At 60.1% G+C, this 51,431-nt stretch carries 43 protein-coding genes and 1 pseudogene (1 of these 44 only partly in view); 11 read left to right on the plus strand and 33 right to left on the minus strand.

Annotation, left to right across the window (positions count from 1 at the left end):
• Together KDL09_RS15985 and KDL09_RS15990 are read left to right on the plus strand one after the other, a co-directional pair.
• Window positions 1–291, plus strand: partial view of an NADH-quinone oxidoreductase subunit A gene (locus KDL09_RS15985; protein WP_294387183.1) — the 3' portion only. Its footprint begins 84 nt before the window's first position; only the last 291 of its 375 coding nucleotides appear in the window; the start codon falls outside the window, past its left edge; its stop codon occupies window positions 289–291.
• A gap of 33 nt (window positions 292–324) precedes the next feature.
• A complete protein-coding gene (locus tag KDL09_RS15990) occupies window positions 325–642 on the plus strand; it encodes a Dabb family protein (RefSeq protein WP_294387186.1) in 318 nt (105 codons plus the stop codon).
• 9 nt (window positions 643–651) lie between these two features.
• Here KDL09_RS15990 and KDL09_RS15995 read toward each other — a convergent pair whose 3' ends face one another.
• The 4 genes from KDL09_RS15995 to KDL09_RS16010 are packed head-to-tail and all read right to left on the minus strand — an operon-like array spanning window position 652 to window position 5,569.
• Window positions 652–1,731 carry a lipocalin-like domain-containing protein gene (locus KDL09_RS15995; RefSeq protein ID WP_294387189.1) on the minus strand — a complete coding sequence of 360 codons (1,080 nt, stop codon included), beginning with the start codon at window positions 1,729–1,731 and terminating at the stop codon, window positions 652–654.
• Window position 1,732: 1 nt separating this feature from the next.
• Complete coding sequence (locus KDL09_RS16000; RefSeq protein ID WP_294387192.1) at window positions 1,733–4,270, minus strand: FtsX-like permease family protein; 2,538 nt, start codon at window positions 4,268–4,270, stop codon at window positions 1,733–1,735.
• Window positions 4,267–4,932 carry an ABC transporter ATP-binding protein gene (locus tag KDL09_RS16005; RefSeq protein ID WP_294387195.1) on the minus strand — a complete coding sequence of 222 codons (666 nt, stop codon included), beginning with the start codon at window positions 4,930–4,932 and terminating at the stop codon, window positions 4,267–4,269. Before KDL09_RS16005 ends, KDL09_RS16000 begins: the two co-directional genes overlap by 4 nt.
• Window positions 4,933–4,969: 37 nt before the next feature.
• On the minus strand, window positions 4,970–5,569 hold the full coding sequence (locus KDL09_RS16010; RefSeq protein ID WP_294387198.1) for a riboflavin synthase: 600 nt from the start codon (window positions 5,567–5,569) through the stop codon (window positions 4,970–4,972).
• Window positions 5,570–5,668: 99 nt separating this feature from the next.
• On the opposite strand from KDL09_RS16010, the gene KDL09_RS16015 reads away from it, so the two are divergent.
• Window positions 5,669–8,281 (plus strand): DUF1549 and DUF1553 domain-containing protein, encoded by a 2,613-nt coding sequence (locus KDL09_RS16015; RefSeq protein ID WP_294387201.1) that lies wholly within the window; start codon window positions 5,669–5,671, stop codon window positions 8,279–8,281.
• A 35-nt stretch (window positions 8,282–8,316) separates the two neighbouring features.
• Here KDL09_RS16015 and KDL09_RS16020 read toward each other — a convergent pair whose 3' ends face one another.
• Window positions 8,317–11,739: a CARDB domain-containing protein gene (locus KDL09_RS16020; RefSeq protein WP_294387203.1), complete on the minus strand. Its 3,423-nt coding sequence runs from the start codon at window positions 11,737–11,739 to the stop codon at window positions 8,317–8,319.
• A gap of 826 nt (window positions 11,740–12,565) precedes the next feature.
• Window positions 12,566–13,780 (minus strand): SUMF1/EgtB/PvdO family nonheme iron enzyme, encoded by a 1,215-nt coding sequence (locus KDL09_RS16025; RefSeq protein WP_294387207.1) that lies wholly within the window; start codon window positions 13,778–13,780, stop codon window positions 12,566–12,568.
• A 152-nt stretch (window positions 13,781–13,932) separates the two neighbouring features.
• On the opposite strand from KDL09_RS16025, the gene KDL09_RS16030 reads away from it, so the two are divergent.
• Entirely contained in the window at window positions 13,933–15,288 is a 1,356-nt protein-coding gene (locus tag KDL09_RS16030) for a DUF1501 domain-containing protein (RefSeq protein WP_294387209.1), read from the plus strand.
• A gap of 6 nt (window positions 15,289–15,294) precedes the next feature.
• On the opposite strand, the gene KDL09_RS16035 is transcribed toward KDL09_RS16030, so the two are convergent.
• Window positions 15,295–18,363 carry a PVC-type heme-binding CxxCH protein gene (locus KDL09_RS16035; protein ID WP_294387214.1) on the minus strand — a complete coding sequence of 1,023 codons (3,069 nt, stop codon included), beginning with the start codon at window positions 18,361–18,363 and terminating at the stop codon, window positions 15,295–15,297.
• Window positions 18,364–18,466: 103 nt separating this feature from the next.
• Here KDL09_RS16035 and KDL09_RS16040 point away from each other — a divergent pair, with 103 nt between their 5' ends.
• Window positions 18,467–19,699 carry an LL-diaminopimelate aminotransferase gene (locus tag KDL09_RS16040; protein WP_294387216.1) on the plus strand — a complete coding sequence of 411 codons (1,233 nt, stop codon included), beginning with the start codon at window positions 18,467–18,469 and terminating at the stop codon, window positions 19,697–19,699.
• Between the two features lie 75 nt (window positions 19,700–19,774).
• Here KDL09_RS16040 and dgt read toward each other — a convergent pair whose 3' ends face one another.
• The 4 genes from dgt to KDL09_RS16060 are packed head-to-tail and all read right to left on the minus strand — an operon-like array spanning window position 19,775 to window position 22,066.
• On the minus strand, window positions 19,775–21,049 hold the full coding sequence (gene dgt, locus KDL09_RS16045; protein ID WP_294387218.1) for a dGTP triphosphohydrolase: 1,275 nt from the start codon (window positions 21,047–21,049) through the stop codon (window positions 19,775–19,777).
• 53 nt (window positions 21,050–21,102) lie between these two features.
• Window positions 21,103–21,306: a hypothetical protein gene (locus tag KDL09_RS16050; RefSeq protein ID WP_294387221.1), complete on the minus strand. Its 204-nt coding sequence runs from the start codon at window positions 21,304–21,306 to the stop codon at window positions 21,103–21,105.
• 41 nt (window positions 21,307–21,347) lie between these two features.
• Window positions 21,348–21,716: a CoA-binding protein gene (locus KDL09_RS16055; protein WP_294387223.1), complete on the minus strand. Its 369-nt coding sequence runs from the start codon at window positions 21,714–21,716 to the stop codon at window positions 21,348–21,350.
• Window positions 21,713–22,066 (minus strand): hypothetical protein, encoded by a 354-nt coding sequence (locus KDL09_RS16060; protein ID WP_294387225.1) that lies wholly within the window; start codon window positions 22,064–22,066, stop codon window positions 21,713–21,715. Before KDL09_RS16060 ends, KDL09_RS16055 begins: the two co-directional genes overlap by 4 nt.
• Window positions 22,067–22,197: 131 nt before the next feature.
• Here KDL09_RS16060 and KDL09_RS16065 point away from each other — a divergent pair, with 131 nt between their 5' ends.
• The 5 genes from KDL09_RS16065 to KDL09_RS16085 all read left to right on the plus strand — a co-directional run bounded on the left by KDL09_RS16065 (window position 22,198) and on the right by KDL09_RS16085 (window position 26,926).
• Entirely contained in the window at window positions 22,198–22,974 is a 777-nt protein-coding gene (locus KDL09_RS16065; RefSeq protein ID WP_294387226.1) for a creatininase family protein, read from the plus strand.
• Window positions 22,971–23,891, plus strand: coding sequence for an ABC transporter permease (locus tag KDL09_RS16070; RefSeq protein WP_294387228.1), 921 nt, complete (start codon window positions 22,971–22,973; stop codon window positions 23,889–23,891). The genes KDL09_RS16065 and KDL09_RS16070 overlap by 4 nt, the downstream gene beginning before the upstream one ends.
• The gene (locus KDL09_RS16075; RefSeq protein ID WP_294387230.1) at window positions 23,888–24,757 is read left to right on the plus strand and encodes an ABC transporter permease; all 870 of its coding nucleotides are present in this window, start codon (window positions 23,888–23,890) and stop codon (window positions 24,755–24,757) included. The genes KDL09_RS16070 and KDL09_RS16075 overlap by 4 nt, the downstream gene beginning before the upstream one ends.
• Before the next feature lie 79 nt (window positions 24,758–24,836).
• Window positions 24,837–25,196 (plus strand): hypothetical protein, encoded by a 360-nt coding sequence (locus KDL09_RS16080; RefSeq protein WP_294387231.1) that lies wholly within the window; start codon window positions 24,837–24,839, stop codon window positions 25,194–25,196.
• Window positions 25,197–25,285: 89 nt separating this feature from the next.
• Window positions 25,286–26,926 (plus strand): peptide ABC transporter substrate-binding protein, encoded by a 1,641-nt coding sequence (locus KDL09_RS16085; protein WP_294387234.1) that lies wholly within the window; start codon window positions 25,286–25,288, stop codon window positions 26,924–26,926.
• A gap of 65 nt (window positions 26,927–26,991) precedes the next feature.
• On the opposite strand, the gene KDL09_RS16090 is transcribed toward KDL09_RS16085, so the two are convergent.
• From KDL09_RS16090 to KDL09_RS16125, 8 genes are read right to left on the minus strand one after another with little or no spacing between them, the layout of a single operon-like run.
• Window positions 26,992–28,788 (minus strand): heparinase II/III family protein, encoded by a 1,797-nt coding sequence (locus KDL09_RS16090; RefSeq protein ID WP_294387236.1) that lies wholly within the window; start codon window positions 28,786–28,788, stop codon window positions 26,992–26,994.
• Between the two features lie 35 nt (window positions 28,789–28,823).
• On the minus strand, window positions 28,824–30,953 hold the full coding sequence (locus KDL09_RS16095; RefSeq protein ID WP_294387238.1) for a bi-domain-containing oxidoreductase: 2,130 nt from the start codon (window positions 30,951–30,953) through the stop codon (window positions 28,824–28,826).
• 16 nt (window positions 30,954–30,969) lie between these two features.
• On the minus strand, window positions 30,970–32,355 hold the full coding sequence (locus KDL09_RS16100) for a hypothetical protein (RefSeq protein ID WP_294387241.1): 1,386 nt from the start codon (window positions 32,353–32,355) through the stop codon (window positions 30,970–30,972).
• A gap of 5 nt (window positions 32,356–32,360) precedes the next feature.
• Window positions 32,361–33,119 carry a nickel pincer cofactor biosynthesis protein LarB gene (larB, locus tag KDL09_RS16105; protein ID WP_294387244.1) on the minus strand — a complete coding sequence of 253 codons (759 nt, stop codon included), beginning with the start codon at window positions 33,117–33,119 and terminating at the stop codon, window positions 32,361–32,363.
• Window positions 33,116–33,916 carry an ATP-dependent sacrificial sulfur transferase LarE gene (gene larE, locus KDL09_RS16110; RefSeq protein WP_294387247.1) on the minus strand — a complete coding sequence of 267 codons (801 nt, stop codon included), beginning with the start codon at window positions 33,914–33,916 and terminating at the stop codon, window positions 33,116–33,118. Before larE ends, larB begins: the two co-directional genes overlap by 4 nt.
• Entirely contained in the window at window positions 33,913–34,626 is a 714-nt protein-coding gene (locus KDL09_RS16115) for an exosortase-associated EpsI family protein (protein ID WP_294387250.1), read from the minus strand. The genes larE and KDL09_RS16115 overlap by 4 nt, the downstream gene beginning before the upstream one ends.
• Complete coding sequence (locus tag KDL09_RS16120) at window positions 34,623–35,588, minus strand: exosortase/archaeosortase family protein (RefSeq protein ID WP_294387253.1); 966 nt, start codon at window positions 35,586–35,588, stop codon at window positions 34,623–34,625. The genes KDL09_RS16115 and KDL09_RS16120 overlap by 4 nt, the downstream gene beginning before the upstream one ends.
• Window positions 35,585–36,379, minus strand: a complete 795-nt coding sequence (locus tag KDL09_RS16125) for a class I SAM-dependent methyltransferase (RefSeq protein WP_294387256.1) — start codon at window positions 36,377–36,379, stop codon at window positions 35,585–35,587. Before KDL09_RS16125 ends, KDL09_RS16120 begins: the two co-directional genes overlap by 4 nt.
• On the opposite strand from KDL09_RS16125, the gene KDL09_RS16130 reads away from it, so the two are divergent.
• Entirely contained in the window at window positions 36,378–37,409 is a 1,032-nt protein-coding gene (locus tag KDL09_RS16130; RefSeq protein ID WP_294387258.1) for a glycosyltransferase family 9 protein, read from the plus strand. The genes KDL09_RS16125 and KDL09_RS16130 overlap by 2 nt on opposite strands.
• Here the strand turns inward: KDL09_RS16130 and KDL09_RS16135 are convergent.
• From KDL09_RS16135 to KDL09_RS16200, 14 genes and pseudogenes are all read right to left on the minus strand, one after another.
• Window positions 37,387–38,121 carry a class I SAM-dependent methyltransferase gene (locus KDL09_RS16135; RefSeq protein WP_294387261.1) on the minus strand — a complete coding sequence of 245 codons (735 nt, stop codon included), beginning with the start codon at window positions 38,119–38,121 and terminating at the stop codon, window positions 37,387–37,389. The genes KDL09_RS16130 and KDL09_RS16135 overlap by 23 nt on opposite strands.
• Window positions 38,118–39,269: a glycosyltransferase gene (locus tag KDL09_RS16140; protein WP_294387265.1), complete on the minus strand. Its 1,152-nt coding sequence runs from the start codon at window positions 39,267–39,269 to the stop codon at window positions 38,118–38,120. The genes KDL09_RS16135 and KDL09_RS16140 overlap by 4 nt, the downstream gene beginning before the upstream one ends.
• Window positions 39,266–40,372 (minus strand): hypothetical protein, encoded by a 1,107-nt coding sequence (locus KDL09_RS16145; RefSeq protein ID WP_294387268.1) that lies wholly within the window; start codon window positions 40,370–40,372, stop codon window positions 39,266–39,268. Before KDL09_RS16145 ends, KDL09_RS16140 begins: the two co-directional genes overlap by 4 nt.
• On the minus strand, window positions 40,365–41,924 hold the full coding sequence (locus tag KDL09_RS16150) for a hypothetical protein (RefSeq protein WP_294387271.1): 1,560 nt from the start codon (window positions 41,922–41,924) through the stop codon (window positions 40,365–40,367). The genes KDL09_RS16145 and KDL09_RS16150 overlap by 8 nt, the downstream gene beginning before the upstream one ends.
• 6 nt (window positions 41,925–41,930) lie before the next feature.
• Window positions 41,931–43,232: a flippase gene (locus KDL09_RS16155; RefSeq protein ID WP_294387274.1), complete on the minus strand. Its 1,302-nt coding sequence runs from the start codon at window positions 43,230–43,232 to the stop codon at window positions 41,931–41,933.
• Window positions 43,233–43,253: 21 nt separating this feature from the next.
• On the minus strand, window positions 43,254–43,835 hold the full coding sequence (locus KDL09_RS16160) for an SIS domain-containing protein (RefSeq protein WP_294387277.1): 582 nt from the start codon (window positions 43,833–43,835) through the stop codon (window positions 43,254–43,256).
• Between the two features lies 1 nt (window position 43,836).
• A complete protein-coding gene (locus KDL09_RS16165) occupies window positions 43,837–44,826 on the minus strand; it encodes a PfkB family carbohydrate kinase (protein ID WP_294387280.1) in 990 nt (329 codons plus the stop codon).
• A complete protein-coding gene (locus KDL09_RS16170) occupies window positions 44,823–45,890 on the minus strand; it encodes a 3-deoxy-7-phosphoheptulonate synthase (protein WP_294387283.1) in 1,068 nt (355 codons plus the stop codon). Before KDL09_RS16170 ends, KDL09_RS16165 begins: the two co-directional genes overlap by 4 nt.
• Window positions 45,891–46,263: 373 nt before the next feature.
• On the minus strand, window positions 46,264–46,866 hold the full coding sequence (gene tsf, locus KDL09_RS16175; protein WP_294387285.1) for a translation elongation factor Ts: 603 nt from the start codon (window positions 46,864–46,866) through the stop codon (window positions 46,264–46,266).
• A gap of 24 nt (window positions 46,867–46,890) precedes the next feature.
• On the minus strand, window positions 46,891–47,583 hold the full coding sequence (gene rpsB, locus KDL09_RS16180; protein WP_294387287.1) for a 30S ribosomal protein S2: 693 nt from the start codon (window positions 47,581–47,583) through the stop codon (window positions 46,891–46,893).
• A 232-nt stretch (window positions 47,584–47,815) separates the two neighbouring features.
• Entirely contained in the window at window positions 47,816–49,159 is a 1,344-nt protein-coding gene (locus tag KDL09_RS16185; protein ID WP_294387290.1) for a DUF1501 domain-containing protein, read from the minus strand.
• Between the two features lie 97 nt (window positions 49,160–49,256).
• Entirely contained in the window at window positions 49,257–50,648 is a 1,392-nt protein-coding gene (locus tag KDL09_RS16190; RefSeq protein ID WP_294387291.1) for an NAD(P)(+) transhydrogenase (Re/Si-specific) subunit beta, read from the minus strand.
• A gap of 13 nt (window positions 50,649–50,661) precedes the next feature.
• On the minus strand, window positions 50,662–50,943 hold the full coding sequence (locus KDL09_RS16195; RefSeq protein ID WP_294387293.1) for an NAD(P) transhydrogenase subunit alpha: 282 nt from the start codon (window positions 50,941–50,943) through the stop codon (window positions 50,662–50,664).
• A 6-nt stretch (window positions 50,944–50,949) separates the two neighbouring features.
• A pseudogene (locus tag KDL09_RS16200) lies at window positions 50,950–51,431 on the minus strand (NAD(P)(+) transhydrogenase (Re/Si-specific) subunit alpha); the annotation flags it as partial.

The raw sequence follows: 51,431 nt of genomic DNA on the forward strand, positions 1-51,431 counted from the left end.
CTCGGCAAGTCAGCCAAGCGCAATACCATCAAGGACTCCGCGTACGAGTGCGGTATGCTTCCGGTGGGTGACAGCCAGCCGCGCTTCAGCGTGAAGTTCTACATCGTCGCGATGCTCTTCGTGCTGTTCGACATCGAAGTCGTCTTCCTCTATCCTTGGTCCATCATCTACAAGGACTACCTCGCCGCCTTTGGACCTTCTATTCTGGCCGTGGCCACGGGATTCGTCTCGATCTTGCTAGTCGCCTTCGTTTACGCCTGGAAGAAGGGTGTCCTGGATTGGAAATCGTAGTCGGATCCTGCTGCGGACACACTTGTTGCTTCCATGATTGCCTACCTCAGCCTGTTTCAGCTCAAGCCTCAGGTGACCGAGGAAAAGCTTGAGAACATGATGTCGCAGACCCGAGTGATGCTTCTGCGCGTTCCGGAGGTGCTTACGGTCAAAACTGGAAAGCGGGTCAATCCTTCCGAACCGTGGCCATGGTTCGTCTATCTCGAAGTCGAGAGCATGGATAAGCTCGCCATCTGCCAGGACGACCCGCACTACATCAAATTCCGCGAGGAAGTCCTCAAGCCAAACATTTCCGAGCAGGAGTCCACTGCTTTCGAGATGGAGCCGCGCAAGGACGTCAAATACTCGTAGCCTGCGAGGTCATTTCGTTCCCGAAGACAGATGTCCGGCTAGGTCGCCGGTGTAGCCTGCGAGCTCCAAAAACGCCCGGCCTGTCACCCGCCCATTTGAATCGAGCACGTCGCAGGCACCTTCCCAATACGGCAGCCGGGTGATTCCGCCGTCCTGCTCCTGATCCTCTGCCAGAGGTCTTAGCTCATACGATTCGCCCTCAAATCGGATCCGCACTGAGATCGGATACTCCGCGCCATTTCGCGGGCTTTTCCAGGTCGCCAGCACATCGCAAGAAAAGTCATCGCTCGCGAGTTGCCGCACCCTCCCGTCTCGCTCAATCACCGCCAGCGTCGAGGCTGCGTCCTTCGCGCCGTCTTCACGCCGCATGCGATACACCATGACCTCGCGGCCATCCTTCAGTTGCAGCGCCGCCCAGTCCCAGCCCACTTGGCCTGCCTCCAGTTGACTGCTGCTGAACTCGTGATCCATCCACGCCTCGCCGTTCACCGCGTGCTCTGACGGTCCCAGATTAACGGTGCCTGTCGTTTTCAAGCGTGGCCATGTCAGGTAATGACTCGCCGCTGATTCCGAGGCGCCTTTGCGCGACACACCGTCTTTTCCGAACACCACCAACGGCTTCACGGGTTCCAGTTCGAGTCGCATCAAAACCTCGCCCTTCACCGTCGCCGTGATGCGCAGACGCTGCGTTGCCTCGTCCAGCTTCAGCGACCAATTGCCGTTTCTCGCCGCCAGTGTCTTCTCGGACGACACCGCATCCCATCCCTCGCGATTCAGCCGCTCTTCGTGCATGAACTTGCCCGTCTTCGCATCGAGCAGCGCGGCGTGCGCAAGATGCAAGTGCAGCGTCTTGCCATCCTCGCGGCGAGCCTGCCGGAAAAACGTCACCTGAAAGCCAAATCGAGCCCCGTCTTTCGCATCCAGATGTCCCGTCACATACCACCACTCTGTGCGAAACTCCGGATGACTTCCGTGATCGCGGGGAAACTCGAATACCCGCCCCGGCTTCGGGATCGCAAATCCATCCGCTGTCGTCTGCGCCCGCAGCAACGCCGTCATCGAGAGAAAAAGGATCAGCCAGGTCTTCATGTCATTCCTCCGTGTGTTCTGCCGGCAGCATCGTCGCCCATCGTCCGACCAAGGCGGCCACCAGCACGCCGACCGCAATTACGGCGACACCCAACGCCACCAGATGCCACCACACCGCGTGAAATTGAAGCGTCCAGCCAAAGCACTGCTTGTTGATGCGATACACCAGCAGCCACCCCAGCCACAAACCGGCTGCGATGCCGGTGAGCGCGCCCGAGCATGCCACGCCGAGACCTTCCAGCGCCGCTGATCGTGCCATTTCGCTGCGCGTCATTCCCAGCGAGCGCAGCGTGGCCAGCTCCGGTCGCCTCTCCAGCAGCAGGCTCGTCAAAGCTAGGCCTAGGCCGGCCACGGCCACGACCACGCCGATGACCTCCAGTGCATGCGTCACAGAAAACGTCTGTCGGAAAATGCGCAGCGCTTCGCTGCGAAGATGCGCATTGGTGAACACGCTCAGGCCCGGCTGCGCACGCTGAATGCGATCCCGCACCGATTCCGCATCGATTCCCGGCTTGAGCATGATCGCCACCCGCCAGGCCTCGTCCGAGTCGAACCACTCGCGAAACGCCTCCGCCGGCAGCGCGAGCGATCCACGCTCGTTGCCATACTCGGCATTCATCGCGACCACGCGGACCTGATGTCCTGCGAGCTCGATCGCATCCCCCACGCGAGTTCCGAATCGTTCGCTCCAGCTCTCGCTGATGATGGCCGGTGTGATTCCATCGTCGGCCTTCCACCATTCATTTTTTTTCGGCGTCTCCACCCATGCATACAACTCGTGCTTTTGGGCGAACGCCGCGTTCGTTCCGAGCACGAGCACTTCACCGCCGTTCCAAAGCATCGTCCGCGCCTGCACGTATGCCAGTTCCGCCACCGCCGAATCCTGCACGAGTTCCGCCACCGTCTTCGTCGAGATCGAATGCGTGGACGAAGCGCTTTGAGCGCCTGCACTGCTGATATAGATGTCCGCCTTCATCGTGCGGTCGATCCAGCCGCGCATCGTGTGGTCAAAACTCGCCACCATGACCGTCATGCCCGTCGTCATCGCCACCGCGCTCGCGAGTGCCGCCACGGCAAAGCGATGCCGCACTGTCGGCCGCCTCAGATGGGAAAGCGCGACGCGCCAGACCGCCGAGAGCACCTTCCTCCTCGCGATGAACCGCAGCATCGATCCCGCTGCCAGTCCCGCACCCACCAGCCAGAACAACGCCGCCGCGTAACCCGCCAATGGCAGCCGTGTGCCGCTTTCAAACCGCAGCACCGGCAGTTGCACCAGCATCAGCGCCGCCAGCATCAGCGCCCAGCCGGTCCACTCCACGCGCCACACCGTTCCACCTTCGAACGGCGTCGCGTGTCGTCCGAGCATGTGCGCTGGAGGCGTGCGTGCCGCCATTCTCGCCGGCCACCATGCGGCGATCAAACTCGCCACGATTGAAATGGACAGCGCCAGCGCCGCTTCGCCTGCGCTCAGCGTCGCCTGTTGCTCACTCGTCGCCCCATACAGCGCATTCATCGTCTTCGTCACCCCGCCGACCGCACCTTGGGCACCGAGCCAGCCGAGGAACACACCCAGCGCGCCGCCGCACAACCCGAGCAGCGCTGCTTCGATCAGGAATGCCAGTTGAATCTCCCGGTCCGTCACACCCAGCGACTTCAAGATGCCAATCTCTTCGCGTCGTCGCAGCACCACACCATCCAGCGCCTGGAAAATGAGATATCCTCCCACCAGCAACGCCAGCAACGAAAGGATTGTCAGGTTCAATCGAAAGGCCTGCGTCATTGTGCCTGCAAGCTGCCTCCGGTTTGCCCCGCCAGTCACCCGCCAGCGCGATCTGAGCAATTCGCCGGTTTCTTCGCGGAGATTCGGAAACAACTCGCTGTCCTGCGCCAGAACTTCGACTCGATCCACCTTGCCACCTCTCATCAGCAGCGTTTGAGCCTCCGGCAAGTCCATCAACAACAGGTGTTTTGGCAAAGCAGGCACTCCCGGTGTCTCCGGCACCACACCAGCCACCTTCAGCGCGATCACGCGATCATCGACGATCAGCTTCAGTTCCTGTTCCTCCTTCACACCGAGCTGGGGACTCACATAAACGCCGGAGCGCACGGCCTGCATATTAGCCCCGAGTCCTGCAGGTGCCTCGCCACGCAGATTCAGCAGCGCTACGAAATCCACACCCAGGAGCCGCCACGTCGGACGCGATCCAATTTCACCATTCCCAGCGTCTGCGGCGGGCGTCACCGTTTCCTCCACCGCCGGCAGCAAAGTGACGGGACGATGCGACAGCACTTCGCGCATCTCACGAAGATCTTTTTCATGTAAAGATCCGCTCACCGCTCGCACCGTCCAGTCCGGCTGTCGGGTGATGCCGTCTGTGAACGTCTCGAAGCCCGACAGTGCCGCATTGCTCGCCAGACGCACCGCCAGATATACGCTCGATCCCAGCGCCAGGATCAGCATCAGCGCGATCTGCTGCCGCAAGGCCAGCCGCCAATGACGCAAGGCGCAGCGCTTCAAGATGAGCAGCACCGTGCTCATGCGCCCTCCACGATTTCACCGTCCTGCATGCGCAGTACGCGCTCGCAGTTCTTCACCGCCTCCGGGCTGTGCGTCACCAGCAGCATGGCCGCGTTCGTTTCGCGCACGATCTCCGCCAGCAGATCGAGCACCTGGGTTCCCGTGACCGAATCGAGACTGCCGGTCGGCTCATCGGCCAAAATCAACGCGGGCCGATGCACCACCGCCCGCGCGATCGCCACGCGCTGCATCTCTCCGCCTGAAAGCTGCCCCGGCAGCGCCGCAGCCCGGTGCGAAATGCCCACGCGCTCCAACAGTTCACGCACGCGCTTTTCCCGCTCGCCCGACGCCACGCCGAGCAGTTGCAGCGGCAGTTCGATGTTTTCCGCCGCGCTCAGCGTCGGCAGCAGATGGTAGAACTGAAACACGGTGCCGATATGCCTGCGCCGCAGATGCGCGAGCTCATCTACGCTCAAATCACCGAGCACATGGCCCGTGATCGTCACGCTGCCGCTGTCTGCCCGGTCCACGCCGCCGACACAATTTAAAACCGTCGTCTTGCCGCTGCCCGACGGTCCCAGCAGAGCAACGCGCTCACCTTGTTCCAGTTTGAACGACACACCCCGCAGGATCGGGCGCTCCGCGTAGGACTTGGTGAGGGATTTGACTTCGAGAACAGGCATCTGAGGAAGGAAACGGCCTGTCCGGCCTTGTGGACGCTCACTTCATCGCCCGCATCAACTCGCGCACATATTTGCCAAGCATGTCGAACTCCACGTTCAGCCGGTCGCCCGGTTTCTTCGTGTGCAGGTTCGTCAGTTGGAACGTGTGCGGGATGATCCAGCAGACGACGGTGCTCTCCGTTACTTCAGCGGCGGTCAAGGAGATGCCGTCGAGGCAGATCGAGCCCTTCGGAATGATCAGGCCACGCTGCTCCGCCGGAATTTCCACCTCCAGCCGATGATCCTGTCCGTGCTCGCTCCAGTCGAGCACCTTCACCGTCGCATCCACGTGCCCTTGCACGAAGTGGCCGCCAAACCGCGCGCCCATCGCCATGGCGCGTTCCAGATTTACCAGGGAACCGGGTTTCAGATCACCGAGACTTGTCACCTTCAGCGTTTGCATCAGCAGATCAAAGCACGCCGTCTGCGCGGCGGCATCTTTGGTCGTCACCGTCAAACAGCAGCCGTTCACCGCCAAGCTTTCGCCATCGACCAGTTCGGCCGCCATCGCGCCGACCTTCAACGTCAGCCGCGCGCTTTCGCCGCGTGGCTCCAGCGAAAGGACCGTGCCGGTGGTTTCAACAAGACCTGTGAACATGCTCCGAGATAAACGGGCAAACCGCCGCTGTCGATGCGCTCTTGGCTCAAATCTTCGCCGGGGAAGGATCATGCACGGCCGGGCCGTATTGATCCCGCTGTGTCCAGCCGCCTCATCCACCTCGGTGCGCTCCTGCTCTCCACGAGTCTCCTCTCGGCGGAGCACTGGGCTTTTCAGCCGCTGAAGCCCGGGAAAGAGCAGGATATCGATGCCTACATCAAGAAAACGCTCTCGCAGCATGGTCTGAAGCCTGCACCACGTGCAGACGCTCGCACCTTGATCCGCCGTGCGCACTTCGACCTCACCGGCCTCCCTCCGTTGGACGTGTCCGACACGTCCGACCTGTCTGACCTAGCCTACGCCAACCTTGTAGACTCCCTTCTCGCCTCGCCGCACTACGGTGAACAATGGGCCCGCCACTGGCTGGATGTGGCGCGCTATTCGGACACCAAGGGCTACGTCTATGCCCGCGAGGAGAAGAACTGGGTCCACGCGACGCCGTATCGCGACTGGGTCGTGAGTGCTCTGAACAACGACATGCCCTACGATCGATTCCTGCTCCTGCAGATCGCCGCGGATCAGGTCGTGCCGCCGAAGTCGCCCGACCTCGCGGCGATGGGCTTCCTTACTCTCGGACGACGTTTTCTCGGTGTGACCCATGACATCATCGACGACCGCATCGATGTCGTCACCCGTGGCACGCTCGGGCTCACCGTCGCCTGCGCTCGCTGCCACGATCACAAATTCGATCCCATTCCGACGCGCGACTACTACGCGCTCTACGGCGTCTTCCAGAGTTGTGCGGAGGCGCTTGTGCCTTGCACGGACAGCGAAGACGCCGAACTCGCGGCGCTGGTGAAGAAAAATCGCGATTTGATGACGAAACGTCGCGAGGAGCAAATGGCACGCACGCGTGCGAGGGCCGCCGACTACATCGCGGCACAGAATGAGCTCGATAAATACCCAGAGGAAGTCTTCGGCCAGCTTCTCGACGAGAAGGATCTCAATCCTTTCATCGTGCATCGTTGGAAGGCCTGGCTGGAAAAGCATCCGGGGGTCAAAATCACCGACGAACTTCTCAAGCGTCCCGACTCGCCCGCCTTTGTTCCCGACGAACACATCGCGAACAACGAGATGTACTTCCCGAATGGCGTCACCACCGAGTTGTGGAAGTCGCAGGCCGAGGTTGACCGGTTCCTCATCAAAAACACCACAGCGCCGACTCATGCGACGATCTTGGTGGATCGCGCCACACCGAGCACGCCGCGTGTGTTCACGCGTGGCAATCCACTCACCAAGGGAGACGAGGTTCCGCGTCATTTCCTGAGCCTGTTCGGCGATCAGCAGCCCTTCAAGATCGGCAGCGGTCGCCTGGAGCTCGCGCAGGCGATCAGCGCTCCCAACAATCCGCTCACCGCCCGTGTGATGGTGAACCGTATCTGGCAGCATCACTTCGGTCGTGGTCTGGTCAGCACACCGAGCGACTTCGGCAAGCAAGGAACACTGCCGAGTCATCCTGAACTCCTCGACTGGCTCGCCACCGAGTTCATCCGCAGCGGCTGGAGCATCAAGCACATGCATCGGCTCATCATGCTGTCGCAGACCTATCAGCAGAGCAGCCAGGCGAACGACCCACGCGATCCCGACAACAAGTTCCTCGCCCGCTTCACTCCGCATCGTCTCAGCTTTGAAGAAGCACGCGACACGTGGCTCGCCAGCGCAGGGCGGTTGAATTTGCGTGCCGGAGGGCGACCCGAACCGTTGTTCGCTTCCAGCAACACACGCCGCACGCTCTACGCGTTCGTAGATCGTGAGAACCTTCCCGCGGTCATGCGCACGTTCGATTTCGCAAACCCCGATCTCTCCATTCCGCAACGCGCCGAGACCACGGTGCCACAGCAGGCGCTTTTCGGCATGAATCATCCGTTTGTGGTGCAACAAGCCAAGGCGCTGGTGAAAAACGCTCAAACACAGAGCACCGACGAGGCGCGAATTCGTTTCCTGTATGACCGGCTGTTTCAGCGCAAACCCACCAGCGATGAAGCAGCCTCAGCATTGGCATTCGTGAGCATCAACCCCGAACCTGTCCTCGCCGGATCAGATCATTCCAAGGTCTGGCAATACGGTTTTGGTGAATGGGATGAGAACACTGGACGCGTGAAGCAATTCCAGCCGCTGCCGCACTTTAACGGTCACGCGTGGCAGGGCGATGTGGACTGGCCGAATGCAAAGCTTGGCTGGGCCCAACTCACGGCTGATGGCGGACACCCGGGAAATGACCGCAAGCACGCCGTCGTGCGTCGCTGGATCGCGCCTGCGGATGGAAGCTACGATCTGCGTTCCACCCTGATCCACGACCCGAAGCCCGGCGACGGCATCCGCGCCTTCGTCAGTCATTCACGGCTCGGCAAACTGCTCAGCACGAAAGTGCATGCCTCCACAGCCGACCTCAGCCTTGCGGCCATCTCGTGCAAAGCCGGTGACGCGCTCGACTTCATCGTCGACATCGACGTCGCGCTGAACAGTGATCAATTCCAGTGGTCGCCGCAGATCAGCGCGAGCACGGCCATCGCTGGTTCCGGCGGCGACAGTGTCGCCGAGGTGTGGGATGCGCGAAAAGATTTCGGCGAACAGCCCAAAGTGAGCCTGAATGCCTGGGAACAGCTCGCTCAGGTGCTCATGCTCTCGAACGAGTTCATGTTTGTGGATTGAGTGCCTGCATTGGCGAATATGAGGTCCACAACAGTTCACTTCACCACCACTCGGTAAAACACACGGCCACCCGGAGGCGTCGTTGCATCAGTGACGGAGTTCTGAGGGGGAGTAGGTTCGACATCATCCGCCACGATTTGCCACGCGCTTAGGTCGAAGGATCGTTCCACCCGATAGAGCCGTCCGACCACTGGGGCCCAGGAGATGGCGCTGGTTGAGATTCCAGTTTCAGCGCTCGTGCTAGTGTTGAACTGACCAACGCCAAGTTTTGATTGGTTGTTGTTCGGGTCTGTGCCCGAGAGAAATTCAGCCAACGCATCAAAGCCATCCCCATCCGCATCCAAAGTTGCATTGGCGGGATTCGAATCACTCATGCCGTGGGATTGCTCCCACCACCTCGGGATACCGTCACCATCGTCATCAATCCAAAGGTTTAGCGCAAATGGCGATTCGTTGTTCTCCAGATCGATGTCACTCGCGAAATCCTCTTCATCAATGACCAGCAGATATGCCCGATCTCCTTCAGGGTGCGTGCCTGCGATCAGGTCAAAGGGAATGTCCACCGACTGCCCCGGTGCCAGTTGGCTCACGCTCGTCTCCGCCAGCGTCGCACCGCCATCCGCTGCTTTCAGCCGCAGCGTGGTCACGGGAGATTCCGGGGCGGAGAGATTCCGCACTTTGACCACGACCCGCGCCGAGCCATCCCGCAGCACCGAGCCCGACTGATATTCGAGAGCAAGATCCACCCCGTTGATGGGCAGGGCTAGAGTGTTGTTAGTTTCATCCGACTCCGACACCAATGAGGCAGGATCAATCTTGAGATGAATTGTCCGCGCCTGTTCAGGTTGAGGCACGGTCCAGTTTAGCGTCACCTCGGTTTCCGCCGCAGCTTCCAACCAGCCAGGTATTATCTCGGCTCCAATCAAGGTTCCTCCATTGTCCGGATCCCCGTCATAGAAGGCCACTTCCACGTTCGAGACCGCCAGATTGCCTGAGTTTTTCACCCGCGCCTTCAGTGTCAGTGCATCGCCGGGAAGGAAGGTGGTGCCATCTGCAGTCAGACCTTCTGGGACAGCTACCAAGTCTCGCACAAGCGCACGCTTCGCCAGCATCAGATCCACCTGTCCAGGCTGCGGCACACCTTCCACCTCGATCACGCCTCCGCCCTCCACGACCACGTTCTTCGTGACCTTGGTGATCTGCACGTTGTTGTAGGCCAGCGTCAGATTCCCCGCCGCATCCCACACCGGCGCAAAGGAACGCTCCAAGTCGGAGTCTTGGGAGAGAAAAGAGTCCTGTCCCCAGGTGCCTGAGGCGGGATCATACACCCGGTAGTGAGCGTCTGCGCCGTGCTCCGTCATCTCCTGCCAGATCAGCGCCAGATTCCCGGCAGGACCGATGGTGGCCGCGAAATCCTCGAAACCCATGTCCGTCGAGCCAGTCCGCACCACGGTCGGAGTTCCGGCGAAATTCACATCCATCACCAGATCATCATTGCGTGACCAGACGGCATACACATTCCCTGCCGCATCCAGCACCACGCGAGCGTTGCGGTCAGGCACCGCATCGGTCGTGTGGCGCGTCGCTGCCCCCCATATGCCGGTGGTGGCATTGTATAGCCGGTAAAAAACCTCTGCCGCTTCGTAGCCCTCTGCCTCATCATCCATGTCCAGGGTCCAGGCATAGACGCCCTTGTCACCCGCCGCCGCCAGGCTCTCCGAAAGCTCACCGGTCAGGTCGGTCACCAGCACCTCGGCTGCCGACCATGTCTGCGTGGCCCGGTCCCAGCGCCGGGTCATCACCCGCATGTTCGTCACTGCTCCCGGCGCTCCCGTGCCATCCGTTTCATTGGCTTCGTTTTGGTTCCAGGTCAGCAGCAGGTCACCATCCGCCAGCGGTCCCGACAATTGTGGTTTGAAATCCAGGAACGCGTTGTCCGTCAGCGCCTCTGGCGTTGACCATGTAGCAGTAGCGTTATCCCAGCGGCTCCATACGATTTCCATCTGCGCCGACATATCCTCCGGCTCCACACCCGCGAACCCGGCATCTTTGACTCTCGCAAAGACAGCCATCGCATTTCCATCCCCATCATAGGCGACCTGAGGATCGAACTGTCCTCGAGGGTCGCTGGAAATTGATTCAGGTGCCGACCACATGACACCGTCAAACCGAGAAAAGGCCACCTCGGTGAACTGCACCGTGCTGGCCGCTCCCGTGTCCCGCACATAGAGCAGCATCAACTCATTCCCACGGCCAGCCAAAGCCGGTTCCGACTTGGGAAAGACATTCTCCAGCAGCGGAAAGGTCGCCTCCACCGGCGTTTCGGGATCACTCGGGATCATCATCGCCGCCACCCCGCCGCCCTCGGGCGCGCTGTTCTCCTCACTCACGGACTGTCCCATGCGGATGAAAGCGTCCAAGCCTGACGAGGCTTCTCCTGGTTCATTCGTCTCTGATGGCGGTGCCTCAGGTGGCGCTGCCATGAACTTCTCCTCACCCACCTGCCTCCAGGGGCGCACCATCGGCCGCCATCCTGCGGTTGCATTCGAGGTCGCTGCCAGCACACCGACTTCTTCAGCGGGCGGTGCCGCCTGAGCGTTCATGCTACTCGCTGAATCATTGGGAAATTCGATAAACACATACTCCGTTTCAAAATCGAAAACCCACAGAGACACTTCGATCCCCGCATAGGCTTTGACTCGCAGCTCTTTGAAAAACTCGCCGGGTATCCCAAACTTGATGCGCGGTTCACCACCCACATAAATCCGAAACTTTTTGCTTTCATACTCTGCTTCCACCGCGCCTGTACCCGTCAGTTCAAAGCTCGTTACTCCAAAATCAGGATAGGCCTCCATCTCCAATTCGCCATTGAGGCCCGGTTTGAACCATATCTGGACCGTGACTGCCTTGAGTTTCTTCTTGGCCCATTTGACCCGGTCGGTCACCAAATGAACCACAGGTCCAAGGAGTGAGAAGGGAGTAAAATCGGCGATTTTGTGCTTGCCGCTCAAGGCCAATGCGGCACCTACTTCGAAGCCGGAGAAATCAATGCCATGGCTGATTGAGGCCGTGCCCTTGCCCTTGCCTTTGATCTCCGCACTAATGTCATCCATCGGTCCCAACTGGAGCTTGAAAGCTGAGTATTTGCTGGACTCACCCTCGAACTCACTGCCAATTTCCATTTCCCACTGACGGGTTCTTATATGGTAGGAAAACTGTCCTGCCACGCTGACTTCTCCACCCATGGTGCCCAAAACCGGCAGGGTGAACGCGCCTGCTGGCTTGTTTTGAGGAAAGGCGAATTTGAGCTTCAAAGAGAGTCCCTCAGATGATTTGTTGGCACCTGTCAGGTAAGCCCTCAGGGCATTGGGCAACGGGATCACCGCCACATCCACCAGACAAGGCGTGGAAGCCTGGGGCGTCGTGCCCGACCCTGGCGGCAGGCCGTAGGCCACCACGGAGATGGCATTCGCACGCTTTTGGAGCGTCGGGCTGAAATGCTGGTCCACGGAGAAAGTCGCCTCGTATTCAGGGCCATCACCTGTGTTGGAGTGGCTGCGGGTGCCGTTGGCAAAAAATTCGACATATTGCGGGATGAAGCCGTTCCAGTTCACACGCGCCTTGGCTTTGAACTCCACACCCCAGCCCGGCAAAAAGCAGCCATCCGGGTCCAGCTTCACCCATTCGACCACGGGACCGGTGCCCACTGGGGAGAGCGGGATGTTTCCCACATCCACCGAATGCTGACCCACGCCCACCTGGACCTGCACGGGCTGGGAGGCATAACCCGTCGCGCTGGCGGTCAGGGTGGTACCCGCCGTCAGATCGACATTCGCGAGCGTGAAGATCCCCTGGCCGTTGCTCGTGGCCGTCGCTCCCGCCAGAGTCACCGTGGCACCGAACAAGGGCGTGAAACCCGAGGCTTCCAGCACCCGGCCTGTCACGGTTACATTACCAGTTCCTCGAGTGTCAACGGTGATGCTGGACGAATACCCAGAGTTGGCGTTGGCATCAGCGAGTAAAATTAGAGTCAAGACTACCAGCAGGAAAACCCGGACAAAGGCGGAGTGGCTAAAATGCTGCTCGATGCTGTATCCTCGTTTGAGCATGCTCATGGCGCTCCTTAAAAACGCATCTGCATGAGCAACACACGGGGGATGCACCGCACGTGCAGCTTGCTGGATCTTTGGACTCTTCATATTTCTGTCATCTGTGTTCGTGCTTCACAATTTCTTCAGCCGTCACCTTCCGATCTGGCTGTTCCGCTCATTCTGCTCGTGTTGATCATGGGGTTGAAATGCGGGCAGGGCGGAACCCTAGGCCTCTGTCAACTGTTGACGGCTTGGAGAGGTCGCGACTAGCGGAACGGCAATCAGAAGGAATCGCCACCCATCCTCCGCCCCGGACAATCCTCTCGTCGGCTGCGCTCGACGCTGGCCCTGGGGGAGGAGGCCCACGAGGGTTAATCGCCCCATTTCGATAGTAAACATCGGAATACCAATCCCAGCACCGCTCCCGAATATTCCCCGTCATGTCGTGGAGTCCGTAACCGTTGGCCGCGAAACTGCCCACGGGAGAAGTGTAAGGTTGTATTCCGTCATTATAGCTGGGGTGGTAGCCACTTGTCGGACCGAGGTCGTAGCTACCAGCGCCGCCGCCTAAGCTCCAGTAATTCGCTTGGCTGTGTGAAATTGTGTCCCCCCACGGGAAACGCAGCCCGCTCTGTCCACCGCGCGCCGCCTTCTCCCACTCCGCCTCCGTCGGCAGGCGGTAACCACCCGCAGCCCAATTGCAGGCCACCGTGTCGCTCGTGCCCGCACCCGTCTTATAGGTTACGCCTGAAACGGTGTAGCAGGGCGTCAGACCATCTTTTTGACTCCTTGCGTTACACCACTTCACTATGTCATACCAGTTAATCGAATGCACGGGATGATTTCCCGCCTTACCGGCTCCAGATGCCAAGTCTGTGTAGCCATTCACGAGTCCCCAGGTCCGCACTTCATCCCACAGATCCTTCGTCACCTCATACTTCGCCATGTAAAAAGCGCTGACATACACGGATACTGGCGGCTGATCATAGTACGTGTCACCGCTCGTGCGGCCCATGGTGAACCAGCCCGCCGGGATGAACTCCAACTCATCCGGTGCTGCAGGTGCGCTGGCTGTGATACGAAACCGTACTGCCTGTGAGTACTGCCCGTCCCAGTCCGCCCCGGCATTCCATACCACGTGCTTGTTCAGCCCCATGCCCACCCCGTTCCCTACGGCTCCGCTTAGGCTGGTGGCAGGGACATTGAAGTTTACGCCACCATCGGCCGAGGCCGCCACCTGCACGGTGGCCAGTCCGGAGGTCCCGCTTAGATCATAATACACATCCACCAGCTTCGTTCCCGCCCGCTGCGCCGCACGGACATTGGAAACAATCGGGTCCGCCCCGAGCGCCATTGCGCCAGCCATCGTGAAAATCATTGTCGCCAAGAATCGGATGTCGGACCTCATGACGCGCGATGGTGGCCACATTGAGGCTGAGTGCAAGCGTATCAGACTAAGCCTGGAGGCAACTTGCGTAGGTCCTCGTGTCTTCATACGGGTTTCCATGCGTGGATCGGAGGTGCCAGCAAGCATGCTTCCGAACACCCCGTATTTCCATCATGCCCCCTCAACTCTCCCGCCGTGATTTTCTCCGCCGTTCCGGCATGGGGATGGCCATGCTGGGATTGGGCGACACGCTGCTGGCCTCGAAGCCGCATTACGCCCCGAAGGCGAAACGCGTGATTCACTTCTTCCTCAATGGCGGGCCGTCGCATGTGGACACCTTTGATCCGAAGCCGGCGCTGATGCGCTATGCGGGCAAGCCGGTGCCGAGCCATCGCATCACAGAGCGGAAGACGGGCGCGGCGTTCCCTTCGCCGTTCAAGTTCCAGCGCTACGGACAGAGCGGCATCGAGGTGAGCGAGTTGTTCGCAAAAACGGCGGCGCACATCGACGACATCGCCGTAATCCGCTCGATGCAGGCGCAGGTGCCCAACCATGAGCCGTCGCTGATGCTCATGAACTGCGGCGACTCCATCCAGCCGCGGCCGAGCATGGGCGCGTGGTTGACGTATGGTCTCGGCAGCGAGAACGCGAACCTGCCGGGCTTCATCGCGATGTGTCCCGGCGGCATGCCGATCAAAGGCGCGGAGAACTGGCAGGCGGCGTTCCTTCCGGGCGCGTTTCAGGGCACCTATGTCGATTCGAAGCATGAGGCGGTGGACCGTTTGATCGAAAACATCCGCAGTCCGCATGCAGACACGAACGTGCAGCTTCGCCAGCTTGAGCTGCTGCGGCGAATCAATGCCGCGCATCGCGCCGAGCGCAGTGATCTGCGGCTGGAGGCACGCATTCAGAGCTTCGAGCTCGCCTTTCGCATGCAGATGGAGGCGGCGGACGCGTTTGATGTGACCCAGGAGCCGGCGCACATTCGCAAAATGTACGGCGACGGCGTTCATGCGCGGCAGACACTCATCGCGCGTCGTCTGCTCGAGCGCGGCGTGCGCATGGTGCAGCTCTGGCATGGCGCGGGACAGCCATGGGACAATCACGACAACATCGAGACGAACCATCGCAAGCTCGCAAACGACATCGACCAGCCCATCGCAGCGCTTTTGAGCGATCTGAAGCAGCGTGGCATGCTGGAGGACACGCTGGTCATCTGGGGCGGCGAATTTGGCCGCACGCCGACGGTGGAACTCGCGGGCGGCAAGTCGAAGCTGGGTCGCGATCACAATCACTACGGCTTCAGCGTCTGGATGGCCGGCGGCGGCATCAAAGGTGGCACGATCCACGGCAGCACGGACGAGTTCGGCTTCGCTGCTCAGGACAATCCCACCAGCGTTCACGACCTGCATGCCACGATCCTACACCTGCTCGGCATTCAGCACGAAGAGCTGACCTACCGCTATGCCGGTCGCGACTTCCGCCTCACGGACGTGTATGGCGACGTGATCACGCCGATCGTGGCGTGATCGATTTCATGGCGTCTTCAGGTAGGCGATCAAGTCCGCCATCTGCTGCGGGGTGATGGCGGCTTCGAGGCCTTCGGGCATGAGGGAGATGCCGGGGCTGGTGAGGGATTTGATCTCGCTGCGCAAAACCGTGTCCGTGCCGCCGTCGGCACGCTTGAGGGTGAGATTGCCGGCGGTCTCGCTGGCGATGAGTCCGCTCAAAGTGCGACCGTCGTTTGTTTCGATGATGTAGAGCGCGAAGTTCGGCGAGACCTCACGATTCGGATCGAGGATGTTCGTGACGAGCTGCTCGGCAGTCCACGCCTTAATCGTCCCGAGGTGCGGGCCGACATCGTTGCCCTTGTCTGCGAATTTGTGGCAGACCATGCAGGCCGTTTCATAGATTTTGGCGCCGCGTGCGACATCGCCGGTCAAAGTCATGACCGGGGCATATTTGGCGATGACCTCCTTCCGGTTCGACGACGAGCCATCGCCGATGAGTTTGGCGATACGCTCGGCCAGCGCGGGTGTTTTCTGCCGTCCGAGCGTCGCCTTCGCGGCGACGCTGAGCTGTGCGGGCGTGATCTTCTTCGCCTCGATGGCATCCAGCAGCTTCGCAGTGCGATCCGTCCGCGAGAGCAGCATCGTGGTGGCCTTGTCACGCAACACAGGCGTCATCTTCGGCCAAGAATCAATGATCATGTCGGCGACGACGGGCTCGCGGTAGCTGCCGAGGGCCTCGAGTGCGGCGAGTTGAACTTCACTGGGTGTGCTTGGGGCTAGAGCATGTAGTAGCAGTGGCGCGAAGCGATCAAGTGGAGCCAATGCTGCCAAAGCGATCTTGTTCTCATCAAGCGATTCATGATTCCGGCCAACTTGTTCCAGCATCGTGTCGATGCGCTTGTTCCACCACGTGATGCAAGCCTGACTGAGAGGTAAATCCGCCAACTTGCGCCCCTTCTTCATCGCACCCATGGAAACAGAAGGCACAGCCATTTCTGGGAATCCAGCAGGAAAAACTGGATAGTCGGACATGTCTCGTTCAACCCTTTCCAGCACCAGCGGCAGTTCGATCGTTTCAGCCGCGGTTTTTGAGTCAGGAGACTGCACGGCAGCTTCCACGATTTGAGGAAACAAAAGCGCTGTTCTTCGGGTGTCCTCATTTCGAGGACTGAATGTCGTGGTTGCGAGTCTAGTCACACCGGCGCGCAAGCAGACATTAATGGCCACTGGAGCGAGCCACGAATCCCTCGATCCTATGCGGAGAAGCCCGGGAGCGAGTTCGGCGATCTGAGAGTCCGATGCTTCTCCCAACGAGAAAACTGCTGCAAGCGCACCTGCACCAAGGTTGGTCTGTTTTTCGAACAACTTGCCCTGCTGGAGCAGGAGAACCGAAGATTGGGTTGGAGAGACGAGAGATTTAACTTCTCCTACGATGATTGCTGCTTGCGCGACGAGTTTGCCGTCGTCTGAATCGAGCGTATCACGAAGCGTGTCGAATGTGGCTTGAGACAAGTTTCCATTACCGGTGCTTGATGCCGAGACCAGAGACCAAAGCGCGGTAGTTCGACCTTGTTCCGTCCTCCCGCTCTTCACCATCGCCCGCAGCGGCTCCACGGCGGTTTTGTCCTGCCGCTCAAACAGCAAGCGCTGTGCGGTTTCGCGGTGCCAGGCGTTGGGGTGGTCGAGGAGGGCGACGAGGTCGGTGGTGCTCGCGTTCGACAAGGTCACTCTCCGCTCTTCGCCCTTCGCTCGTTGCCAGTTCTTCGGCGCGAGGCGGAAGATGCGGCCTTTGTCGCGGCCGCGGAGGAGATCGACGGCGGCGTGGATGTCGTCGGGGATGCTCCAGGGGTGCTCAATGACTTCGCGATACATGTCGCAGACGTGGAGGCAGCCGTCGGGGGCGTTGACGAAATTGACGGGGCGGAACCAGAGGTCGTCGCTGGTGCAGAAGTTTTTCGTTCCATCGACCTGCACGGCTTTGAAGGTGACGCCGTCGGGCACAAGCTTCATGCGGTAGAAGAGATTGCCGGCCACGTCGGCGACGAAGGCGAAGTCGCGATATTCTTTCGGATAGGCATCGCCGCGATAGACGGTGATGCCGCTCGATGAGGTGACGACGCCTGCGCCGACGAGTTCGCTTTTCGGCAGGTGGCTGCCTTCCTGTACCCAGCGCTTCGCACGGAACTCGCGCCAGGGCTCGGGCGGGCTGGTGCGATAGACGGGGAGCTGGTCGCCCGCCTCGGCGCAGTCGTTCAGGGCGCTGGGGACGACGAGATACGGATTCCGCGCGAGGTAGCGATACGGCAGGACGACGTGCTGGCAGGGATTGCGGATGTTGCAGAGGAAGCGGTTGCCCCAATCATCGAAAGTGTTGCCGAAACGTGCGCCGCCGCTTTCGAGGCGCACATCGCCAGTGCTGGGATCGAAGGAGAAGTCGTTTCGCTTGATGGGGAGCGGTTTGAAGTCCTTCGGCAGTGGCATGACGCTCTCGCTGCCGGGCACGCGTTGGATTTCGCCACCGTTCGAGCCGCCCGCGACATAGATGCGGTGGTCGAGACCCCAGATGGGGTTGTTCATGACGGCCTGCACGTTGAGCTTTTTGAAGCCGGTGAAGACCTTTTGCCGCACATCGGCCACGCCGTCGTCATTCGTGTCCTTGAGATACCAAACGTCCGGCGTGGCGGTGACGAAGATGCCGCCTTTCCAGCACGCGGCACCGGTGGGCCACGACAGGCCGTCGGCGAAGACGGTGGCCTTGTCGAAGGTGCCGTCGCCATCGGTATCGGTGAGCAGGCGCACTTTGCCGATGGCCTGGTCGGTGGGGTTTTCCTGACTCGGCTTGTGCTGCGCCTTGTCGGTGTAGGGGTAGTCGTTCATCTCGCACACGTAGGCGCGGCCATCGGCGTCGTAGGTGATGGCGACGGGATCGGTGACGAGCGGCTCCGCAGCGATGAGCTGCATCTTGAAGCCGTCAAGCACGTGGAAGGTCTTCGCGGCGTCCTTCGGCTCGACGGCGGGTGTGGCGGGGAAGTCCAGGGCGGAAAGAGGCAGCCACGGGAGCACCAGAACGAAGGGAAACAGGCCAGGACGCATGGTCTGAAGCATACGGTGGCAGGCTTGCCGGTATTCCGCTGGTCAGCCAAAGTCTTGCATCCCGGCCGACCTGCGCCACACTGCCCGCCCTTTTTCCAACGCCATGGCCTACATCAACGAAAACTACAAAAAGCTCAAAGCCGGTTACCTCTTCCCCGAAATCGCCCGGCGCGTGAAAGCCTTCACCGAGGCGAACCCGGAGGCTGCGAAGCGCCTGATCCGCTGTGGCATCGGCGATGTGACCGAGGCGCTGCCGGAAGCTGTGCGCACGGCCATGCACAAGGCCGTCGATGAAATGGGCGACCGCAACACCTTCCGCGGCTACGGCCCGGAGCAGGGTTACGATTTCCTGCGCAATGCGATCGCTGACAACGATTTCAAAGCCCGCGGCATCAACGTGGAGGCCGATGAGATCTTCATCTCCGACGGTAGCAAGTGCGACACCGGCAACATCCTCGACATCTTCGGCGCCGGAAACAAAATCGCCATCACCGACCCGGTGTATCCGGTTTACGTCGATACGAACGTCATGGCCGGCAACACCGGCGATGCCAATGAAGCCGGGGCCTATGCCGGACTGCACTACCTCAAGTGCACGCCTGAAAACGGCTTTGTGCCCGAGATTCCGAGCGAGCCGATGGACCTCGTCTATCTCTGCTACCCGAACAATCCGACCGGAGCCACCGCCACGCGTGCGCAGCTGGAAGCCTGGGTGAAATACGCCCGCGCCAACGGCACGATCATCCTCTACGACGCCGCCTACGAGGCCTTCATCAAAGATCCATCGGTTCCGCGCTCCATCTTCGAGATCGAAGGTGCTCGCGATTGCGCGATCGAATTCCGCAGCTTCTCAAAGAACGGCGGATTTACCGGTGTGCGTTGTGGCATCGTCGTCATTCCGAAGGGATTGATGGGCAAGAAGAGGGACGGCACGAAGCAGGCCATCCATCCGCTCTGGAGCCGCCGCCATAGCACGAAGTTCAACGGCACGAGCTACATCGTGCAGCGCGGTGCCGAGGCGATCTACTCGCCCGAGGGCAAGGCGCAGGTGGCGGCGCTCATCGAGCACTACATGGGCAATGCGAAGCTGCTCGTCGAAGCCTGCAAGAAGGCCGGGCTCGCTGTCTATGGCGGTGTGAACGCTCCTTACGTCTGGGTCGGCTGCCCGAACGGCCTCACCAGCTGGCAGATGTTCGACAAGATGCTCAACGAAGCGAATGTCGTCATCACACCCGGCAGCGGCTTCGGCAGCGCCGGCGAAGGCTACTTCCGCATCAGCGCCTTCAACAGCCGCGCGAACGTCGAGGAAGTCTGCAAGCGCATTGCGGCGCTGTAATCGAGCGCGGGTCTCCGATTCATATATCCTGGCAAAACGCCGTTCCGTCATGGAGCGGCGTTTTGTTTGGATGCCTCACACGAAATCTGTGATCGAACCGAAGTCGGCGTCGAACAGACGGCGGTAGGTGCGGAAGGCGAAGTGATCTGTCATGTTTGCAATCCAGTCGCAGACGAGACGGGCGCGTTCGCTGGCGCTTTCGGCTTCTAGAATCTGTTTCTCGATCGCCGCGGGCATCAGATGCAATCCCTTGGGTTGTGAGGGCTCGATGTAGCGCTCGCGAAGCACATCAAACATGCGTTTGAGAATGAAATCCGCCTTGTGATCGAGCTGCTGGAGCTGTGGACTGAGGAAGACCAGGTCGAGCGCGATCTTCTTGTGCAGATCAGCCCGCCGACGTTGCGCGGGATCGATTTCGAGCACGAACTGATGCCGCTTCGTGCTCTGGCTGAGGAAGTTTGCGTTTGGAACGAGCTTCGTGGCACGAATGCACTCGCCAATGAGACGATTGAGCCGGCCTTCGACGCGTCCGTCGCGCATCGCTTTGCAGAGAAACTCGACATTGGTGCCGTCTTCGTCCTCGAGTGCCTGATCAGCCGCCCACCGTTCCACTTTGCTCACGTTGATGAATCCCGCGTGGATGCCATCCGCAAGGTCATTGAGCGAGTAGGCTGTGTCGTCCGCCCAGTCCATGATCTGGCACTCGATGCTCTTGAATCCATTGCGCACTTTGCCCGGCGTGAGTTCGACGGGAAACGCCTGTCCGCCCAAGGTGAAGTCAAGCCAGCGCTCTTGGTCGTTATAAAGGTAGTGGTTGGCCTTGTTGGCCGGTTTTTCGGCGAATAGCGTCTTGTATTTGAGCACGCCGTCCAGCAATGCGCGCGTCGGGTTCATGCCGACACGGCCTTCGCTGAAAAGCGTCTGCGTCAGGATGCGCAGTGTCTGCGCATTGCCTTCAAACCCGCCATACGGCTCCATGAGCCGGTGCAGTGTGCGCTCACCCGCATGTCCGAACGGCGGATGGCCGAGATCGTGGCTCAGGCACGCGCTTTCGACGAGGTCCGGATCGATGAAGCAGTCGTCATCGAGATACTGGCTCTGCTGGGCCAGCCAGCCGCAGATGCTTCGTCCGATTTGCGCCACCTCGATGCTGTGGGTGAGCCGCGTGCGGTAGAAATCATATTCGCCCGAGAGAAACACCTGCGTTTTGCTCTGCAGACGACGGAACGCGCTGCTGTGGATGATGCGGTCGCGGTCGATCTGAAATGCGTTTCGATACTCGCCCTCATGGCGCGGGCGCTCGTCGAGCGTCTCGAAGTCGAAGAAGGAATAAAAGCGGTTCGCGGGCATGCGTCGTGTGCCGCGATGCTAGCAGGTCGTGGCAGCAGGGCAAGGCCGCTGCTTCAGCGCCCCCGGCGGAACGCGAACTGCTCAGACGGGATCTGTCCGTCCCGATCAAAGGAGTCAGTGTCTCGCGAACGACGTTTCCCACCCACAAAGGCTGGTGTGAAGGGCAGATGCTGCACCTTTTCGATCTCATCATCGGACACACCCTTCGCCCTCAGGCGGCTGCGTTCATAGATTCGAGCTTTTTGGATTTCGAGCATGGTCTTTAGTTTTAGTTAGACCGAAGGCTCAACGAGATCGTTCAAAACTGCCCTGTGTTCAAAAGCACCAGCGTGCAGGCCTCCTCGCAGGCAATTCCGGCCTTTTGCAAAGCCTCCACCAGTTCCCCGTTTTCCGCGCCGGGATTGAAAATCACCCGCTTGGGCTTGAGGACGACCAGCCTGTCCTTCAATCCTGACGAGATCGCCGCGCCGACATACATCGTCACAGTGTCCACCTTGTCCGTAATGGCGCTCAAATCGGGCACGACCTTGATCCCGTCGATTTCCGCCAGCTTTGGGTGCACCGGGATCACTTCATGCCCGTGCTTGCGAAGAAGCAGCAGGGCTCTGTTGCTGTAGCGCTCCGGATTGTCGCTGGCTCCAACGATGACGACTCGTTCCTTGCTCATGACTTTGGGTCCTCCTCTTCAAGATGAAACATGTGCAACGCCCGATGCGCCAGCGGAGCAAGCACCATGCCCATGACCGTGATGGCCACCAGCCCGCTGAACAACGCGTAGGCGGACGCAAAGAGTTTCGCTGCGTCGTTTTTCAGCGGATCGACCGGTCCCATGCCGCCGAGGATCATGGAAGCGTTCAGTATGCTGTCGATCCAGCCCAGTTCACCGATGTAGTGATAGCCCAAAACGCCCGCGCCCAGCGCAGCCCCCACCAATCCGGCCGCCGAGGCAAAGTAGCGCAGGAAACGCCCCAGAAAGACGTGCTGCGGCGCAAGAGGGTCGGTTCGCGACTCAAACATGACGTACACCATTCTGCCGGAGCCGCTGATTTCAACCCCAGCGGCGCAAAAAGGAAGGCGGGCAGCGAAACATCGGTTTGAGTCCAAACGCTATTGCCATCGGCAGCTTGAAACCTTAAACCTGCAAACCTATGAGCCCGAGACCTTGGATCATCGCCGAAACCAACTGGAAACACGTCAAAGCCACGCGCTACGAGGCTGCCGTGCTGCCATGGGGAGCCACAGAGGCGCACAACTGGCATCTGCCTTACGCCACTGACTCGCTGCAGAACGACGCCATCGCCGCTGAAGCCGGACGCATCGCGTGGGAGGCGGGTGCAAAGGTGGCCATCCTGCCGAACATGCCTTTCGGCGTGCAGACCGGACAGCTCGACATTCCGTTCTGCATCAACATGAACCCCACCACGCAGATGATGGTGCTGGAGGACGTCATCAGCAGCCTCGGAGGCGTGGGCGTGATGAAATTCGTCATCCTCAACGGCCACGGTGGCAACGACTTCCGCCAGATGCTGCGTGAGTTGCAGGCGAAACATCCCAAGATGTTTCTCTCCACCGTGAGCTGGTTCAATGCGGTCAAAGGCGACGATATTTTCAACATCGTCGGCGATCACGCGGACGAACGTGAAACCAGCCTCATCATGCACCTTCACCCCGAACTTGTGCTGCCAAAGTCTGAGTGGGGACCCGGCACAGACAACCGCTGGAAACTGAAGGCCATCAACGAAAAATGGGCTTGGGCGCAGCGCGCGTGGACGAAAGCTACCAACGACACCGGATCCGGCGATCCTCAGCACAGCACCGCCGACAAGGGAAAGCGCTACCTCGAAGCGCTCGGGAAAAAGATCGCCACCTACCTCATCGAACTCGCCGCCGCTGACATCAGCGATCTCTACGAGAAATCGAAATGATCCGCTTTCTCGTCAGCCGCTTCGTTCAGGGCGTCGTCGTGATCTTCACGGTCATCACGATCACGTTTCTGATTCTGAAGGCCTCCCCGGGCGGCCCGTTCCGATCCGAGCGAACGCTTTCACCCGAAGCGCTGGCGGCGAAGATGGAATACTACGGCTTCGACAAGCCTTGGCCGGTGCAGCTTTGGCGGCACATCGTTCATTACGCGACGTTCCAGTTCCCTGAGTCGCAGCTCTTTTCGGGCCGCACCGTGGATGAAATCATCGTCTCGGGGTTTCCGGTCTCGGCTTCGATTGCCGTTCCCGCTTTGCTGCTTGCCCTGATTATTGGCGTGCCACTCGGGGCGCAGGCCGCGCTGCGCCCCAACACCCTCGAAGACCGTACCAGCCAACTGGCGGCAACGATCGGCATTTGCACTCCGAGCATGGTGCTGGGCCCGGTGCTGGCCATCCTCTTCGGACTCAAGCTGCGCTGGTTCAATGTCTCCGGCTGGTTTGACACCTCTGACTGGGTGCTTCCCGCGATGACCCTCGGCATTATTTACAGCGCTTACATTGCCCGTCTCACGCGCGGTAGTTTGCGCGAGACGCTGGCGCAGGAGTTCATCCGCACCGCCCGGGCAAAAGGAGCGGACAATACCACCATCATCTTCAAGCATGCGTTAAAGCTGGCGTGCCTTCCGGTGTTGAACTTTCTTGGCCCTGCCGCAGCAGGTTTGCTCACCGGATCGTTCATCGTCGAAACCGTCTATCAACTGCCGGGACTCGGACAGTTCTTCATCGCTTCCGCGATCAACAACGATCAGGAGTTGCTGATCGCCATCTCCGCTTTTTACGCCGTCCTCATCGTCAGCTTCAATCTGGCCGTGGACATTCTGCAGGCATGGCTCAACCCGCGCATCCGACTTCACGCATGAGCCACACGACGCCGCAGAGTGTTTCCCCCATGCGGGCCGCGTGGCAGCGGCTTATGCGCCAGCGCATTCATGGCGTCGCGCTTGCGTTCCTGGTCCTGCTCGTGCTCGCCTGTGCCATCGGTCCCATGTTCTCGCCTTACACCCAGGCAGAGCAGGACCTCGAACTGAAAGCGGCAGGTCCCAGCGCTTCTCATTGGCTCGGCACCGATTCACTCGGACGCGACATGGCCACGCGCATTCTTTATGGCGGTCGCGTGTCTCTCGAAGTGGCCTTTCTGGCCACGGCCGTCGCCGCCATCATCGGAGTGGGCTACGGCATGGTCTCGGGTCTCGCAGGTGGCCGCGTGGATGCCGTGATGATGCGAATCGTGGACATCATCTACTGTTTCCCCTTCATCAACTTTGTGATCCTGCTCATGGTGATCTTTGGCAGGCAGTTCTGGCTCATCTTCGTCGCCATCGGTGCGGTGGAATGGCTGACAATGTCCCGCGTCGTACGTGGTCAGGTGCTTGCGCTGAAAAATCTCGAGTTTGTTGTCGCGGCAAGGGCGAATGGTGCCGGATTCATCCATCTTCTCTTCAAGCACCTGCTGCCCAACCTCGCCGGAACGATCATCATCTACGCCGGCCTTACCATTCCCGGCATCATGCTGCTGGAGGCTTCATTGAGCTTTCTCGGTCTAGGCATTCAGCCTCCGGATGCCAGCTGGGGCGTGCTGCTGGGCGACGGCTCGCGGGTGATGGATGTCTCACCGTGGCTGCTGCTTTATCCCGGCTTGTTCTTCTCAGCCACGTTGCTCGCATTGAACACGCTCGGTGATGGACTGCGTGATGCGCTCGACCCCAAATCGATGTCGCAGCAATAGCTGAAATAATTTTGCGGCTCGTTGAATAGGTCGTGCGGAGGTTCGTCTCAAGGAGCGGAATCAATCCTTCCATCCTCCTATGAAAACCATCCTCACCCTCATCGCTGCCACCGCAGTTCTTGGTTTCGCAGCTCCCACCTCCGCCAAGGCCGATGGCTACTGCAATGGCAGCCGCCGCATCATCAGCTACATGCCCTGCGGCACGCCTGTATATGCAGTCTATCAGGTCGTCGGCTATGACCATTGCGGGCGCCCGGTTGGGCAGTGGGTCACGCAGCGCGTGCCGCATAGCTGTGGTGTTTGCAATCCACGGCCGTCCTATGGCTTTGGCCACAGTCACCATCATGGATACAGCGGCTATTCTCCTGGCTACAACAACAACTGCCGCCCGTCATACGGCCGCAGCGGGATCAGCTTTAGCTTCGGGTTTGGCAGGTAGTTGCAACACCAGGGCGCCTCAATCCCTGCCTGGCGGCCTCATGCATCACGCATGAGGCCGTTTTGTTGCCACGAACTCCAACGCATGTCATGATCGCCGCCATGCGCTGGTTTGTTCGTGCCTTTCTTCTCGTTGTCTTCCTCGTGGGCGTCGTGTGGTTTAATCATGTCCGAACAAACCGGCCCCGCCGCATCGACATCGCGACACGTGAAGGAATTCTGCTTGTCGGCAATGGCACCGAACCCGCGACACTCGATCCTCAACTGGCCACCGGCCAGCCGGAGCATCACATCTTCCATGCCATCTTCGAAGGCCTGGTGGCGCCGGCTCCGGACAATCCTGATGCAGACGGCCCCGGTGCCGCTGCAAGCTGGACCCACGAGAACTTCACGACGTGGACCTTTAAACTCCAGCCCAATGGGAAGTGGAGCGACGGCACACCCGTGACAGCTGGTGATTTCGTGTACGCCTATGAGCGCATGCTTACCGCAAAATTCGGAGCCGACTACGCGAACATGCTCTTCCCCATGCTCAATGCGGAAGCCTTCTACACAGGCAAGATCACCGACTTCTCACAGGTCGGCGTCAAGGCTCTCGATGCGCTCACCTTACAGATCACTCTCGCCGGTCCCGCTCCCTACCTGCCCAGCATGCTGAAGCACTACTCGTGGTTCCCCGTGCCCCGGCATGCGATTGAGAAGTTCGGCAACATGACCGATCGCAACACGCGCTGGACGCGCCCCGGCAATCTCGTTGGCAACGGGCCTTTCATGCTCAAAAGCTGGCGGATCAACCAGTCCGTCGAAACCATTCGGAATCCCTATTATTGGGACGCCGCCAGCGTCAAACTCAACGGCGTCACCTTCATCCCCATCAGCAGTGACACCACTGAAGAGCGCGCCTTCCTAGACGGTCAGTTGCATGTCACGCAAACGCTCCCGCTGGCCAAGATCCCCGGCTATCGCGAAACACGTCCCGATTTCTATCGCGATGAACCGCTGCTGAGCACCTATTTCTACCGCATCAACACTACACGGAAGCCTTTCGACAATCCAAAGGTCCGACGTGCGCTCGCCCTCGCCATCGATCGCGAATCCATCTGTCGCAACATCCTTCGTGCCGGACAAAAACCAGCCACCGGCCTCACGCCTCCCGGTTGTGGCATTGGTTACCAACCGCCAGACGTCATGCACTTCGATCCCAATGAAGCGCGCAAGCTGCTGGCCGAGGCCGGATTTCCTGATGGCAAAAGCATGCCGACCTTCGACATTCTCATCAACACCAACGAAGCCCACCGCACCATCGCGGAAGCCGTGCAGTCCATGTGGAAGGAGAATCTCCACATACCCGTTCGCGTTTTGAATCAGGACTGGGGTGTCTATCTCGAATCCCAGCGAAAGCTCGATTACGATGTCTGTCGTGCCGGCTGGGTAGGCGACTATCTTGATCCCTCCACCTTCCTCGCCCTATGGAAAACCGGTGACGGAAATAACAACACCGGTTGGAGCAGCCCGCGCTACGATGCGCTCCTCTCGGAAAGTTTCCTCGAAGGAGATCCGGTCAAACGTTTCGCCATTCTGCATGAGGCAGAAACCCTCATGCTCGAAGAAGTCCCCATCATCCCGATTTACTGGTATGTCCGCTCCTTCCTCGTGCAGCCGAACGTCAAAGGCCTGTTGCCTTCGCTCCTGGAGCACCGCTGCTACAAGGCCGTGGAACTGGTGCCGTGACGCAGCAAACAAAAAGGCGCAGGAGAATCTCCCGCGCCTTGCGTGTGTCAGAACTTTGTTTCTCGCTAGCCTGCCTTTCGCCAGATCGTCGTCATCGTGCCGCGAAATGTGATCTTGATCCCCGGGGTCGTCAGCCGTTCACGGAAATGCGGCGAGGCCTCACACTTCACGATCTCTGTTTGTTCGATGCCATCGCCATTCAGGGTGACATACACCGGGGCGGAATCAGCATGATGGCAGGCGAAACCGTTGGGACGATTCTTTTCAATACGCCAGCCAGGTGCAAGCTGCCAGGTCACCACGTGCGGTGCGGTCTGGCCGACATCATCGCAAATCTCCACATGCTCCTGAGTGGCATGCACGGCGCGCTGCACACGGAGGCCCTCGCATGCGAAACTCATCGAACAAATCTCGTTGATGAGATCCAGCCTCGGCTTTTCGTGATGTTTCGACCAAAGAAATGATCCCATTCGCTGCGGAGTCGTCCTGCCTGAAATCGGCACCGGAGCGTTGTGTGCTTCCCACGATGCCAGTCGTGCTCGCAAAGCAGGATCGCTGTAGTAGGCGCCGGTGCCCGGATCGATGACGAGTGCGTGCTGTTCAAACCACAATGAGACATGCATGGCATCGAGATGTCCGTGCGCCGCCATGCTGCCAAGCCCTAGAGGCGAAGCGTCTGCGCGCACCGTCCAGCGCGCATCACGCCAGACGGCCAGACCGCTCTCCTCATGCGCCAGCCACTTGCTGCGCATGGCTGCTTTCACACCCTTCGGCGGTTCGCCCAGCCAGAAACGCAATGCGGCTCCTTCACCCCGGTTGAGCAACCAGCCTCGAAACTCCGCCACCGCGTTGGATCGCTTCAAAGCCAGCGGCAGCACTTGCGCGTCATCAGAGTCGCCAAAGTCCCATGCATCGGGCGTTTCGACGACATCGACGAAAAACTGCGCCGCCTGCGTCAGCCTTTCCAGAACCTTACCCGTCAAACCATTCGCCGCCTTCCCGGCATGCCAGCACATCTCCCACGCGAAGAGATGGTAGTGCAGCGCCTGCTCCTTGTTTCCACCGTCCGTGGCGAATTGCCGGAGAATCTCGCGTTCGAGCAGCTTCCATACGCGTTGCGCAGAAGTGATCGAACGCGCGAGCGACGGCCAGCGTGTGATAGCCATCACCAATGCAGCCAGTTCGCCGATGAGATGATTGTTCGCCGAAGATCCGAACGACCTCCGCTTCCAAATCCACCACGCATGCACGGGGACGATGCGCGCGGTCAGTTCGTCCTGTCGGCGGGCGAGTTCGGGATCGTTGCAGCCACGCACGAGCGCGTCGAACCAGCAGAAGTTTATCAGACGCAGTGCCGCTTCGAGCGGGCTCGTCCAGTTGATGCCATGGCCGGGCGTGTTGCGGTCGCACCAGTCTTCCAGCCAAAGTTGTGAGACACGAATGGCATGCACATCGCCATTCAGCGCGCTGTGCATCGCCATGCGTGTCATTTCCGACCAACGGTTGATCTCCCAGATCACCCGCGCATCTGCCTCGTGTTCGAGGCAGCGATGATCGAGTTTTCGCGAGGGAATGTCGGGATCGATGACCACGCCCAGCATCGCATCGCGATGCCAGCACGGCGGCGCGCCGACCTCCACGTTCTTCCAGCCAAACAACTGCCATTCACCGCGCACGAGTTTCTCCGCGTCGCTCGCGAGTTGTTTGCGCAGTTCCGGCGGCACGCTCTCACGCCACGGCAGCTTCGGAAAACCGATGAACCTGCCGTCCCATGCTTCGCGGGCGACCTTCTTGAAGGCTGTCGGCTCACGCAGCCGGCCACAGCGCTCCATCACGCGCCGGCCGATCTCTCCCACGCTCATGGCGCGGAGTCGCTGGGCATACCAGGCCGGGTTCATCACAATTCGATCGTCCTTCCTTCCCTGATCGACTCCAGCACCGCAAACGTCATCCGCATGCTCTGCCGCGCTTGTTCGTAAGGCAGCGGATGGGGCGCGCCCTCCTTCAAGAAGGCCAGCCATGCCGTCATCTCTTCTGCATGCCCTTTCGAGCCGAACTTCTTTACCGCCTGCTTCCGCTTTTGAAAAACCGACAGCTTCATGAAGTTCTCGCATTCGATCACGACGCCGTTGCCAAATACGCGATACGATTCCTTGGGAAACGCGGAATCGCCTTCCGCCGAATAAACAATCTGCGCTAACGATCCATCCGCGAATTCGATCTGCGCCGTCACCGAGTCCGGCACTCTTGGTCTTCCCACTGTCTGCGCCGTCACCTTCACCGGCCTGCCGAGCAAATGACAGGCGAAGTCGAAGAAGTGGCAGGCTTCACCGAGCACTCGCCCCCCGCTCTCCTCGACATTGGCATACCAGTGATCCGGCGCCAGCACGCCGGCATTCACGTGAAACGCCAGCGTCTTCGGCCCCGGAATGGTCTTCAGTGTTTGCATCGTCACCAACGTCGCCGGAGCGAAGCGACGGTTGAAGCCCACCATGACGCTACCGTTCGTGGTGGCCATCGCTTCATCGATCTGCTCCAACTCGTGCTGAGTGAGGCACAGCGGCTTTTCGACAAAAGCGTGCTTCCCGCTTTGCAATGCCTTCAACACGAGCGGTGCATGCAGATGATGACGCGTGCCGATTATCACAGCTCCGCCTTCGTTCGCGAACACCTTTGCCGCGTCCGTTTCCGCATTCGCAAAGCCAAACTTCTCCTTCACGTGCCGAGCGCTCAGGCCCGTGGCGTTCACAATGGCTCCCAGCGAGATCTTGTCCTTCAGATGCGGCAGCAGCATCGTGCGCGCAAAGTTTCCCGCGCCGATGACATCCAAAAACTCGGAATTCGGAGTTCGGAATTCGGAATGACTGCCTGAAGAAGAACAGGCTGGCTTGGGTTCCGCACTCCTCGCTCCACATTCCGCATTCCGATACTCAATAACCACCCCAAGCTCGCTCTCCAGCTTGTCGTAAACCTCGAGAACATCACCAAACACCACCTTGCGCGTGGTCACCGGCTTCAAATCGAGCTGGCCCGTGCGCATCAGTTCGAGGCATGCTTCAAAGTTCCGGTTCTCCGTCCAACGCACATAGCCGATCGGGTAATCCTTCCCGCCCCACTCATACTGCGGGTCGTAGCGACCGGGGCCGTAGCTGCGCGAGTAGCGAACCTGAATGTCCTTCATGTAGGCTGTCTTCCACGACAGCTCGGCATCGTAGATGCCCGTAATCACCATCACACCGCGATCCCGCAGACACGCGATCGCCTGATCGGCCGGACCGCTCGATTTGCCGCCCACGCAGATCAGGACGGCATCGACTCCGTCGCCGTTCGTCCATTCACGCACCATGTCCTCCACTTTGGACTCCGCCGGATTCACCACGCGTTCCGCACCCATGGCCAGCGCGGCTTGAAGTCGTGATGCAACGAAGTCCACAGACAGGACGCGTGCTCCGGATGCTTTGAGCAAGCTCGTCACCAACAGGCCTACGAGTCCCTGGCCCATCACCATCACGCGATCTCCCAGTCGCACGTCCGCCTGCCGCACCGCCTGCATCGAGATCGACGCGAGAGTCGTGTAGGCGGCCTGCCAGTCTTCCACGCCTTCCGGAACCGGCGCCGCGAGCAAATCGGGCACGGCAATCATCTCCGCATGAAACGCGCACTCGGCACCGCCGCAGGCCACACGATCCCCCACACGGAAGCGCGAGTTCAGCTCATCCACCGCCACCACCACACCTGCCGCCGAATAGCCCAGAGGTGTCGGTGATTCGAGACGGTTGCGAACCTTCTCCATCGCCGCTTTCCAGCCGAGCGTCTTTGCCGTGTCGATCACCTTCTTCACCTGATCTGGACGCGCCTTCGCTTTTTGCAGCAGGGACATCCGTGCCTGCTCCACCTTCATCCGTTCCGTCCCTGGCGAGATCACCGAGCACGTAGTCCGCACCAGAATCCCTCCCGGCGGTGGCACGGGTGCAGGCACCTCCTGCAGTTCCAGGCGTCCGTCTTGGTATTGGGCGAGTTGTTTCATTGAAGAACCTTCAAAATCATGATTTCAGTGTCGTGATCAGCCACTTGTGCTTTCCGCTGCTGGTTTTTTCGACTTCGCCGACTTCGCGCAACGTGAGGGTGAAATCGTCACCCAGCTTTGCGAGCAAACCGGAACGCATCGCTTCCACGCGTGAGTTCTGCCACTTCGGTCCGGTTTGATAACGGCATTCGACCTCCGCGGGATGCTCTTGAAAAAACTGCACGGCCAGAAGGCCGTCGAAGATGTCATCGTGCATGTTGATCGCCGTGAGTGAGATGTGGCGACCCGTGGCGCTGACGAGGAATTCGTAATCGCGGCCGACGACCGCCTTGACGGCAGGCCAGTCGAACTCTCTGCCTCCGTTTGTCTGCTTGCAGACGTCGCCGGTGCGATAGCGGATTAGCGGCATGACGTGATTGTGAAAGGTGGTGCCGATAATTTCGCGATGGCCCTCCGCATTTGCCTCACCGAATTCGACGAACCCGTAGGTGGGCCAGAAATGCAGGTGATTCGACGTTCTCCCCTGCGCGGCGAGCACGACGCGTTCGCTGTGGCCATACCAGTGGAAGACGCGGGCGCCGAAGAAGTGTTCCAGATTCTGCTGTGACTCGGCGGTGAGTTTTTCCGAACCGCAAAGCAGCGAGGTGAGCGAAAAATCGAGTTTGAGACCGGACTGCTCCAGTCCGCGTGCCAGCATCAATGCTGCGCTCGGATAGGCATGCAGGTGCTGCGGACGAAAGTGGTTCAAGGCTTTCACATACTCCGGCAGACGCTCTGGCGTGAGATGGTAGGAGGACAGGATGAGCCAGTTTCGCGTGGCGTCGTAGTAGCTGATGCTGCCGTCGGCACGACTGGAGGTGACGCCGCCACGGATCACTGCCACGCGATCTCCGGGTTGATAGCCACGCCGTGACCACTGGGCTTCCAGATAAGCCTGTTCTTTTGGACGGCTCACGCCTTTGTGCAGGTAAAACCCCACCGGCACGCCGCTTGATCCACCCGTGGTGATGTAAAGCCTCAGCTTCGTATCGAAATCCGGATTCACCATCTGCTCGCGGTGCAGCAGCAGATCCTGCTTTGTCAGCAGAGGATAGCCCCTCAGTTGCTCCAGTGATTCGAAGTTCTTCGGATCGACTCCGCAATCCGCGAATCGCTCCGCATAAAACGGAGCCTTCGAGGCGGCGATCAACGATTCACGCAAGGCTGCGACCTGATACCGTCGAATCTTCTCCGCATCCCAAGTTTCGACTTCCCGTGCCTCGTTTTGAAACCGAGTGTAGGCCGGACCATAGCGAAGCGACGCCGGAACCGCTCGATAAGCACGGCCCGCCAGCGTTTTGACCGGTTGCGGTGCCGCCTCATAGAGCTTGAGCAGCGGATAAAGAGTGTCTTCGAGGGACATTATCATCACGCCACTGCGTTCAGACGGAGCATCCGGATCGCCGCGATCGCGGCACCAAAGCCGTTGTCGATGTTCACGACCGTCAGACCACTGGCGCAGGAGTTGAGCATGCTGAGCAGGGCAGAAATGCCGTTCAGATTGGCGCCATAGCCCACGCTCGTGGGCACGGCGATGACGGGTGCGGCGACGAGACCACCGAGCACGCTGGGAAGCGCGCCTTCCATCCCTGCGACAGCGATGATGAGACCTGCGCTGCGCAAATCTTCGAGCCGGTTCAGAAGACGATGCAACCCGGCGACACCTACATCAGAGAGCCGGTTTACCCGAACTCCGGCAAACTCCAGTGTCTGTGCCGCTTCCTCCGCCACGGGCAGGTCGGACGTTCCAGCACAAACGACGGTGACCGACGGCGACGAAGACGAACGCTCCATCTGGCCGATGCGATACAGCCGCGAGACACCGTCGTAGCTGCCGGTGGGGAAACGCTGCAAAAGCAATGCCGCCGTGTTCGTGCTCACACGTGTCGCGAGCGCACAACCATGGGCGGCGACGAGGGCCGTGAGCGCGTCGGAAGTCTGTGCGAGCGTCTTGCCCTCGGCATAAACGGCTTCCGGAAAGCCCTGACGGATCACGCGATGCGTGTCAGCAAGCACCTGCCCCGCCTCGGCAAACGGCAGCGTGCGCAGCCGTTCCAGCGCCTGATCAGGCGGCAGTTTGCCCTCGCTGACCTGGGTCAGGAGTTCGCTGAGCTTTGATTCGTTCATGCGGAACGCGCTTTGAGCACTTCGTTCATGCTGCCGGAACGCAAGCCGGCGAGATCGAGCGAGACGTAGGTGTAGCCGACGCCTCGCAGCGCGTTCGTGATTTCCTCGCGTTGCTGTAAAGCACGACTCAAATCAGCCTCCGGCACCTCCAGTCGTGCGACGTCACCGTGATGTCGCACACGCAGCTCACGAAAACCGAGATCAAACAGCGCGGCTTCGGCACGCTCAATCTGCGAGAGCAGCTTGGGTGTCACGCTGGTGCCGTAGGGTACGCGAGAAGCGAGGCACGCAGCGGCAGGTTTGTCCCAGTTTGGCAGACCGAGTGTTTTTGCAGCTTCGCGCACGTCTTTCTTGCTGAAGCCGAGATCGTGCAGTGGACTGAGGATTTTCAGCTCACGCGCCGCAGCGCGTCCTGGGCGAACATCCAGCGTGTCTTCGGCGTTCATGCCATCGAGCACATGTGCGATGCCGTTTGCCTCAGCAAACTGCCTCAGGGCGCGATAGACGTGGTCCTTGCAGAAGTAGCAGCGGTTGGGTGCATTCGCCTGATACTGCGGATCGTTCGTCTCCTCGGTGGGAAGGAGTTCCAAACGAGCGCCAAGCTGACGTGCGAGAGCGACGGCCTCATCCTTTTCGCTTTGCGGCAGGCTGGGCGAGACGGCGAGCAAGGCGACGACGCTTTCGTTTCCAAGCGCATCCAGCGCGGCCTTCAGCACGAGCGTGCTGTCCACGCCACCGGAATAGGCGACGGCGACGCGGCCCAGAGGCATGAGATGAGCGAGCAGCTTGGAGATCATGAATGTGGCATCTCGCCCTTCTGCAGGTGCGGCGCAAGGCTGCGGATCAGCGAAAGGATCATCTTCACCGTTTCCTCGTCATTGCGGCTGCGTTCGCCGCTCTGCTGAGGCGTGAGGTTGTCCGTCACGCGCGCCATGACAGAAGGGTAGGCCCAGCGGTGGTTGACGTTGCGCAGCACGCTGTCGCGCAGGCTGATGAGCTGACGCTCCAGATTGCTCGGCGTGCTGACATCGGCTCCGACAAACCAGTAAACGTAGTGTGCTCGAAGCGGCAGCTTGGAACCATCACTGAGCAACACTTCGCGTTCGATGGCGAGATCGCGCACGCGCAAAAGCTCGCCGGAGAGCAGTTTGACCTCGCGCACACGTGAGTCGGTGATCGTCCAGCCCTGGCCGTCGAGGCAGACCTCGGGACGATGAATGCTGCGACTGTCGTTTCCGGCGATCACAAGCGATGCATGGGCGAGATCGCGCTTGTCGAGAGGACGGCCTGGAGTGCGATACTCACGCTTGACGATGATCGTGTCACTGGGCAGCAACGCTCGCTCCTTATCGCTCGCCGGTTCGTTTTCCCCGACGAAACTCCCGGCCACCAACGGCAGTTCGGCTGCGACGCCTGCTTCGCCACCGCCTTTGGGCTGCGGCGAGAACTGACACAGCAGCATGGTCATGCCGCAGAGTGCGAGAAGGATGACGGCGCGGACAATCATGTGACGGACGAGACGACCTGTCGTGAGACGATCCGGCTGCGACGAAAACCAAGACCGCCACAGAGACGGTTCAGCAGCCACGAAACCGACTGCAGCAGAAGCAGAGCGACCAGGAAAACCACGATGCCGGTCATTTCGTGAAATGCGGAGACTTCCCTCTCAGCGTCGCCGATGGCCCACTGCTGGCCGAAGATCATGGCTGCGAAGATCAGGACAAGGATGCGCACCATGTTCGCGACGATGGCGATGGGAAGGATCGTGCTGAACAACGCCAGCCTGCGCCACATGACACGCTGGCGGAAGTAGCTGAAAAGAGCGCCTACGACGAGCAGAGCAAACAGCGAACGCATGCCGGAGCACGGAGCGGCGATGCCCACGCTGAACAAGTCGCCCGCCTTCCGGCCGAACTCGACGTTTGGCATCGATTGCAATGCGGTGCCGGACACGAGCGAATCGACGCCGACGGCGTTCAGTACAAAGCCGCTCGTCTTCACCATCATGAGACGCATCTGGTAGCCGATGCTCTCCTCGAGAAACGGCAGCGGCCACATGAAGCCGAGCATCAGCCACGCAAACAACCGGGTCCGGCTGCGCGGCATGCCCTCGAACCAAAGCGAAGCACCAGCCAGCAAGGTCATGATGGCGAGATAGCCGCAGTAGAAATTGTTGGCGCGGAATCCAGCGAAGTAGAGGAACAAAGCGAAGACGATGAGGGCCAATCCCCAGCGGTTGGAAGACTCGGGGAGTTGTGCGACTTCGCTTCGGCGACGCCAGATCAAGTAACCGACAATGAACGGAAGCAGAGCACCATGCTGCCACGTCGCATCTTTCCACCGCATCAGCAGTTCGTTGAGAATCGTCCGGCGGAAGTGGCCGTAACCCGCCGCATAGGGCTGCACCGCCATCAGCAGCACGAGGCTGATGGCGAGGATGCCCCAGGCAATGAGCGATTTTCGATTCATGCAGCGGATTTGCGGAAGGCGCAGCGCAGGATGTCGCCGAAGCCGAGGAAGCAGAGCAACTTCTTCAGCGGCTCCTTCCACATCTGCGCCTCATTGATGGCGAAGGTGCGGCGGAACTCGACTGCGCAACGGCTGAAACCGGCCTTTTCAACGAGCGAGGTCAGGCTGGCCGCGGTGAAGTGATTCAGGTGGTGATCGAGCACAAACTGCCAGCGCAATCCGTGCAGCCACCGCATGTGACTGCCCCAATTCGGCACTTCGACAACCAACAGGCCACCCGGGCGCAGCTTGCGGTGCAGCTGACTCAGAGCAGCTCTCGGATCTGGCAGGTGCTCCAGCACATGAAAGAGGGTGATCACGTCCAGACTGCTGTCTTCGATGCTGTCCGGGATGGTTTTACCTTCGAGCCACTCGATCTCAGGATGATGGGCTTTGCCATCGCTCACCGCCTTGTGGCTGTCTTCGAGGACGATCGCTGAAAAACCGGCTGCATGCCCAGCCAGTGCGGTTTTGCCAATGCCGCCACCGAAATCGAGGAGGCGACCGCTTTGAACGAAGCGGCGTACGCTGGCGATGCGGTCGCGCTCGGTGGTGGTAATGCGCAGAGGATATTCCTCAGCAGGTTGATTAGCCGGATCGTAGTAGTCCCGGTTCGAATACGGGTCGCGCCAGGTCGCACGGTCTGCAAAGACGAAACCGCAGGAGCAGCGCCAGAGATCACAGACGCCAGCCCGGCCAACCTCGGCGACAGCGGAGGCATCACAGGCGGGGCATTTTGGAGCCGCGCTCATGAGAGTAGTCGTTGCGTGCCCGTCACGCGTGATGGTAGGATTTGCCAGCATGACGCTGCTCGTCTTCAAAGTGAACCAACTCGGCGACAACGTCGTTTACCTGCCCGTGGTGCAGTCGCTCGTCGCGGGGCATCCGGACTGGCGCATTGTGGTGCTGACGAGTCCGGTGGCCGCGCGTTTGTATGAAGTCTGCTGCCCGCAGGCGGAGTTGATCGTGTTTGAAACGGCCGTGTTCAATGGCGCGTGGCGACAGCCGTGGAGCTTGATGCCCATGGCGGCCCGGCTTCGTGGCTTGAAACCGGACGCCTGCCTGCTTGGCGATGATCAGGGCAATGTCGCCCACTTGCTGGCTCGTTTGAGCGGAGCGAAGCGCTGCGTGGGTCCGCAGACGCCGCACGTGAAGCTGAATTTCCTTATTCCGTATCGTGTCGCAGTCAGCGAGAACATGTCTGTAGCCGATCACAATTGGACCACGGCGATGACGCACTTCGAGTTGTCGGGAGAAATGCCGGCGCCGGATTTGAGCGCGTTCGGCAGCGACGAATCGGGCGCAATCGTGATTCATGCGGGTGCGAGCCGTGAGTATCAGCGCTGGCCGATGAAGAACTTCGTCGAACTGGCAAATCGCCTCGCAGCGACGCATAAGGTGCGCTGGATTGATCAAGGCGGAGAAACCGGGCTGAGCGATGCCGTGGAACGGGTGAAGACAGACACTCTCGACGAACTGGTGCGCGCGATCGCTGGAGCAAAGGTGTTTGTTGGTAACAATTCGGGCCCGATGCACATCGCCTCGGGCTGCGGCACGCCGGGTGTCATTTTGATCGGACCATCCTCGCCACGCTGGGACCCGGCCTGGCATCGGGAGCGATTTGAACTGCTGCGTGAACCACGGTTGAGCTGCCAGCCCTGCGATTTGCCGACTCGGCCCGTGAACCGTTGTCAGAACATGCAGGCTCCGATGGCCTGCCTGAATCGCTGGAGCGTCGATGCGGTGCATGAGCAGGTGATTAAACTTTGCAGGCCATCGTGAACAGATCGGGCTGCGTGCAGTGCAGGTCGATGCCGCGTTCCTTGGGTGCATCGCCATGGCGGATCTTCAAAAGCAGCCGGGCCAATCCAAAGACGATCTCACCGAGGATGCGACGCGTCTGACCGCTGGCGGAAGTGGAGCAGTAATGACGACCTTGAACGGAGATGTGGCTGAAACCGCAGGCGCGGAGGCATTGGGCCATGCTGGCGGGCGTGAGACCGATCTCGTGGGTGAAGTCGCCATAGCGGATGGCAGATGAGAGCGGACTTTGCGCATTGAAGGTGAGCAACCACAACTCGCCGCCGGGTTTGAGCGCTTTTTTGGCGGCGAGAAGGAACTGGATGAATTCGTCCTTGGTGAAGTGCTCGATGATGTCCTTCGCGTGCAGCAGATCGAACGAGCCTGACTGAGACTCAAGATATGTGATGACGTTTTGTTCCTCCCAGATTCGATCGGGATTGTTTTGACGGGCGATGGCGAGATCGGATGGCGAGAGATCGACTCCAGTGAGCTTCGAGTAACCTTTGGATGCCATCCACGAGAGCCATTCGCCTTTGCCACAGCCGAGATCAACGATGCCGACATTGCGATTGGTCGGCAGGTGGTCGTAGGTCGCTTCGTATTGAGCGTGCTGCACGCCGGCATCGAGCGTTTTCTGCCCCGCGAAAGAGGCGGAGTAGTCGCGATAGAGAATGTCGCGGTAGGTGCTCATGCGGCGAGTTGCTGCTTGATGAATCGCGCCCACGACGCGGCGACGGCGTCATGCGTGTAGAGCGTGCGAGTGCGTTCGAGCTCGGTGTGAGCGAGCGTGGAGCCGTTCATCACGCTTCGAATGCGATCAGCGAGTGTTTTGGCATCTCCATGAGGGAAGATGGCTTCGTCATGACCGATCACTTCGGGGATCGCGCCACTGCTGGAGCCGAGTGTAGCGACGCCGCAGGCCATGGCTTCGATGAGCACATGACCAAACTGCTCTTCCCAGCAGAGTTTCATGCTTCGCACGGGCTTGCTGGCGAGAACGAACACATCGAGGCAGCGCAGGAAGGAGGGAATCTCGAAATGCGGGCGAGGCGGCAGCAGATGAAGCCAGGGACGCGTTTGCTGCTGCTCTTTGAGCCAGGATTCGAGTTTGCCCGAGCCGAGAATGGCGAGATGGACGTTTTGCAATTCGTCGCAGGCCTGCAGCAGTTCTTTGAGACCTTTTTCGTCCGTCAAACGTCCGCAGTAGCCGACGATGAAGGCATCCGCGGGGAGATTTTGAGCTTCGCGGAGTTGTTTGCGTTCAGCGGGTGATGCGGGCTGGTGATTGGCGAGATCGACGCCGAATTGTGGAGCCACAAAAACGTTTTCTTTTCGAGCACCACGCTTTTGCACGAGCTGTGCAGCGACCTGGTTGCCGGCGATGATGAAATCAGTCGTCAGCGTCATGGCGCGATAGATTGCGGCGAGGATGAGGCCTTTCCAACTTGGACGCTCGACGTTTTCCCAGGTGAACTCGCCGAAGAGAGCGTCGCGCTGCCACAGGGTCTTCCAAAGGCGGGCCTGCCAACAGATGACGGCCCAGGGTTCGTTTTCGACCAGAACGACATCGAAGCGGCGCGAACGCATGACGTTCGCGAGCCCAGCGTAACGAAAAGTGGTGTCGCTGCTTCCATGACGAGGGAGGCGAATGAGCTGGTAGTTGCGCGTCGGCTCATCGCTGTCGTTGTCGAAGTCGGAAGACGGCCGACCAAGGACAATGCGCTGCTCGATGGTGGAAGTGACACAGACGAGATCGAAGTGCGCGGTGAGGGCCTGGACCTTCTTGCGATTCTCGATTGCGGCGCAGGCATGACTGACGAGCAGCAGACGCGGCTTCATGTGGCAGGCGAAGCTTCGCCCATGGCGTGTTCGCAGGCGGCGGATTCCGCAGCACAGGCAGCGGCAAAGATGTTTGACCAGTCGTCACCCATGGGAAGGATGCGATGGTGCTTCACCAGAAGATGCCGGGAGTTTTCGAGCGCCAAAAGGAAGTCGGGGGAGTCGTGCTCGGCCTCGATCTGACGATAGGCCTGCGCCCAGGCTTCCGGATCGAGGTTGTTGAGCATTGGCACCGGGTACTCGCATTCGGCAAAGAGTTCCGCGAGGCCCATGGTTCGATTGGCAATCACAGGGACGCCTGCGGCGATGGCTTCCATCGCGGCAGTGAGCCCAGCAGAGCCGTCGCATGGAACGATGGGCAGCAGGACGGCGGGTGCGGCCAGCAGGAGCTCGAGGTATTCGCGATGGGACGCGTTGGTGATGAGCTCAAAGCGCGGATCGGCGATTTCGAGGGCGTAGTGCTGTTCCAGATGCGCCAGGCGTGCGACGCGGGTGATGGAAATCCCCTGGTGCAGCAGCAGCGGCACGATGGATTCATCACGGCTGATGTTGCCGGGCATCAGGGCGCGAGTCTTCGGCACGTCATACGCGGGTTGAAACCAGCCCGTGTCGATCTTCCACGGGCGTGAGACGACGCGATGCGCACCGAGAGCCTGCGAGGCCGAGACGAACTGTTCGTGTGTGATGCATTCAACCTGGAAGGCCGGAGAGGCGCCTCGAAGGCGTGGGGCAAGCCTCTGCCACGCGGTGTCATGAAAGGCTGGACGGCGTATGATTTTGCCATCGGCGTTGAACAACCGTGCACGTGAAAGCGCGAGCAAGATGGCATAGTGCATGCCGTCGAGGCAGTAGATCATCCGGGCACGACGCAGCGTGGCGTAGTTTTGCGCGATGAGCAGGAACGCATCCGCGATGCGACGAACAGTGCCACGTTGGCTGCGGTGGTAGTCGCGTTCGAGCTGCTCGTCATTGTCGAACCACGCACCCACGAGCGCCCTGGCACGAAACGGCAGCGGCGCCGGGTCGAGATAGCGACGCGGTCTGCCACCCCAGTCACGCAGGGCGTAGGGAGCGACAACGACGAACTGGGACTGATCAGCCATAGGGCAGGGTCCGGTTGAACGGCATGCTTTCAGCCCGTGCGAAGGCCGGATGAGGTGCGTGGAACGGACGAGGCACCGGCTGCATGGGCAGCGGTTGTTTCGCCCTCAGACTTTCCTGATGAATGATGCAGGCGTTCAACGCACCTGCGATGAACCAGCAGAAGAAATTCACCGGGAAGGTCGAGGTGACGTTTCCCGCAAAGATGTTATGAACGAGCAGGCCGAACACGATGCCGACCATCCACAGGCAGATGCTGAAGACGGGAGTACCGCGCAGTCCGAGCACGCTACGATGGAAGGAATGCAGCGCGAGAGCAGCGACGACGAGAAGCAAGCTGAGAGGCAGCCAGCCAATCTCGAGCAGCAGGTTTGAAATCAGATCATGGCTGGCCACCATGTGTGCTTCGTGCATGTCAGCGGCGCCTTTCGTGCCGTAACCAAACATCGTCCACATGAGGGGGTTGTGCGCCAGGTCGTACATGCCCTCAAGACGGTCACAGATGGTCCAGAAACGCGCGAACTGTTCACCAATGGCCGTGCCACCGAAGTTCTCCAGAGCCCAGAGTGTGAGTTTGGTGACGCCGTTGATCAGTTCCTGCGCAAAAATGCAGGCTGAGAAAAACAGCGCGGCCATGAATGCGTAGAGAGTCGCGGTTCCACGAGCACTGCGAAGCACCGGAAGCAGCAGAAGCGGAAGCGCCCAGTTGATGTTCGCGAATCGCGTCATGCTGGCGACGCAGCCGGCGACGAAGAGCACAAACAGCATGCCGCTCATCCTGCCCCAGGTCCTGGAGCCGGTGTCGCGATGATGGCGGCGCACCATGAGTGCAAGGCAGGCGCAGACCGCACAGCTGGTGCCAAAGGGAGAACTGTCCACCAACGTTGAAAACGGACGCGGCCGGACATCATCGAGATGCTTGGAGAGAACCGTGAGACCCGACTGCAGGTACTCGATTTCGAAATCGCTCAGACCGAAGATCTGCTGCTTGAGACCGTACAACGCGACCGGGATGAAGACGATGAGGCTGTACTTGATGAAGGCGATGATCTGATCCGGCGTTCGGAAGATGCAGGGCACGACGAAGAGCAGAAACATGTAGGCCGCGCCATCGGCGATCTGCGTGGCGGCCGCATTGAAGCCGCCCCCGCTGCGCAGGGCCGAAACGGCCGAGACAATGAAGCCGAGAATGCACACGAGCAGCGAAACAAGCCTGCGCCTCTGATACAAACTGCCATCATGCAGCGAGCGAACCAGCGTGCCGACGCAGATGCCGGCGAGCGTGAGCGGGCACAGGGCGCGCACCCACATGACGTCGTTCATGGTCACATGACCGTCGAAGACCATCATGCGCTTCAACAGATCGCTGTAGCCGGCGTAGACGACCATGATGTAAAGCGCAAGACGCGGCTGCACCACGGCCAGGATGAAGGAACCGAGAGCCAGAAACTGAGACAGAGCACCGATCGAGTTGCCACCAGCGAGCAGCACGGACAGCATGACATAGACAGCGCCGATACCGCCGAGGAAGATGATGAAGGCCCTGCTTTGCATCGAAAATCAGGAGTGAATCAAAGAGCGCACACGCAGCAGTGTGAATCCTGGCAGCCCCACGAACGCACGCGTCATGAGACCGGCGACGTTCGAACGCAGCCACGGTGAGAGATAGGTCCACCCAATCCACGCGACGGTGTAAGACACCAGGGTGGCCCATGCTGCGCCAACGCCGCCATAAGCGGGAATCCATTGCAGGTTCAGCCAGACGTTTACCGCGAGGGCAACAACGACGGAGGACAGATTCTCGGCCAGTTTGTCTTCGACTGTGAGAACCTGCGTTCGTGCGATGCCAACGGCATACGGGATGAAGGCCCAGGCATGAACCCGGAGCATGCCGGAACTTCGGGTGAATTCATCGCCAAACGCATAGGCCATCCATGGCGATAGAATCAGCAGACCGGCGGCCACCCCAAACGCGAGCACGCCGGAAGCAGAGAAATAATCGACAACGCTTCGCTCAAAAAGCGCGGAACTGCTCTGACGGGCCTGCATCAAGCGCGGGAGAAACAGGGTGGCAAGAATGCCCGGGACAAAGTAGGCCATCTCGGAGACACGGACGGCCGCGCCATAGACTCCGGCCTCCTGCGCGCCCTGCAGCCATTCGATCATCATCGTATCGAGACGGAAAAGCAGGATAAGGGCCGCCTGCGAAGCGAGTTCGGGCCAAGAACGACCCACCAGCGCCATGGCACGTGAAACCTGAAACGAACGCAGTTTGATGCGGCCACCGTTACGATGGAAGACAAATGCGCTGAGAGATATGAAGACCCATCCTTCTAGTGCATAAGTCAAAGCAAAGAACCAAAGCGGTGCGTGATTCAGAATCCCAAGAGCGATGCAGACCGCGCTGACGATGAAACCGACAAACTGCGCGATGATGGACTGTGAGACTCGGCCGTGTGCTTCCAACCACGCGAGCGTCTCCGTGGCGGGATTGGTGAGAAGTTGTGTCCCATACACCGCGAGGAGCACGGCGCCTTCAGGCTTGCGCCAGCCGATCCAGACCAGAAGACCGGTAAACAGCACAATGGACACAAACAGACGCGCAGTGATCGTAGTTCCGAGGACAGCGGCTTGATCGCTGTCCGGCTTCATGAGTTCCCGCACAGTGTAGCGCGCGAACCCCAACTCGCCGATGCTCAAGAGAATCGAGATCACCGCCATGGCGACGGCGATCTGACCGAAACCACTGCCACCTAGATAACGCGCCAGCGCACAGGTAAGCGCAAAGCTCAACAAGAGGCGTGCCACCCGCAGCATGGTCGCGAGCGAGAGCGTTTTGAGGATGTAACTACCTGCGACCATAAAGGACGCGAGAGGCGGACGCTAAGCTGCCGCGAAGCTTTGTTCGGCCACGTCGCAGAGGAGGTGGCCGATGAGGAGATGGCACTCCTGTACACGAGCAGTGATTGCGGAAGGCGCTTTAAAGGCCAGCTTCGCCTCTGAGGCGCAATCTGCGCCTTTTTCACCCGTGAAAGCGATGGTGACACAGCCTCGTGCATTGGCGGCCTGAAGGCCGAGAAGGACGTTTTTGCTCGTGCCGCTGGTCGAGATGCCAATCGCGACATCGCCGGGCTGCGCGAGGGCTTCGATCTGACGCGAGAAGAGCGTCTCAAAACCAAAGTCGTTGCTGTGCGCGGTGATAATCGAGGTGTCCGTCGTCAAGGCGATGCCGGCCAGCGCCGGACGATTGATGCGGTAACGAACGACGAGTTCGGCGGCGAGATGCTGCGCGTCGGCGGCACTTCCACCGTTGCCGAAGAAGATGATCTTTTTGCCGGTCCGCAGCGCGGTGAGCCACGCATCGGCGAGCGGGGCGATTTGATCGTGCATCGCGCTGAGTTTGGCGATGGCGTCCTGGTGCTCGCTCAGATGCGTTTTGAAAAGAGTGGAGAAGTCGTTGCTCATGTCAGTTGAAGGCGGCGAGAAGCTCGTCGGGCGTCAGGGTGGCGGTGCCGAGCTTGCCAACGACGATGCCGCTGGCGTGGTTGGAGATCTCCGCGGCGTCTTCCAGGGAAAACCCGGCCGCGAGAGCGAGGGTAAGCAGCGCGATGGCGGTATCACCGGCACCGGACACGTCGAAGACTTCCCTCGCGCGCGTGGGAATGTGATGCGGAGCCTGGTCCCGCTCAAACAGCATCATGCCCTGCTCACCGAGAGTGACGAGCACACTGGCGACGTTCCATTTAGAGAGGAGCACCCGGCCGACTTCGAGCAGTTCGCTGTTCTCAAGCGGAGCTTCGGGCAGCAGATGATCCTCGAGTCCGGCGGCGGCAAAAGCTTCAAGGCGATTGGGTTTCACGAGCGAAACACCGGCCCATGGCAGAGGATTGCGTGGCGAAGGATCGACAGTGACGATGAGTTTGTGCTCAGCGGCAACCTTCGACACCAACTGCATGAGCTTCTCGGTGATGAACCCCTTACCGTAGTCCTCGAGAATGATGGCGTCGAGTTCCGGAGCGAGCTGACGCAGGCGCTGTTCCACTTCCGCGAGTTCAGCATCACTCTGCGGCAGAAGCTTCTCACGATCCACGCGGACGATCTGCTGCTGGCGTGCGACCACGCGGGCTTTCGAGATCGTGGGAAGCGTTTCGTGAACAAGCAGCGGGTTCGGATCGACCTGGTCCTCGATCAGGAGCGCACGGAGTTTGTCAGCCGCCATGTCCTTGCCAACGCGGCCCATGAGATGCGTGTGAGGGGAGAACGGCGAGATGTTACGCGCCACGTTCGCCGCGCCACCTGGATAAAACTCCTCCTTGGTCACTTCGACGATGGGCACCGGAGCCTCGGGTGAAATGCGCCGGACATGGCCCCAGATGAAGTGATCGAGCATGACATCTCCCACCACGAGGATGCGGCCCTGCGCAAGACGCTGGAGATGATCGCGGGTGAAGGTCATTTGCAGCGGCGGCGATTGCGGACGGCGGCGGCGAGTTCGTCCAGCATGACGGCCGTCGTCTCCCAAGAAACGCAGGCGTCGGTGATGCTCTGGCCGTAGGTGAGCGGCTGGCCGGGTTTGGTATCCTGGCGGCCTTCGACGAGATGGCTTTCGATCATCACACCGGTGATCGCTCTGCTGCCTGCGGCGATCTGCTCGGCGACGGAGGTGGAAGCGATGGGCTGCTTGCGATAGTCCTTCAGGCTGTTGCCATGGCTGCAGTCAACCATGACGCTGGGAGGAAGACCACGGGCGGTGAGTTGATCGGTGACGGTCTGGATGGATGCCGCATCAAAGTTCGTGCCGCCCTTGCCGCCGCGCAGGATAACATGGCAGGCGTTGTTGCCCTTCGTGTTCACAATGGCGGCGACGCCGTCTTTGGTGACCGAGAGGAAGCAGTGCTGACCCTTCGCTGCTTCGATGGCATCAAGCGCGACCTGAATGCCGCCGTCGGTGCCGTTTTTGAAACCCACAGGCATGGACAAACCGGACGCGAGCTGGCGATGCACCTGGCTTTCGGTCGTGCGAGCACCGATGGCGCCCCAGGACACAACATCAGCGATGTACTGCGGCGTGATGACATCGAGAAACTCGGTTCCAGCGGGCACTCCCCGTTTGGTGAGCTTGATGAGCAGATCGCGGGCGCCGCGCAGGCCGCCGTTGATGTCGAAGCTGCCGTCGAGGTGAGGATCATTGATAAAGCCCTTCCAGCCGACCGTGGTTCGCGGCTTTTCAAAATAGACACGCATGACGATCTCCAGATCCGCACCGTGCTTCTGACGCGCCTCGGCGATGTGCAGGGCATATTCGAGCGCCGACTTGGGGTCATGAATGGAGCAGGGGCCGACAACAACCAGCAAGCGGTCGTCCTTCAGAGTCAGGATCGCTTCGGCGCGTTTGCGAGAGTCTTCGATAAATGCGGATTCCAACTCCCCGAGCCCAAACTCATGCATGAGCAGGGCGGGCTGAATGAGAGGAAGGATTTCAGCGACGCGAAGGTCGTCAGTGGGATGCGAATGGCTCACGATAAAATGGGGCGAAAAAGCGGGCGGGTAGAATGGAAGATTCTGGCGAGGATGAAACCAAAAGTTCAGGCTTTTCGGGCGGGGCCAAAACCGCCAAGCTGCCGCCCTTGGTGCCCCTTTATTCAGGCACCATCGCAACACGATGGGATTGGGGTGCGCACGGGACGCAGGCAGGTGACGCTAAGAATGAGACAATCACTCATAGCAAATATGCCAATTACGGAAATTTGGCATGATTTAGGTATTTTAGCAAAGCTAAATATCAAGCCGTTACCCCATCGAATGACATTCAAAGCCCCCGATGGTCAGCCTCGCCCATGAAAAAGGCGGTCGTTGCCGACCGCCTCTTCGTAAGGGTTTTAAACTTTGACGCCTAGGCTTGGAGGTCCTCGCCCACGGCGTAGCGCACGAAGCGACGCACGACGAGGTTCTCGCCCAGCTCGGTGATCTTGCCTTTGATCAGATTTGCGATGGTGAGGTCGGGATCCTTGATGAAGGCCTGCTCCAGAAGGCAGTTCTCGGCATAGAATTTCTCCATTTTGCCGTCCACAATCTTGTCCACGATGTTCGCAGGCTTGCCCTTGACCAGTTCGGCGCCGATTTCGCGCTCTTTGGCGACGAGATCCGCGGGGATGTCTTCGCGCTGGAGGAAGCGGGGGTTCGAGGCGGCGATGTGGAGGGAGATGTCCTTCACGAGAGCTTGGAAGTTTTCGTTGCGGGCGACGAAGTCGGTCTCGCAGTTCACTTCGATGAGCACGCCGATGCGGCCGGCCATGTGAATGTAGGAGGCGATGATGCCTTCCTTCGTCTGGCGGTCGGCCTTCTTCTCAGCCTTGATGGTGCCTTTTTTGCGGAGGATGGTTTCTGCCTTTTCGAGGTCGCCGTCAGCTTCCTTGAGGGCGCCTTTGCATTCCATCATGCCTGCGTTGGTCTTCTCACGCAGGGTCATGACGAGTTTAGCGGTAATTTCAGCCATGGTTGGGATAAAGGGGGTGAGGGATTACTTCTTGGCTTCAGCGGTGGCGACGATGACGGGGTCGATCAGCTTCTGCAGGATGATGCGGATGGAGCGAATGGCGTCGTCGTTGGCAGCGATTGGGTAGTCGATGATGTTCGGGTCGGCGTTCGTGTCCACGAGGGCCACGATCGGGATGTTAAGACGGCGGGACTCATGGACGGCGATGTGCTCGCGGGCGGAGTCAACAATGACCACTGCGTCAGGGATTTTGCCCATGTGACGGATGCCGCGGAGGTTGCGCTCCAGTTTGATGCGCTCGCGATTGAGGCTGGCCAGCTCCTTCTTGGACATGAGCTTGAACTCAGGCTTGCTCTCAATGTCCTCGAGGTAATTGAGGCGGGCGATGCTCTTCTTGATGGTTTCCATGTTGGTGAGCGTGCCGCCCAGCCAGCGATGATTGACGTAGAACTGACCACAGGCTTCAGCCGCCTGCTTGATGGCCTCCTGGGCCTGGCGCTTGCAGCCGACGAAGAGGATCTTTTTGCCCTTGCTGGCAAGATCGGCCAAGAAATCAGCCGCCGTGTCGATCTGTTTGACGGTTTCCTCGATGTTGAGGATGTGAATCTGGTTTTTGGTGCCCATGATGAAGCTCTTCATCTTGGGGTTCCAGCGCTTGGTTTGATGTCCGAAATGGACTCCGGCTTCGACGAGTTCGGCGAGGATCTGTGTTGACATGTATTTGGATGAGGGTGCCTGTCTTCCGCACGCTTTGGGGGCAAAACGCTCAGCCTCAAGGGCTGATCCGGTTGATCGGGCTTAGGGTTGACCCTTTGACCTGACCAACGTGGCCCGGCGAAAGGGGGTGCGATGTTACCGGCATCCCCTCCTGCGGCAAGCAGTTTTTCACCCTCAAAAACGTCACACGACCTCGCTCCCCTGCCCCGGTTGCCTAAAAGCCCCCCCCGGATTAGATCATCTCCGTGATCGGCTTGCCGCCGTCCACGATGAAGATCGGGCGGCCCTGATGATCGGCATAGGTGGTGTCCAGCGGCACGCCCATGTGATGGTAGATCGTTGCGGCGAGGTCGGAGGGTGTGACGGGACGTTCGTCGATCTCGGCGCCGTCCTTGGTGGATGAACCGATGACCTGCCCGTGACGGAAGCTGCCGCCGGCCATGCACATGCTCATGACGACGGGCCAATGATTGCGGCCGTCGGTGCTGCCTTGTGTGCCAAGGTTCGGCGTGCGGCCGAATTCGCCCATGGCAATGACGAGCGTGTCATCCAGCATGCCGCGCTCGCGCAGATCGCTGATGAGCGTGGTGATGACGTGATCAAACACAGGCAGCAGCGGACGCAGGCCGTTCCAGATGCCGCCGTAGGGCGGAATGTTGTCGCCGTGATTATCCCAGGTGCCGGACGCGCCGTGATTGCTGAGGTCGATAGTCACGAAAGACGAGCCGCGTTCGACAAGACGACGTGCGAGCAGGGCCTGCTTGGCCCAATCGTGATCTCCATAACGGTCGCGCACCTGTTTCGGCTCCTTCTCCAGATCGAAGGCCTCCTGCGCACGGCCGCCGGCGACGATGTCGAAGGCTTTCTGGCCGAAGCTGTCCATCGCGCTCATCATGCCGTTGGCATCGAGTTCAGCGCGCAGTCCGTCCATCTGTTTGCTCAGCGTCTGGCGTGCATGCAGGCGGTCCATGCTGAGGCCGGCGGGCAGTTGGAAAAGTTTGGTGGCGTTGTTGCCGTCGAAAGGATCAAACTGCGTCCCGAGGTAACCACCCCACGCGACGTGCGAGCGCGATTTCATGTTCAGCACGACGTAGGGCGGCATGCCCGGGTGATTGGGGCCGTGATGTTTGGCGATCACCGATCCGAAAGCCGGACACAAGCGGCCACGTGGGTTCACGCGTGGTGCCGCGGCTAGATTTGCCGTCTGCATGACCATGTTCGGCTCGTGATTGCTGAAGCGGCAGTCGACGGAGCGGATGATCGTGAACTGGTCGAGCATCGCCGCCTGCTTCGGCAGGAACTCGCAAATGCGCACGCCGGGCAGCTTGGTTGGGATCGTCTTGAACGGTCCGCGGTTTTCGATCGGGCGGTCGGGTTTCGGATCCCAGGTGTCGATGTGCGAGGGACCGCCAGTCATCCAGAGCAGGATGACCGATTTGTTGCTCTTCGTGGCTATTCCTTCCGCACGCAGTTTCATCAACCCGGGCAAACTGAGCGCGCCGAGACCTGCGAGGCTTGTTTTCAACACCGAACGTCGTCCATGCACGACCACGCCATCACGCACGCGCGGATTCATGAACGTGAACGCGTGAGCATCACCGTGGCCGGAACAGCCGTGATCTGGAGAGGACATCTGCGAGCCAATACGGAGGCTGCAGAGCGGCTCTAGCTCATCAACCTGCTTTCACGAGCGTCACCAGTTCCTGCAGCGATGCCTTGGCATCGCCGAAGAGCATGCGGCAGTTGTCGCGGAGGAAGAGGGCGTTTTCGATGCCGGCGAAGCCCTTGCCCATACTGCGCTTCATCACGATCACGGTGCCAGCTTTTTCCGCCTCGATGATCGGCATGCCGTAGATCGGACTGCTTTTGTCTTCGCGTGCTGCGGGGTTCACCACGTCGTTCGCGCCGATGACGAGACACACATCGACGCGGTCCATCTCGGGATTGATCTCGTCCATTTCAATGAGCTGGTCGTAGGAAACGTCGGCCTCGGCGAGCAGAACGTTCATGTGACCGGGCATGCGTCCGGCGACTGGGTGGATGGCAAAACTGACTTCGACGCCCTTCTTCGCGAGTTCATCGGACAACTGCCGCACCTGATGCTGCGCCTGTGCCACGGCGAGACCATAGCCGGGCACGATGACGACACGCGCCGCCATGCCGAGCAGCAGAGCGGCTTCGTCGGCCTGCACCGGCTTCACACTGCCGGTGGCGACATCCGCGCTGGCGGCCGCGGCATCGACTTTGCCGAAGGCGCTGAACAACACATTCGTCACAGGCCGGTTCATCGCCTGGCACATCGCGAGCGTGAGGATCGTGCCGGAGGAGCCGACCAGCGTGCCGGCGATGATCATGGCGATGTTGTTGATGGCAAAGCCGTCCGCCGCCACGGCGAGCCCGGTGAACGAATTGAGCAATGAAATGACCACCGGCATGTCCGCGCCGCCGATGGGCATCACCATGAGAACGCCGAGAGCAAGCGCGAGCGCGAGAAACAGCAGCATGAGCACCATGCTGTGTGATCCGGCGGCCATCACGACGGCGAGCAGCACGCTCGCGAGGAAAAGCACGCAGTTGATCGCCTGCTGCGCAGGATAGGTCACCGGTTTGTCGAAGTGGCCTTCCAGTTTCAAGTAGGCGATGATGCTGCCGGACAACGACACCGCGCCAATGATCGCAGCGCACAGCATCGAAACGACAAAGGTCAGGCTCGAATCACGCGTGACATGCGCAAACTCGATCGCCGCCACCAGTGCGGCGGCACCACCACCTGCGCCGTTGAACAACGCCACCATTTGCGGCATCGCGGTCATCTTCACCTTGTAGGCGCCCGCCGCGCCGACGATCAGGCCGAGCAGGATGCCGGTGATGAGCAGGAACCATTTTCCCAAGGACACGGCGTTGCCATGCGAATCATGCAGCAGCGGCAGCACGGCGAACAACGCGATCAACATGCCCACGCCGGCGATGAGATTGCCGCGGCGCGCGGTCTTGGGAGACGCGAGCAGCTTGATGCCGGTGATGAACAGCACGGAGACGATTAGAAAGGCGAGCGAGATGATCATGGCGGCGGTTTCCTCACTTCTTGCGCTTGAACATCTGCAGCATGCGATCGGTGACCATGAATCCGCCGAACACGTTCGCCGAACCGAGCACCACGGCCACGAAACCGGCCGCGTGCTGAATGAAACCGTCCGCCGCCGCCAGCGCGAGCATGCCGCCGAGCAGGATGATGCCGTGGATCGCGTTCGTGCCGGACATCAGCGGCGTATGCAGCATCGACGGCACTTTGGAAATGAGTTCGAAGCCGAGGAAAATCGACAGCACAAAGATGAAGAAGATGAGCATTTCGGCGGTCATGGCAGATCAGGTGGCGGCGAGCTTTTCGTTCATGATTTTGCCGCCGTGCGTGACGAGGCAGCTTTTCAGGATGTCATCCTCCAGGTTCAGTTTGAGCGACTTCGTTTCCTTGTCCCAGAACTCGCTCAGCAACGCGACGACGTTCGAGGAGAACATCTGGCTCGCATGCACCGGCACGGTCCCCGGCAGGCTGGAGGTTCCGACGATCTTCACGCCTTTGCGGTCCGTGATTTGATCCGCCACCACGCCTTCCACATTGCCGCCGCTTTCGACGGCGAGATCCACCACCACGCTGCCCGGCTTCATCGCATCCAGCATGTCACTCGTAAGCAGGATCGGAGCGCGCCGGCCAAACACCTGCGCGGTCGTGATCACCACATCCGAATCGGCGCAGACTCGCGTCATGCCTTCGCGTTGGAGTTTGAGCTGCTCATCCGTCAGCGCCTTCGCGTAGCCGCCTTCCGTCTGGCCGGTTTCGCCCACGTCGA

This window comes from Prosthecobacter sp., from assembly GCF_020439865.1.
GTDB lineage: Bacteria > Verrucomicrobiota > Verrucomicrobiia > Verrucomicrobiales > Verrucomicrobiaceae > Prosthecobacter.

Coding starts and splice junctions, on each gene's coding strand:
- KDL09_RS15990 (WP_294387186.1), top strand. CDS start 325: ATGATTGCCTACCTCAGCCTGTTTCAGCTCAAGCCTCAGGTGACCGAG.
- KDL09_RS15995 (WP_294387189.1), bottom strand. CDS start 1,731: ATGAAGACCTGGCTGATCCTTTTTCTCTCGATGACGGCGTTGCTGCGG.
- KDL09_RS16000 (WP_294387192.1), bottom strand. CDS start 4,270: ATGAGCACGGTGCTGCTCATCTTGAAGCGCTGCGCCTTGCGTCATTGG.
- KDL09_RS16005 (WP_294387195.1), bottom strand. CDS start 4,932: ATGCCTGTTCTCGAAGTCAAATCCCTCACCAAGTCCTACGCGGAGCGC.
- KDL09_RS16010 (WP_294387198.1), bottom strand. CDS start 5,569: ATGTTCACAGGTCTTGTTGAAACCACCGGCACGGTCCTTTCGCTGGAG.
- KDL09_RS16025 (WP_294387207.1), bottom strand. CDS start 13,780: ATGAGGTCCGACATCCGATTCTTGGCGACAATGATTTTCACGATGGCT.
- KDL09_RS16030 (WP_294387209.1), top strand. CDS start 13,933: ATGCCCCCTCAACTCTCCCGCCGTGATTTTCTCCGCCGTTCCGGCATG.
- KDL09_RS16035 (WP_294387214.1), bottom strand. CDS start 18,363: ATGCGTCCTGGCCTGTTTCCCTTCGTTCTGGTGCTCCCGTGGCTGCCT.
- KDL09_RS16040 (WP_294387216.1), top strand. CDS start 18,467: ATGGCCTACATCAACGAAAACTACAAAAAGCTCAAAGCCGGTTACCTC.
- dgt (WP_294387218.1), bottom strand. CDS start 21,049: ATGCCCGCGAACCGCTTTTATTCCTTCTTCGACTTCGAGACGCTCGAC.
- KDL09_RS16050 (WP_294387221.1), bottom strand. CDS start 21,306: ATGCTCGAAATCCAAAAAGCTCGAATCTATGAACGCAGCCGCCTGAGG.
- KDL09_RS16055 (WP_294387223.1), bottom strand. CDS start 21,716: ATGAGCAAGGAACGAGTCGTCATCGTTGGAGCCAGCGACAATCCGGAG.
- KDL09_RS16060 (WP_294387225.1), bottom strand. CDS start 22,066: ATGTTTGAGTCGCGAACCGACCCTCTTGCGCCGCAGCACGTCTTTCTG.
- KDL09_RS16065 (WP_294387226.1), top strand. CDS start 22,198: ATGAGCCCGAGACCTTGGATCATCGCCGAAACCAACTGGAAACACGTC.
- KDL09_RS16070 (WP_294387228.1), top strand. CDS start 22,971: ATGATCCGCTTTCTCGTCAGCCGCTTCGTTCAGGGCGTCGTCGTGATC.
- KDL09_RS16075 (WP_294387230.1), top strand. CDS start 23,888: ATGAGCCACACGACGCCGCAGAGTGTTTCCCCCATGCGGGCCGCGTGG.
- KDL09_RS16080 (WP_294387231.1), top strand. CDS start 24,837: ATGAAAACCATCCTCACCCTCATCGCTGCCACCGCAGTTCTTGGTTTC.
- KDL09_RS16085 (WP_294387234.1), top strand. CDS start 25,286: ATGATCGCCGCCATGCGCTGGTTTGTTCGTGCCTTTCTTCTCGTTGTC.
- KDL09_RS16090 (WP_294387236.1), bottom strand. CDS start 28,788: ATGAGCGTGGGAGAGATCGGCCGGCGCGTGATGGAGCGCTGTGGCCGG.
- KDL09_RS16095 (WP_294387238.1), bottom strand. CDS start 30,953: ATGAAACAACTCGCCCAATACCAAGACGGACGCCTGGAACTGCAGGAG.
- KDL09_RS16100 (WP_294387241.1), bottom strand. CDS start 32,355: ATGTCCCTCGAAGACACTCTTTATCCGCTGCTCAAGCTCTATGAGGCG.
- larB (WP_294387244.1), bottom strand. CDS start 33,119: ATGAACGAATCAAAGCTCAGCGAACTCCTGACCCAGGTCAGCGAGGGC.
- larE (WP_294387247.1), bottom strand. CDS start 33,916: ATGATCTCCAAGCTGCTCGCTCATCTCATGCCTCTGGGCCGCGTCGCC.
- KDL09_RS16115 (WP_294387250.1), bottom strand. CDS start 34,626: ATGATTGTCCGCGCCGTCATCCTTCTCGCACTCTGCGGCATGACCATG.
- KDL09_RS16120 (WP_294387253.1), bottom strand. CDS start 35,588: ATGAATCGAAAATCGCTCATTGCCTGGGGCATCCTCGCCATCAGCCTC.
- KDL09_RS16130 (WP_294387258.1), top strand. CDS start 36,378: ATGAGAGTAGTCGTTGCGTGCCCGTCACGCGTGATGGTAGGATTTGCC.
- KDL09_RS16125 (WP_294387256.1), bottom strand. CDS start 36,379: ATGAGCGCGGCTCCAAAATGCCCCGCCTGTGATGCCTCCGCTGTCGCC.
- KDL09_RS16135 (WP_294387261.1), bottom strand. CDS start 38,121: ATGAGCACCTACCGCGACATTCTCTATCGCGACTACTCCGCCTCTTTC.
- KDL09_RS16140 (WP_294387265.1), bottom strand. CDS start 39,269: ATGAAGCCGCGTCTGCTGCTCGTCAGTCATGCCTGCGCCGCAATCGAG.
- KDL09_RS16145 (WP_294387268.1), bottom strand. CDS start 40,372: ATGGCTGATCAGTCCCAGTTCGTCGTTGTCGCTCCCTACGCCCTGCGT.
- KDL09_RS16150 (WP_294387271.1), bottom strand. CDS start 41,924: ATGCAAAGCAGGGCCTTCATCATCTTCCTCGGCGGTATCGGCGCTGTC.
- KDL09_RS16155 (WP_294387274.1), bottom strand. CDS start 43,232: ATGGTCGCAGGTAGTTACATCCTCAAAACGCTCTCGCTCGCGACCATG.
- KDL09_RS16160 (WP_294387277.1), bottom strand. CDS start 43,835: ATGAGCAACGACTTCTCCACTCTTTTCAAAACGCATCTGAGCGAGCAC.
- KDL09_RS16165 (WP_294387280.1), bottom strand. CDS start 44,826: ATGACCTTCACCCGCGATCATCTCCAGCGTCTTGCGCAGGGCCGCATC.
- tsf (WP_294387285.1), bottom strand. CDS start 46,866: ATGGCTGAAATTACCGCTAAACTCGTCATGACCCTGCGTGAGAAGACC.
- rpsB (WP_294387287.1), bottom strand. CDS start 47,583: ATGTCAACACAGATCCTCGCCGAACTCGTCGAAGCCGGAGTCCATTTC.
- KDL09_RS16185 (WP_294387290.1), bottom strand. CDS start 49,159: ATGAATCCGCGCGTGCGTGATGGCGTGGTCGTGCATGGACGACGTTCG.
- KDL09_RS16190 (WP_294387291.1), bottom strand. CDS start 50,648: ATGATCATCTCGCTCGCCTTTCTAATCGTCTCCGTGCTGTTCATCACC.
- KDL09_RS16195 (WP_294387293.1), bottom strand. CDS start 50,943: ATGACCGCCGAAATGCTCATCTTCTTCATCTTTGTGCTGTCGATTTTC.